Below are 51,727 nucleotides of genomic sequence, written 5' to 3'. Positions count from 1 at the left end.
GCGGTACTGCTCGTATCCTGAGCCTTGATCGGCGGCCATCGCCAAGGTTTGTTGTTTCATTGACATGTAACGTTTCACCCTCGGGTGGCGTGGACCTTAATCAGCATTGCCTTAGGCCGATTTCCGCCAGTTCCAGCGCTTTGTAAAGAGTCCGGTTTGCGACCACCAGGACAGCGGGCTCTTCAGCCAGAAACGGCAGCAACGCTCCGCGAGCGGCCCCGCCGGCGCCCAGCATCAATACGCGTTTTCCTTTCAGAGGGCACTTTAAGTTGTGCACCACATCGCGAACCAGGCCCACACCATCAAAGTTCTCGGCAAATACCTTACCGTCTTCAAATCTCATCGCGTTGACCGCACCGGCCAACTTGGCCCGTTCAGAATGGTCAGTCGCGTAGGCGAAAGCATCCAGTTTGAAAGGAGCGGTGATGTTCAGTCCGCGTCCGCCTGCTGCGCGGAATGCATCTACTGTTTGCGCGAACTGCCCCAGAGGTCCTTCGATCTTGGTGTATTCAATGTCCTGCCCTGTGGCCTCGGCAAACATTCCGTGGATCAGGGGTGATTTGCTAAAGCCAATGGGGTTGCCAATGACGGCGTAGTTGTCGGTCATGTTTGTATACGTCAATGCATCCATCTATTTGGAAAAGAGCACGCCGTCGCTTTGCATGGCGGCGATATCAGAGGCTGAGAAGCCCAGGCTTGCCGCAATATCGGCGTTGTGCTGACCAAGATCGGGGGCAACCTGCTTGACAGTGATGTCGCAGTCCGAGAATTTGAAAGGTAGGTTGGGCAGCTTGATTTTTCCCAACACCGGATGGTCTTGCTCCAGCACCATGCCGCGTGCCTGAATCTGCGGATCAGCCAACACTTCATCAATGCGCTGGACTTTGGCGCTGGGCACATCAATGCTGTCCAGTGCGGCCAGCACTTGGGCAACGCTTTGATTCGCAACCCATTGCTTGACCACGGGCAGGATTTCCAGGCGGTTGGCGTTGCGTCCTGCGTTCGTGTGATAGCGCGTGTCCGCGCCAAAACCTGCAGGGCCACCGGTTTGTTCTACCAGTGCGGCAAAGCGCTTCCAGGCATCGTTCACCTGGGCGGCAATCACCAGATCACCATCGGCAGCGCGGAACACACCGTAGAGCGTGGAATTGGGCATGTCGTGTCCGGTTTGCACAGGCACTTCTTTGCCACCGGACAGGGTGTAGCACTGCACGGCGTATTCATGCATGGACACCAACGTGTCGTACAAGGCCATATCAATATGCTGGCCCTTGCCGGATTTCACACGCCCCAGGAGCGCGGCATTGATGGCGGCAACGGCGTGGATGCCGGTGTACATATCGCCCAGCGAGATGCGCAACAACGGCGGCGCCTCTCCGGGATTACCCACCATTTGCATTATGCCGCTCTTGGCTTCGGCAATCAGGCCGAAACCGGCGCGGTGCGAGTCTGGCCCCGTGTGGCCGTAAGCGGAAATGGAACAGTACACCAGACCAGGGTTGCGTGCAGCGAGGTCCTTGTAGCCAAGGCCCAGTTTGTCCAGCGCACCGGGGCGGTAGTTCTCGATGAACACATCGGCACTGTCCACCAGCTTTTGCATCAGTTCGCGACCGCGTGCGTCCTTGGTGTTGACGCACAAGCCTTTTTTGCCCATGTTTTGCTGCAGGAAGTAGCCGCTGTAGGCGTTATCGTCACCCACAAACCAGGCGTGCTGACGGCCCGCGTCACCGCTGCCGGGACGCTCCACCTTGATGACCTCGGCTCCCATTGCGGCGAGACAACGACCTACGTAGGGTCCGGCCAGGAAGTGGCTGTAGTCAATGACTCTGAAGCCTTTGAGGGGACGATCCTGACTCATGCTGGCCTCCGGGGAATCATCAGGCGGTGTTCGCCTTTTTGCACAACTTCACCGGCCTGATTGATCAGCTCGGAAGGGAGAATCACAATGCCCCAGCCTGGGCGGCTCCTGGAGGCACGCAGTCCGCTGACTGTGAACCTCACGTGCAGTGCGTCATTGACCTTGATGGGCAGCAGGAAGTCCCAGGTCCAGCCCAGGGACATGCCTGGCAGGAAACGGTAGTCGCTTTGTGTCTTCAGGCCATCGGCAATCGACAAGCCAAACAGGCCATGTGCCACGATGCATCCAAAGTGACTGGCATTCGCATAGGCCTCGTCCACATGCACGGGGGTATGGTCACCAGTGAGATCGGCATAAGCCAGGATGCGCTCTTTGGTGACGGTGTAGCTGGGGCTGATGCAGACGTCGCCGTCTTTTGCATCATCCCAGTATTTTTCGGGGATCAGGGTCATTGTGTCTCCCAGGGACAGAGAAGGGATCGCCGCTTTAGGCGCGGGGGTTGATGGACAGGGCCTGGGCCACCGTGCCCGCGCTGGCCTGAATGAATTCAACGGCCAAGCCATCTGGCAAACGTAGCCAGTTACGTCCTTGGGACATCTCGGTCACACCAAAGATTTGTGCGGCTTGTAGGGCGTATTCCAGGTCTTCGCACATCACACCGATGTGACCCAATCGACCTTCTGGCCCAGAGAAATCAGACTTGGCAATGAACTGCATGCCACCTAAGGTCCAGTATTGGGTGGGGTCTTCCACGGTACCGTGCACTTCACGCAGGGTCATTCCACACACGTCGTGGAAAAATTTGATATGCCACTGGATGTCTTTGACCCAGATGGCGACGTGCTCTACATAGGCACGGGGCCTGGCAACATTTGTCATGCTGATTCCTTGAGTGTTTGGGGCTCTTTGAGGCCACGTTCAATGCCCTTGATGCAAGCAACCAGGGCCGTGTTCACGGGTGTGGGAACGCCCAAAGCGGCGCCACGCTCAACGACCGAGCCATTGATGTAGTCCACCTCGGTAGGGGAACCTTTTTCCAGGCTTTGCAGCATGGATGCCTTGAATTCGTAAGGTAGTCCGGATGAAGCCTTGACCCAGGCTTCACGCGGGTCCTTCATGGAGAGTTGAATGCCGCTGGCCTTGGCTACAGCCATTGCCTCGGCAACGGCAGCCAGTGCACATGCTTCGACTTCAGGGACCTGGTAAAGCGCGCCGTAGGGCAAGCCGGTGATGCCGCTGAGCGCACCGGTTGCTACATTGATGAGCAGCTTGTCCCACATGGTTGCGACGATATCTTCGCACACGATGGTGGTCAAACCAGCGTCGTTAAACACCTTGGCAATGGCCTCGGCACGCTCTGAACCATGGGTATTCAATTCACCAATCAAGGTTTCCTTGCCCTGGGTACCTGCAACGACCACACCTGGCGCCACCAACAGTCCGCCCACATAGGTCTTGCCGGCAAGCACGCGTTCTGCGCCCACCAACTCGGCCAAAACATCTTCATGGCCGAGGCCGTTTTGCAGGGACAGCACCACGGTGTTGTCGCCCACCAGGGACAGTGCACCCTGCATTGCACTGCGGGTATCAAATGACTTGACCAGTACGATGATCAAGTCCATTTGTCCAAGGCCCGCAGCTGTCGCTACAGCATGAACCTTGACACTCGTATCACCGGAGCTGTCACGCAGAATCAATCCATTGCAGCGAATGGCGTCCACTTGCTCTTGACGGCGATTGATCAAGATAACGTCGGCGCCTGCTTTGGCCAGCGTGCCTCCAATGGCACAGCCCAGCGATCCTGCGCCCAGTACACAAACTTTCATGGGTTCTCCGTGAATTTGGCACTGATTGGTGCCATGGGTATGGACGATAGCGATAGACTCTCACCACGTCCATCCAATGGGTGCAATACGTTATATTGTTTGAGGCAATAATGGATATCAATCCGGCTGATGCCCGTCTTATCGATGTCAAACATCTGCGTTTGTTCGACCTGCTGTACTCCACACACAGCGTCACGCGCTCGTCGGAGCTGCTGGGTCAATGCCAACCCACGGTCAGCATCTGGCTATCAAAGTTGCGTAAGGAATTAGGCGACCCCCTGTTCATTCGCACTGCGGAAGGAATGCAGGCAACGCCAAGGGCTGATGAATTGATTGTTTCGGTGCGTGCCGCACTGGACGCCATGCGGCAACTGACGGCGCCAGAGGCCCTATTCAATCCAGGCCTCAGCACGCGGCACTTTCGCATCTGCATGACCGACGCCAGCCACGTCACGTTGTTGCCTCAGCTATTGGCCCACGTGCATGCTCTTGCCCCCAGCATTACTCTGGAAGCGGCACGCATTGATGAAAAGACTGCGCAAGCACTTCAGTCGGGTGAAGCAGACCTGGCCATTGGTCTGGCGCCATGGCTGGAGTCGGGCTTCTACCAGCAGACGCTTTTCCCGCAGGACTGGGTGTGCCTGGTGAATTCGCGCCACCCACGCATTTCCGACACGCTGGATCGTCGCAACTACAAGGAAGAAAGCCACATCGGTATCGTTTCAGGTACGGGATCGCAGCTTCTGTCAGAGGCTTTGGAGCGCAAGGGCATACGCCGCAAGATAGTGCTTGAGTTACCAGGTTTTCTGGGCCTGGCAGCTGTTGTATCAAGAACTGATCTGCTGGCAACTTTGCCCCGGCACATTGGTGAGGTTCTGGCGCAGATGAATGACCTGCGTGTGCTTCCCTGTCCTGTGCCGATTCCAACTTTCACGGTGAAGCAACACTGGCATGCGCGTTATCACAATGAGGCCGGAAATCTCTGGCTCAGAGGGGTCTGCGCCAGTCTTTTCATGGACAGAAAGGTACGCGGGGCAAGCTCGAAAGTGAATGGCAAAGCAATTAAACAATAAGGCATGCTGGCAAGCTTAACGCGGTCAATTACGCGTCAATTTGTGGACTTCGCGGGACCATCAGCTGGTGTTCACCCTCTCGCACGACTTCGTCCCGTTGGTTCCTGAGCTCAATCGCGATCGCCAGGATGCCCATCGTGGGGCGACGGGTGGATAGACGAGCATGCGCGATACGGAACTTAACCGAAAGGCCCAGACCTGTCCATCAAGACATCAACCGGGACTTGCCGTTTCCGCCGCACCGCAGTCCGTCGCAGAGCATTCCTGGACGTTTGTTTACGACTTCAATTGTGCGCACTGGCTGACAAATTCAGACGATCAAAGCAGGTGCGCCCACTGGCCGCCGTCATCCTGGCCAGTCGTTCGGTGTCCTCGCCGCTGACCCAGTCCCACTTGAAACGCCAGGTCCAGCAGCCCAGCATGGAGGGTGTGTTCATGCGGTGCCGCCCATCGAGCCCCAGCACGTCCTGAAACTGGCAAATGGCCTGTCTGGCGACGGATTGCGAACAGGCACGAATCATGGCCCAGTGGATATCGTGCCCATCCGTGTTCAGGTATTCGCCGGCATACGCGCGCTCGCGGTCCGTGCAGCCCGCCCACCAGCCGCGCGCCGTATCGTTGTCGTGGGTGCCGCTGTAGGCCACCGTGTCACGCTCATAGACGTGCGGCAAAAAATTGTTATCCGCCTCGTCCGCAAAGGCAAACTGCAAAATGCGCATGCCCGGAAAACCAGCACGATGGCGCAGCGCGAACACCTCGGGGGTGATGACCCCCAAATCTTCGGCAATGATGGGTAGCTTGCCCAACGCCAGCTCGATCGCGGCAAACAAGTCATAGTCCGGCCCCGGCATCCAGCGCCCGTTGACGGCCGTGGGCTCCGACGCCGGTATTTCCCAATAGCCCACAAAGCCGCGAAAGTGGTCGACACGGACCACGTCAGCCAGCGTCAACTGCCGCTTGACACGTTCAATCCACCATTGGTAGCCGTCGGCCTTCATTGCGGCCCAGTTGTACAGCGGGTTGCCCCAGCGCTGGCCGGTTTCTGAAAAAAAATCGGGCGGTACACCGGCGATGACCCGGGGATGACCTGCGTCATCCAGTTCGTAGAGGTCAGGACGGGCCCAACAATCGGACGAATGGTGCGCGATAAAAATCGGGAGGTCGCCCACCATGTGCACATTTTTTTGGTTGGCATAGGACTTGAGACGTTGCCACTGCACATCAAACTGCCACTGCACAAAGCCCCAGAAAGCAATGGTCTGCGCGTGCGCTTCACGAGCCGCTGTCAGTGCATGTGGCTCACGCCGGGCCAGAGCGGCAGGCCAGTTGGGCCAGAGGGCCGGGGCATGCGCCTGGTCCAGCGCCATGAACAAGGTGTAGTCGCCAATCCAGCGGTGCTCGCCATTCAGCCAAGCCTGCAGCGCCCGTTGGTCGACCTCGCTGGCGGCATCTTGAAAGCCCTCGAAAGCCTCGCGCAGCTTCTGCATGCGCCAGGGCACCGTTTCGCCAAAATCAACTTTTTCATCGTTGAAATGGCGACCCAGGGCTTCCCGACTGATCCAGCCCTGCTCCAGCATCGGCTCGAAAGCCACCAGCAAGGGGTTGCCCGCAAAAGCTGAACTGCCCATGTAGGGCGAGTCACCAGGGCCAATGGGCCCCAAGGGCAGGGTTTGCCACAGCGATTGGCCCGCGGTGTGCATCCAGTCCACAAAATAGTAGGCGTTGGGGCCGAAATCGCCACTGCCGTGAGGACCCGGCAAAGATGTGGGATGGAGCAGCACACCCGCGGTGCGCTCATTCAATAGGTCAGGGCGCATGTGGGCGTTGATTCAAAAATGATCAAAAAACAAACAGGTCATACCTGGTCAAGAACAGTCTGGTAGAGCTCAACGTACTTTGCGGCGGAACTCTCCCAGCCCAGCGCCTGGCGCATGGCACGGGCTCTCACACGGCTCCACTCCGCACGCCGGTCAAACAGCGCAAAGGCGCGACGAACGGCGCGCTGAAAGTCGTCCTGATGAAACGCCTCGAATACAAAGCCACTGGCGCTGTTATCGGCCAGGTTCTCCAATGAACTGTCCAACACCGTATCGGCCAGCCCACCAACACGGTGCACCAAAGGCAGGCTGCCGTATTTCAGGCCGTACATCTGGGTCAGACCGCAAGGCTCAAACCGGGAAGGAACCAGCGTCACGTCGCTGGCGCCGAAAAGGCGGTGGGCATAGGTTTCGTCATAGCCGATACGCACCGACAAGGCCGCAGGGTGGGCCGCCGCGCACTCGCGCAAGGCGTCTTCCAGCCACGCCTCGCCGCTGCCGAGCAGCACCATTTGGCCTCCTTGCGCGATCAACGCGTCGAGCCCGCCCAACACCAGGTGCAAGCCTTTTTGTTCGGTCAGGCGACTGACCACACAAAACAGGGGCACATCGTTCCGGACGGTCAGGCCCAACTCTTCCTGCAGCGCCACTTTGCAGCGAGCCTTGCCTGCGGGTTTGCGAGCGTCAAAGGCAAAGGGAATCAAGGGGTCATGGGCAGGGTTCCAGACAGCGTCATCCACCCCGTTCAGGATGCCGGTCAAAACATTGGCGCGCGAGCGCAACAAACCATCCAAACCACAGCCCTGCTCGGGCGTTTGAATCTCCCGGGCGTAAGTCGGGCTGACGGTGCTGATGCCATCAGCATAAAACAAACCCGCTTTCATGAAAGAAATCTGACCGTGAAACTCCAGACCATCGAGCGCAAAGGCCGCATCAGGAAGGCCCAGGTCCGCCCAATGGCGGGCGTCAAACAAGCCCTGGTAGGCCAGGTTATGGACGGTGTAGACGCTGGCCACCCTCGGAACATGCGGGTCGCGGGTGAAATGCAGGTAGGCTGGAGCCAGCGCCGCGTGCCAGTCGTGGCTGTGCACCACCTGCGGTTGCCAATTGACATCCAGCCCATTGGCGAGCCTGGCCGCCACAAAACCCAGCAAACCAAAACGCCGGTGGTTGTCCAAAAATGGTTTGCGATGCACGTCCTCATAGGGGCCACCAGGGCGGACATACAAGGCAGGCGCGTCTATCACATAGGCATCGACATTCAGTGCGGCAAGCCGGCCGCGCCGCAACGCGACCTGTTCACCCCATGGGGCGGACAACTCGCAGACCAGTTCATGCTCCTTAAGGTCCGACAGAATCGCCGCAAAGCCGGGCAACAACACGCGCACTTCACAACCGGCAACCTTCAGGGCGGCCGGCAACGCGCCCGCGATGTCGGCCAGTCCGCCCGTTTTAAGCAAGGGGAAAATTTCGGCACTGACTTGCAGGACTTTCATGGGTTTTCTGATGGTTTGAGTTTGGCCAGCATCTCGCGGGTGATCAAGACAACGCCGTCGGCCGTGCGTTCAAAGCGCTGCGCATCCAGCACGGGGTCTTCTCCCACCACCAAGCCTTGAGGAATCTCGCAACCCCGGTCAACGACCACTTTGCTCAGGCGGCAATGGCGGTTGATGGTGACATCCGGCAGGACCACCGCTTGCTCAATATGGCAATAGGAATGGACACGCACCTCCGAGAACAACACCGAATGGGCAACATGCGAGCCCGAGACAATGCAGCCACCCGACACCAGGGTATTGACCGCGACGCCGTGGTTACCGGTGGCGTCAGGCACAAATTTGGCAGGAGGAAGCTGGCGCTGGTAGGTCCAAATCGGCCAATCCGTGTCGTAGATATCGAGTTCCGGCATGGTCGAAGCCAGGTCCAGGTTGGCCGACCAGAAGGCGTCAATCGTGCCGACATCGCGCCAATAGGGCGCAATACCTTCCACACGGGAGACACAGGACAGTCCAAAGGGATGCGCCAGTGCACGGCCTTCCGACACCGCGCGCGGAATCACGTCCTTGCCAAAATCGTGGTCGGACGCGGGGTTGGCCAAGTCGTCCTCCAGCAATTGGTACAGGTACTCCGCATCAAACACATAGATGCCCATGCTGGCCAATGACACACTGTCATTGCCCGGCATGGCGGGAGGATCAGCCGGTTTTTCGATGAAGGCCGTGATCTGGTTCTTGTCGTCCACCGCCATCACACCAAAGGCAGAGGCCTCATGGCGCGGCACCTCAATGCAACCCACCGTGCATCCCGCACCGCGCACGACATGGTCCTTCACCATCAGTGAGTAATCCATTTTGTAGATATGGTCGCCCGCCAGAATGACGATGTACTCGGGTTTGCTGGAGCGGATGATGTCCAGGTTTTGAAAGATGGCGTCGGCTGTTCCCCGGTACCAATGTTCCTCACCCACGCGCTGTTGCGCTGGAAGCAAATCGACCATTTCATTAAGCTCCGCGCGCAAGAAACTCCAGCCGCGTTGCAGATGCCGCATGAGCGAATGTGACTTGTACTGCGTGACCACCGCCATGCGTCGAATGCCCGAATTCAGGCAATTGGAAAGCGCAAAGTCAATGATGCGGAATTTGCCGCCAAAGTAGACCGCCGGCTTGGCCCGCTTGTCTGTCAGCTGCTTGAGCCGCGATCCCCGGCCACCCGCCAATATCAGCGCCACCGTGCGACGTACCAAATGATGCGCCTCGATGCTTTTCTCTGCGACCCTTACCATAGCTGTCTCCTTCTGTTGTGTCTCTTTTAAAGCACTTTTTCTTCAACCTGATTCGACCGCGCCACCCGGCTGACTCAAGTCGCCACGGTCGGCCCCGTCATGCCCGTACGCACGCGGATGCCAGCAACCGCATCGGCCAACGCGGCCAAATCACCCAGGGCGTCTTGCACTGGCGCATCCTGCAGCGCTGGATCAGCCTCATACCGCTCCAGGTACAACCGGAGCGTGGCCCCTTCCGTGCCGGTGCCCGACAAGCGAAAAACAATGCGCGCACCATCGTCAAAAATCAACCGGATACCCTGGTTGCTGGACACCGAGCCATCGACTGGGTCGCTGTAAGAAAAATCATCTGCCAGCACCACGGCACGGGGGCCAAAACTGCGATCCTTCAAGCCGGGCAAAGCGGTACGCAAGTCCGCCATCAAAACGTTCGCAGCCTCCACCGGAATGCCCTCGTAGTCATGGCGAGAATAGATATTGCGGCCATAGACCTGCCAGTGCTCGCGAACCAGGGACTCCACCGAACGACCTGTTGCACCCTGCAAATTGAGCCAAAAAAGGACGGCCCACAAGCCGTCTTTTTCACGCACGTGGTCTGAGCCGGTGCCATAGCTTTCTTCACCACACAGCGTCACCCGGCCAGCATCGAGCAGGTTGCCGAAAAATTTCCAGCCCGTAGGGGTTTCAAAACACGGAATGCCCAAGGCTTGCGCGACACGATCGACCGCTGCCGAAGTCGGCATGGAGCGCGCCACACCGACCAGACCTGCGCGGTAACCCGGAATCAGTTTGGCGTGCGCCGTCATCAAGGCCAGGCTGTCCGAAGGACTCACCACAAAATCGCGGCCGACGACCATGTTGCGGTCGGCATCACCATCGGTTGCCGCACCAAAATCCGGGGACAGCGAACCGCTCATGTGTTGAATCAGGTCTTCGGCATTCACCGGATTGGGGTCCGGGTGCAGGCCGCCAAAATCTTCAAGTGGTTGGCCATTCACGACCGTCCCCACCGGAGCGCCCAACTCACCCTCCAGGATAGCTTTGGCATAAGGCCCGCCCACGGCGTTCATCGCATCAAGCCGCATGGTGAAACCGCGCTTGAACATGCCACGGATCAGGTCAAAATCAAAAAGCCCCCGCATGACCTCTGCGTAATCCGAGACCGGATCAATCACCTCAACCTGCATCTGCTCGACTTGCTGGAGGCCGACGTGGTCAATAGCGATATCAGGCGCATCGCTGATGCGGATGTGCGCCAGGGTCAGGGTGCGGGCATACACCGCCTCCGTGAGCTTTTCGTTGGCAGGGCCTCCGTTTCCCGCGTTGTATTTGATGCCGAAGTCACCATCCGGCCCGCCCGGGTTATGACTGGCCGATAGGACAATGCCGCCAAAGGCCTTGTGCCGGCGAATCACCGCACTGACCGCAGGCGTGGACAAAATCGCGTCCTGTCCGAGCAACACGCGGGCCACCCCGTTGGCCGCGGCCAACCGCAGAATGGTCTGCACCGCTGCACGGTTGTGGTAACGACCGTCGCCACCCAACACCAGGGTTTGCCCCTTCAGTCCGTCATGCCCGGGCGACAAGTCATTCAACTCATCAAACAAGGCCTGGACAAAGTTTTCCAGGTACATGGGCTGCATGAATACAGCCACTTTTTTGCGTAGACCCGACGTACCAGGGCGCTGCCCCGTGATCGGTTGCGTGGAAAGCATTTTGATGGCCATACGCTCTTTTCTCAAGTTCGGTGTTGTCACGACGCAGCAAAAAGAGCCCATTGAATCGCCCTTCTCAATGCGTTTTCAGTGTACCCAAAAGGACAATAGATCCCCCCGGAATTTACCCTCATGGTAGCCGAGCCCTCAGGTATTTTGCGTGCCAGGTAGGGCACGCAACCCATTCGAAAGGTCAGAAAAAATGCGTTACACCACCAAGTGTCATTCATTAATTCAATTTAGTTTACATATATAGTCTACAAAAAGACACCAACCCAAGTCCGTGCATCGTTGGCATACCTTATGCATGCCCCCTTTAACTCATCAAAAGGAAGACCCCTTGACGCCCAGCCCCAACCTCACCGGTCAAGACTTTGTCTCGCACATGGGCAGCCACCTGCTGCACACCATCGGCGTGGCCTCATCCGAAGCAACGCCCACCGACATGATGCAGGCGGTCTCGCAAGTCGCTCGGCAGCAGCTGTCAAGACGCTGGGTTGAAACCCAGGCGCGCGAGCGTAGCGACAAAGCTCGTCGGGTGGTTTATCTGTCGATGGAGTTTTTAATGGGGCGCACGCTCTCCAATGCGCTCGCCGCGCTCAAGCTCACAGGCCGTGCTGCCGAGGGACTGGCACTTCACGCACGAAAGCTCGAAGACGTGGCCGATCACGAACCCGACGCAGCCTTGGGCAACGGAGGCCTGGGTCGCCTGGCCGCCTGCTTCCTGGACTCGATGGCGACCGTAGGACTGCCGTCGTATGGCTACGGCATCCGTTATGAATACGGCATGTTTGCCCAGGACATCGTCAACGGCTCGCAAATGGAATACCCCGACCCGTGGCTGCAGGACGGAACGCCCTGGGAGTTTCCGCGCGCCGACATTGCCTACCCCGTCCGCTTTGGTGGCTGGGTCGAGCACGTTGACGGCACCCCCGTCTGGCGCCACGCCGGTGAAGTGGTGGCCAAGGCCTACGACATGGTGGTGCCGGGCCACGGCACGGAAAAAATCAGCACCCTGCGCTTGTGGAAAGCCGTGGCGCCCGCGCACTTTGACCTCGGCGCCTTCAATACCGGCGACTACGCCCGCGCGGCCAGCACCAAGAATGAATTTGAAAATATCTCCTGGGTGCTGTACCCCAACGACAGCACACCCGCCGGACGCGAACTCCGGCTCAAGCAGGAATACTTTTTTGTCGCGGCATCCCTGCAAGACCTGGTGCACCGGCATTTAAGTGAGCACCCCTCGCTGGCCAACCTGGCCCAGCACGTGGCCATCCACCTCAACGACACCCACCCCGCGATTGCCGTGGCGGAGCTGATGCGCATGCTGTGCGACGAGCACCACATGACGTGGGACACAGCGTGGCAACTCTGCTGTAAAACCTTCTCCTACACCAACCACACGCTGATGCCCGAGGCACTGGAGACCTGGCCGGTGAGTCTGATGCAACATGTGTTGCCGCGGCATCTGGAAATCATCTTCCGCATCAACAAGGAATTTCTGGACATCGCCGCCAAATACCGTCCAGGCGACCATGGCTATCTGGCACGCATCTCCTTGATTGACGAGCACGGTGAGCGCCGTGTGCGCATGGCCCATTTATCGATTGTGGGCAGCCACAAGGTCAACGGGGTGTCGGCCCTGCACTCGGACTTGCTGGTGCAAACCATCTTTGCCGACTTCGCCAGCCTGTGGCCCGACCGTTTTACCAACATGACCAATGGCGTGACCCCGCGTCGCTGGCTGGCCCAGGCGAACCCTGGCCTGTCCGCCCTGCTGGATGACACCTTGGGCAGCGGCTGGCGTCTGGACCTTGACCAGCTGTCAAGGCTGAAGGAAAAGAAAGACGACCCCACCTTCCAGCACGCCTTCATGGCCGTCAAGCGCGCCAACAAGGTGCGCCTGGCCAACGCCATTGAACGCAGTACCGGCATCCTAGTCAGCCCGGACAGCCTGTTTGATGTGCAGGTCAAACGCATCCACGAATACAAGCGCCAACTGCTCAACGTGCTGCATGTGGTGACCCGCTACCAGGCGATTCTGGCCAATCCCGATGCCCCCTGGGTGCCGCGCACGGTGATTTTTGCGGGCAAGGCCGCGTCGTCCTACGTCACGGCCAAGTCCATCATCCAGCTCATCCATGACGTCGGCAACCTGGTCAACCACGATCCCCGCATTGGCGACAAACTCAAACTGGTGTTCATGCCGAACTACGGCGTGTCGGTGGCCGAAATCATCATGCCCGGTGCCGACCTGTCAGAGCAAATATCGACCGCCGGCACCGAAGCATCGGGCACGGGAAACATGAAGCTGGCCCTCAACGGCGCGCTGACCATCGGCACGGACGACGGCGCCAACATCGAAATCCGCCAGAACGTGGGGGATGAAAACATCTTCATCTTTGGTCTCAAAACACCCGAGGTGCAGGCCTTGAAGCACAGCGGCTACCAACCCATGCGTTACTACGAAAGCCAACCCGGCCTCAAGGCGGTGCTCGATGCGATCGCCGGGGGCCACTTCTCGCCCGAGGAACCAGGCCGTTACCGCGCCCTGGTCGACTCCCTGCTGTGGGGCGGCGACCACTACCTGCTGCTGGCGGATTACGAGTCCTACGTCGCCACCCAAACCAGGGTCGATGCGCTCTACCGCACCCCGGCCGAGTGGTGCGCGCGCGCCATCAGCAACGTGGCGGGCATGGGCGTGTTTTCATCCGACCGCACGATCCGCGAATATGCGCGACAAATCTGGAACATTGAGCCGGACAAACACTGATCCCCGGGACTTTGTTAACCTGCAACCTTCACTTCAAAATAAATCGTTATGTTGCACACCCACGATATTGAACTGATTTGCAACGCAAGCCACGGTGATCCGTTTGCCGTGTTGGGGCCGCACACCGTGTCGGCAGACAACACCTCGGTGCGCTGCTTCCTGCCGGGCGCCCGAAACGTTGACGTGCTGGGCGCAGACGGACAGCCCTTGGGCAGCCTGGTGCAGCAACACCCGGCCGGTTTTTTTGAAGGCGTGGTACCCGCCCCTCGCACCGCGCACTACCAACTGCGCGTGCACTGGGGAGATGGTCACAAAGCCACCCTGGAAGACCCCTATCGCTTCCCGCTGGTGCTCAGTGACATGGACATCTGGCTGCTGGGCGAAGGCACCCACCTGCGGCCTTACGAAGTATTGGGCGCCCTGCCCTGCACGATGGACGGGGTAACCGGCACCCGGTTTGCCGTCTGGGCTCCCAATGCCACGCGCGTCAGCGTGATGGGCGACTTCAACTATTGGGACGGCCGGCGCCACCCCATGCGCCTGCGCCGTGAATGCGGCGTCTGGGAGCTTTTCCTGCCTGGCGTACATGCCCGGGCCCAATACAAGTACGAGATCCGCGCCCAAAACGGCCAGGTGCTGCCCGCCCGTTCTGACCCTTACGCCCTGCAAGCCGAACTGCGCCCGGCCACCGCCAGTGTGGTCAGCCAACTGCCGCCCTTGGTCGCGCCGTCGATGACGCGCCAGCAAGCCAATGCACTGGACGCGCCCGTCAGCATTTATGAGGTCCATCTGGGCTCCTGGCGGCGCATCACCGAAGACGGCGACCGCTGGCTGAACTGGGACGAACTCGCCGACACGCTGGTGCCCTACGCCCGTGACATGGGCTTCACCCATCTGGAGTTGCTGCCCATCAGTGAGCATCCCTTTGACGGATCATGGGGCTACCAGCCTGTGGGCATTTATGCGCCCACCTCCCGCTTTGGCGATGCCGCCGGGTTTGGCCGACTGGTGGCACGCTGCCATGCCGAAGGCCTGGGCCTGATCCTGGACTGGGTACCCGCCCATTTCCCGACCGATGCCCACGGCCTGGCCAATTTTGATGGCACCCACTTGTACGAGTATGCCGATCCGCGCGAGGGGTTTCACAACGACTGGAACACCCTGATCTACAACCTCGGGCGCACCGAGGTCAGCAACTTCTTGGTGGGCAACAGCCTGTATTGGCTGGAACGCTTTGGCGTCGACGGCCTGCGTGTGGACGCGGTGGCCTCCATGCTGTACCGCGACTACAGCCGCAAGGCCGGCGAGTGGATTCCCAACGTTCACGGTGGCCGGGAAAACCTGGAAACCATCGCCTTTCTCAAACGCATGAACGAGGTGATTGGTGTGGAGCGGCCGGAGGCCATCACCCTGGCCGAAGAGTCCACCGCTTTTCCCGCCGTCTCGCGCCCCACCTACGCGGGCGGCCTGGGCTTTCACTACAAATGGAACATGGGCTGGATGCACGACACCCTGTCCTACATGGCGCGCGACCCGATTCACCGCAAGCACCACCAGAACGAAATCACCTTCAGCCTGGTCTACGCCTTCAACGAGAACTTCGTGCTCCCCATCTCCCATGACGAAGTGGTGCACGGCAAAGGCTCCTTGCTGAACAAGATGCCGGGCGACCGCTGGCAACAGTTTGCCAACCTGCGCGCCTTTCTGGGCTACATGTTCGCGCACCCGGGCAAAAAACTGCTGTTCATGGGCTGCGAATTTGCACAGGACCGGGAATGGAACCATGACCAGAGTCTGGACTGGCATTTGCTCCAGGAGGCGCCCCATGCAGGCGTTCAGCGCCTGGTGCGCGACCTGAATACCTTCTACCGCAACACGCCGGCCCTGTACCAGCGCGACTTTGTGCCCGAAGGATTTGACTGGCTGGAGCACAACGACGCCCAGAACTCCGTCATCAGCTTTGTCCGCAAAGGACACGACAGCAACACCTTCATCGTCGCGGTTTGTAATTTCACACCGACGGTGTGGAAAGGCTACCGCCTGGGCGTGCCCAAACAAGGTACCTACCACGAACGCCTGAATACCGACTCCAGCCACTACGGCGGCGGCAACAAAGGCACGCCCATGGGAGCCGCCACCGCCGAAGACACGCCATGGAACGACCAGCCCCACTCCATCGTTTTGACCCTGCCGCCCTTGGCCACGGTCTTGCTCGAATGGAAAGCCTGACGCCGCCCGCTGCCCCCGTCCTGCCACCGCTGCAAGCGGGCCAGCCCTGGCCGCTGGGTGCCACGTTTGATGGCGCCGGCGTCAACTTCGCGGTGTTTTCCGCCCATGCGCAAGCCATGGAACTGTGCCTGTTTGATGCCACCGGAACCCGGGAGCTGGCCCGGCTGCGCCTGCCCGCCCACACCAGCGACGTGTGGCACGGCTACCTGCCGGATGCCCAGCCAGGACTCCTGTACGGTCTGCGCGCGCATGGCCCGTGGCGGCCCGACCGGGGGCACCGGTTTGACGCATCGAAACTGCTGCTCGACCCCTACGCGCGCGACATCGTGGGCACCTTCACCTGGCATGACGAACACTTCGCGGGCGACCGCCAGCACCCACGCCACATGGACACCCGTGACAACGCCAGCCTGACGCTCAAGGCCCGCGTCACCCACGACGCATTCGACTGGGCCGATGACCGGGCGCCGCGCATCGCATTGGCTGACTCGGTGCTTTATGAATGTCACGTCAAGGGGTTTTCAAAACTCAACGAACAGCTGCCGCAGGCCCTGCGCGGCACCTACGCCGGTCTGGGCCACGCGGCCTCCATTGCCCACCTGCAGGGCTTGGGCATCACGGCCGTCAGCCTGCTGCCGGTGCACTACGCCCTGAGCGAAGAGCGCCTGAGCGCCATGGGCCTGAGCAACTATTGGGGTTACAACACCCTGGGCTTTTTCTGTGTTGACCCGCGCCTGGCCAGCGGCACACCCGGCCAGTCACCGCGCGATGAATTCCGCACCATGGTCAAGGCGCTGCACGCGGCAGGGCTGGAGGTGCTGCTGGACGTGGTCTTCAACCACACCGCCGAATCAGGCGAAGACGGCCCCAACATCAGCTTTCGGGGCCTGGACAACGCCAGCTATTACCGCCTGCTGACCGACGCCCGCGACCTGTACGAAAACCACAGCGGCTGCGGCAACACCCTGGATATTCGCCACCCGCGCGTGCTGCAGATGGTGATGGACAGCTTGCGTTACTGGGTGCTCGACATGCATGTGGACGGCTTCCGGTTTGACCTGGCCTCGGTGCTGGGCCGGGGTGACCATGGCTTTGACCGCCAGGGCGCGTTTTTCACCGCCGTCGCCCAGGATCCCGTGCTCTCCCGAATCAAAATGATTGCCGAACCCTGGGACATCGGCCCGGGCGGCTACCAGGTGGGCGGCTTCCCACGCGGCTGGCTGGAGTGGAACGACCATTTCCGTGACAGCATGCGAAATTTTTGGGTACAAAGCTCGGCCTCACCCCACGCCCCGGTGGCGGGCAGCACGCGGGGTGACTTTGCACGGCGCCTGTGCGCCTCGTCCGACCTCTACCAGTCCCGGCAACGGGCACCCGCCGAGTCGGTGAACTATGTCATCTCGCACGATGGCTTCACGCTGCGCGACCTGTTGAGCTACAACCAGCGCTACAACCAGGCCAATGGCGAAAACAACCGGGACGGCCACGGGCACAACCTCAATTTCAATTGCGGCGTCGAAGGCCCGACAGACGACCCGGCCGTCAACCAGTTGCGCGCGCGGCTGCAGCGGGTTTTGATAGCCACCACCTTGATCGCCCAAGGCACGCCCATGCTGTGCGCGGGCGATGAACTGGGCCACACCCAGGGCGGGAACAACAACCCCTACTGCCAGGACAACGCCGCGACCTGGCTGCACTGGGCCGAAGCCGATACCGACCTGATGGCGTTCACGGCACATGCCGTCGCGGTGCGCCGCCAAACCCTGCCTTTTGCCAACCACTGGTATGACGGCCTGGTGGACTCGACCGGGCTGCACGATCTGGCTTGGCTGCAAGCCGACGGAACGCCCCTGCAGGGGGGCGACGCCTGGCGCGACCCGATGCAACGGGTGCTGGGCTGTCTGATTGGCAAGCCCGGACGGGCCAAGACGCCATTGTTGCTGCTGATCAACGGGGACAGTGCCACCCAGTCTTTTGTGTTGCCACCAGGCCGCTGGCAGGCACTGCTGGACAGCAGCCAGCCACGCGGCGTGTCACACCGGGCAGGGCAAAGCCAGGTCGCGTTCGCCGTGCCTGCCCACAGCCTTTTGCTGCTGGGCTGCCAAGGCGCCGATCCCGCCCCGTAAAGGCAACGGCAGGCTGAACAGCACCTTCAAGCGGGCGCGTTCAAACCACCAGCGGGTCTTCCTGCATGGCTTCCATCTGCTCTTCAAGCATCTGCACCTGGCCCTTCCAGTAATCGCTGGAGCCAAACCACGGAAAGTTGATGGGAAAGGTCGGATCGTCCCAGCGCCGGGCCAGCCAGGCGCTGTAATGAATCAGGCGCAAGGTACGCAGCGGCTCGATCAGCGCCAGCTCGCGCCGGTCAAACTCGCGGAACTGCTCGTAACCGTCCACCAGCGCGCCCAGTTGGCGCGTGCGCTGCTGGCGGTCGCCGCTGAGCAGCATCCACAGGTCCTGCACGGCCGGTCCGCTGCGGGCGTCATCCAGGTCCACAAAATGCGGACCGGGGCCTCGGCTGGCGGGCGAGTCCAGCGGGGTCCAGAGAATATTGCCCGGATGGCAGTCACCATGCAGGCGCAAACGCTTGATCGGATCAATTTCCAAGCCTTTTTGGCCTGTAGCCCCCGTCAATGGTGCGCAAGCAGCTATTAAATCAATAGCATCTTGTGAGGCCTTGGCCCAAGCGGACTGCACGTCCAGCGGCACCTTGTCGTTCTTGAGCAGCCAGTCGCGTGAATCGATACCAAAAGTTTGCAGATCCAGTGCGGGCCGAACGGCAAAGGGCTTGGCCGCGCCCACGGTGTGGATGCGGGCCAGAAAACGGCCAATCCACTCCAGCACGTCCGGGTCGTCCAGCTCAGGCGGGCGGCCGCCCCGGCTGGGGCTGACGCTGAAGGCAAAACCGCCAAAGTGGTTCAGCGTGGTGCTGTTCAAGGTCAGCGGCCCGATCACGGGAATCTCGGCCGCCATCAGTTCGGCCGCAAATGCATGCTCCTCCAGAATCTGCGCCTCGCTCCAGCGCTCGGGGCGGTAAAACTTGGCCACCACCGCGGTGCCGTCTTCCAGGTGCAACTGGTAGACGCGGTTCTCATAGGAACTCAGCGCGAGTTGACGGCCATCGCCATACAGGCCGACGCTGGCCAGCGCGTCCATGACGACGTCGGGCGTGAGGGTCTCAAAAGGGTGAAGACCGGGGGAAGTTGGGGAGAGTGGGAGCATGCACGCATTGTCGTGCCTCGGCGTCCACCGGTTAAAACGGCGCGTCCAGATCCCGGTTCCAGACGGGTTTCATTTTGGCGGCCTGCGCCACCAGCGCCTCAAACGGCAAGGCCTGCTTGACCAGGATCACCGTGCAGGGCGCGTCCATCGCCACCTTGATGGGCACAGTGGCCACAAAACGCTGTGTCATCAAGCCGTGGGTCGCGGCGCCCATGACAATCACGCTGACATGGTTGCCCACCGCATAGTTCACCAATGCCTGCGCCACATCGCCTGACTCCAGCACGTGAAAGGACGTTTGGTGCCCTGCCAGATCCAGCGGCTGTGCCCACTGGCGCAAATTGGCCAGGTAACGGCGATGCACACTGGTTTCACTGGACTCATGGCTGGAGGCACTGGTCTGTCCCGACGAGATCACCGTCACACAAGCCAGCCGGGCGCCGGGGCGCGTGCCCAGCGTGCGCTCCACGGCCTGACGCAGCGAGTACAGCGTGGCATCCTGCACATCCTTGTGGGGGATGGCGACCATCACGATGGGCACTTCTTCAATCTGTTGTGCCGGCAGGGGGCTCGGCTGGTAGTGCATGCCCGCGGCCTTGATCCAGCGCTTGAAGTGCGTTCTGAACCCGGTACTCCGGGTGTTGCGGCCGCGCTCAGACACGGTGACATGCTCGGGATGGCGCAAGTCAAATGCCAGATGCGCGGCCGACGGGTAGCGCTGCGCAGCCTCCGGTGCCAGACAACGCAAGATGACTTCTTGCAACCACTCGGGCAACTGCGGCTGCAGCTTGCGCGGCGGCACGGGGTCCATCCACAGCCGCTGGCGCAAACCGCCCAGCGTTTGGGGTGCGCCGAAGGGGAGCTCACCGGTGGCCAGCTCATACAACATCACGCCAATGGCAAAAATATCGCTGCGCGGATCGCCCCGGACCCCCACCACTTGCTCGGGCGCTATCCACGCAGGTGAGCCCACCGCCTTGCGCAGTTGTTCGGCCAGCAAGTCAGGGTAGAGCGCGTTGCAGGACAAGCCAAAGTCCAGCAACACAGCGTTGCCATCCGGCCGGATGAGCACATTGGCCGGTTTCAAATCGAGGTGCACCGTGTTTTGTTGATGCAGACTGTGCACGGCGAGCGCCACTGCCGCGCCCAGGCGAGCCAGGGTCTCGGCGTCCGGACGCTCCGGCGCGTCAAGCCAATGCTGCAGGGTTTGGCCGTGCACGTACTCCATGACAAGGTAGGGCACCTTTTCCAGATCACCGGCGGCCACAAAGCGCGGCACGTGGGCACCAGAAATCACTTGCATGATCTGGTGCTCCACCTCAAAGCTGACAATGTTCTCGGCCCCGTCGCCCGCCGTCATGCGCGGCACCTTCATGGCCATGGGGAAGCCCGGGTCACTCGCCCCGTCGGTGTAATGCACGCGGTAAATATGGGCCATGCCGCCGGAGTGGATACATTCTTCAATGGTGAATCCATCCAGCTGGGCACCGGGCTCCAGCCGCTTCATCGACCCGTCTCCAGGCGGTCCGCAAAATACCCGGGCAAGCCAGCCTCCCGGATCGCCGCCGCCGCCGCGTGGTGGTCATAGGACACCCGGTGAAACGTCAGTTGTGACTTATCGGTATCAAACAAGGCGTACATGGCCTGGGGATTACCGTCCCGCGGCTGGCCGACGGAACCCACCGTGGCCAGCCAGTGGCGATGTTTGGGGACAGGCACCGCCACGCCCGGCGTGGGCGAGAACTTCATAAGACCCGGCCCCGCGCCGCGGTAATAGAGCGTTTGCATGTGCACATGGCCGCCAAAAACGTAGCGCACCTCCGGTATGACGCTGGCCGCGCCCAGACTGGCCGCGGCGCCACGCTGGTCGTACACATAGCGCCAAAGCTCGGGCCCGTCCAGGCTGGCGTGCACCAGCATGATGGCGTGGTGCTGAAGCGTCATCGGCAAGTCTTCCAGGAACGCCCGCTGGCTTTCATCAAGTTGTTCATGGGTCCATTCCGCGGTGCTGTCCCCCATGGTGATGACGGTTGCCGGGGGCGAGATCGCCATCTCGTCGTGGTTGCCCTTGACCAGCAGGGCCCCTTGCGCAGCGAGGGCCTGTGCCTGCCGGACCACGGCGACCGGGTCGGCACCATAACCCACCAAATCGCCCAACAAGGCAAACTGGTCTGCATGGCGTTCGCGGGCATGCGACAGACAGGCGTCAAAGGCCTGTATGTTCGAGTGAATGTCCGACAACAATGCCAGCTTCATGGGTCTCCTTTTTTTATCGCCCCCCGGGCGTGTTGGCGCATCATGCCCGAAGCGCCTGACAGCAAGTTTGCGTGCAGTCTGCCGGGGTCCATTTGACGCAAATCAAGCATTGGCAGGGCCAATGCCCTGTAAAGTCAAGCCATGCAGAAATGGCAACAACGCAAACGACTCATTACCCGGCGCGGGCTGATGTACTCGCTCGTGCTCTGCCTGTTTATTCTGGGTTTGGGCGGCGTCGGGTTCTGGATCCTGGAGCCCGGCGCCGTGACCTTGGCAGACGGGCTCTGGCTGGCGTTCACCACCGCCGCCACCGTGGGCTATGGCGACATTGTCCCCAGCACCCATGCCTCGCGCGCGTTCTCGGTGGTGGTGGTCTTGCTGGGGCTGGCCGTGCTCTCGCTGGTCACGGCCTCGGTGGCGGCGATGTTTGTCGAAACAGAAGAACGTCAGGTTGAACACGACCTGATGTCCGAGATCGGCGCCCTGCGCGCCGAGGTGCGCAGCCTGCACGCCGAGTTGCGCGAACTCAAAACCACCACGCGCGATACGCGCTGAAATCGGCCGCTGGCGGGGCACACTGCAACGACTTGCTATGTGCCCCATCCCACAGACAAATCGCTCTACCTTGTGGATACTGGGTCTTTGATTGTCTGTACCGGGGGCGACCTGTTCCCGCTCTCAGCAGTCCCAACCCAGAAGGGCCTTGTATGCTTTCAATCGCTGTTGTGCTGATCGTTTTGTGGCTTCTCGGATTGATCACCGCCTATACCATGGGCGGCCTGCTGCACATTTTGCTGGTGGTGGCGGTGGTCATGATTGTGATCAACCTGCTGGGGCGGCGCGGCTCGAATTAACACCCCTGCGACGCTGATACACAGCTCAGCGTCAGGATGCGCCCTCCACGCGGATCGCCACGGCCACCCAGCACTTGCTGGTACGCCGCCGCGACAGCCTGAGGGCCTTGATGCTGCTCGGCCACCAGCCACGGATGCGCCGGGTTGTTGACTTGGGCAATGAAGGCCTGCCAGCTTTTGACAAGCCGTTGACCCAGTTCTGGTGCACCCCATTCGGAGCTGCGCTTTTTGATCTGTGCTGGCGCGAAAAACAGGGTGGCCCTGGGACCGGGCAAGTCTTTTGCGCCACCGAGTTGCTCAACGTGCGTGCCTCCGATCGAACTGCTGTATTTGAGATGGGTGAACCGGGTATGAATGGCACGGCGCAAAGAGGCATTTCCGGCAAAATCGATGTAAATGCACGGCACCTCGGCATTCAATTGGTCAAGCTGATCGTAGGTCAACGTACGGTGGTAACAGCCCAGGCCTTCACAAAAGGCCACATGGCCCGGCGACGTCAAACCCACCACGTCAATGCCAGACCGCTGCGCGAGCTGGAACGCTGTGCCATAAGCTGTTTTGCTGGATGCGCTGGACAACAACATCATGCCGGGCTGGTCGGCCGAATCACGGGCGCCAAAGAAATCGTTGTCGGCCAGGAAGTCGTCAATCAGCCATGACGTGATGAACAAGGGACGCAACAAGGCCTGGATGTCTTCGCTGTCGGCGGTGTAAAACGGATCAGCGCTGCTGCGCAAATACTGGTTGTACACCGGGTGCAGGCTGGCGCGGTGCTCCGCTCCATCTGAAAACCCCGCCGGTGAAAGACGCGCAGGCTGTAGCACTACGCTGCTGGACATCGGGAAGTACCCATAGAGCCGCTCACCTACAGCCACGCCTGCGTGCAGGGACTGCACCACGGTGCCAAAACCCCACACCGGAATACGCCCCCAACCGGCATCGTCCAGACCCCCCACAGGAAAGAAGGCCCAGTAGTTCATGGCCTCGCCAAATGCAGCGTAGGTGATGTTGTTGGAGGTCAGGGCAAAGCGGTCAATGCGCACGCGCACCTCGCCCTCATTCAAAGGCTGCTCGGGCATGCTGCGCAGTTCAGCCGTGGCGAGTTGGTCCTTGCGAACCAGGAAGTCAAGTGTGTTCATGGAGAGACCATAAACGAAGCGGCCCGCCCCGACAATCGGTGCAGGCCGCCTTGGTGACAGAGCCCGGGCGCGTGCGCGCCGCAGATCAGGCGAGTGTCAAGGTCACTTCAATGTTGCCGCGTGTGGCGTTGGAGTAAGGGCACACCTCATGCGCTTTGTCGACCAACGCCTGGGCGACTGCACGGTCCATACCCGGCAGGCTGATGAGCATTTGCACTTCGATACCAAAACCGGCAGGAATCTGGCCGATGCCCACCGTGGCATTGATGGTGGTGTCCGCAGGTACGGCCACTTTTTGCAGGCCGGCCACATATTTCATGGCGCCCAGAAAACACGCGCTGTAGCCCGCTGCAAACAATTGTTCGGGGTTGACGCCACCCCCGGCGCCGCCCATTTCTTTCGGGACGCTCAGCTTGACATCCAACAATCCGTCCGATGACTTGGTGGCGCCATCACGTCCGCCTGTGGAGGTGGCGTGGGCTTGATAAACAACTTTTTCGACTTTGGTGACCATGGTATTTCCTTGGAAAAATGCTTCAGCGAAGCGGGTTAAAAACGGGAAGAAACTCAAAAAATCAAATCAGCAAGGCGCTGCGCAAGGCCTGCACCTTGTGGGTTAGCGCCATCAATTCAGGCACCGGACATTGCACCGCGCTCACCACACACCCGGGGACTTTGGCGGCACTGAGTTTGAGTTTTTGTCCACCAGCGGTGAGCGTGATGTGGACCCGGCGTTCGTCGTCGGGCGAGCGGGTTCGAACCAGCAAATCAGCCGCCTCCATGCGCTTGAGCAAGGGGGTCAGGGTGCCAGAGTCCAAAAACAGGCGCTCGCCCAGGTCAGACACCGACAAACCGTCCTGCTCCCACAGCACCAGCATGACCAGGTATTGCGGGTAAGTGAGCCCGAGTGCGGCGAGCAAGGGCTTGTACAGCTTGGTCATCGCCAGGGATGTGGAGTACAGGGCGAAGCACAACTGGTTGTCCAGCAACAGCGCGGGATCGGAGGAGGACTGTGCGTTTGGAGAAATCATGCGTTTATTATTGCACACAATTAAATTGTGTGCAATTAAATATGCAACTCAACTCGCCAGCGAGACGTTCATCGGGCCCTACGCGTCGCTCGCGAGACCGGGCTGGAGACACCCCTCTAAACGCTGCCAACGCTTTGCGGTAAGGTCATCCGACGGCACACCCAAAAAATGATTCACAAGGTGCCTGGAGAAAAACATGTTCGACTACATCATCATTGGCGGCGGCTCGGCCGGTTGTGTTCTGGCGGCCCGACTCAGCGAGAACCCCGACATCAACGTCGCCCTGCTTGAAGCGGGTCCGGCGGACAACAGCGTCTTGATTCATTGTCCGGCCGGCTTGGCCGTGATGGCCAAGACGGGCATGGCAGGCTGGGGGTTTGAGACTGTGCCCCAACCCGGACTGAACGGCCGCAAAGGCTACCAGCCGCGCGGCAAGGTACTAGGCGGCTCCAGCAGCATCAACGCCATGATTTACACCCGCGGCCACCGCGACGACTACGACCACTGGGCCGCAGAAGGCAATACCGGCTGGGGATATGACGACGTGCTGCCCTACTTCAAAAAAGCCGAAAACAACGAACGCGGAGCCGATGCCTTTCATGGCACCGGTGGACCGCTCCATGTGATGGACCTGCGCAGCCCCAACCCGTATGGGCCCTTGTTTGTGCAGGCTGGTCAACAGGCCGGATTTCCCTACACGCCAGACTTCAACGGCAGGAACCAGGAAGGTGTCGGCATGTACCAGGTCACGCACAAAAATGGCGAGCGCTTCAGCGCGGCCAAGGGCTACCTGACCCCCAACCTCGCGCGGCCCAACCTGCACGTCTTCACGGAAGCCCACACCACCCGCATCCTGGTGGAGCGCAAACGCGCCGTCGGGGTGGAATTTCAGCACGAGGGCCAGCTCAAACAGCTCAAGGCCTCGCGTGAAGTACTGCTGTGTGCCGGCGCCCTGCAATCGCCGCAAATTTTGATGCTCTCAGGCATTGGGCCGCATGCCCATCTGGTGGAGAACGGCATTGCCACCGTGCATGACCTGCCAGGCGTAGGCCAAAACCTGCATGACCACATTGACGTGGTGCAGGTCGTGGATGCACCCCACGCCAAAGACCTGTTTGGCCTGTCGCTCAATGGCATGGTGCGCGCGATCAAAGGGATATTTGAGTGGCGCAAGTCACGCTCCGGCATGCTCACCTCCAATTTTGCGGAAGCGGGTGCCTTCATCAAAAGCCAGGACAGCGAGACCATGCCGGATCTGCAACTGCACTTTGTGGTGGGCAAACTGGTGAACCACGGACGCACCACCACCTTGGGTCATGGTTACTCTTGCCACGTGTGCCTGCTGCGCCCCCTGAGCCGCGGCACCCTCAAACTGGCCAGCAAAGACCCCTGGGCTGCACCGCTGATTGACCCCAACTTTCTGGGTAATCGCGACGACATGGACCGCCTGATTCGGGGCTTCAAGGTGATGCGGAAGATTTTGTCCCAACCGGCCCTCGCGAGCATGGGCGGCAAAGAACTGGCGTCGTCAGCCAACGCCAAAACGGACTCACAGATTGAACAATTTATCCGGGACCATGCCGACACCATTTACCACCCGGTGAGCACGTGCCGCATGGGCTCTGGCGCCATGGACGTGGTGGACGCCCAGTTGCGCGTGCATGGGCTGGAAGGCCTGCGCGTGGTGGACGCATCCATCATGCCGCGCGTGGTGGGGGGCAATACCAACGCGCCCGTCATCATGATTGCCGAGAAGGCCGCGGACATGATCAAGGCGGCCCAGCGGATCTGACAGAAAAGACGGACAAAAAAAAGGTGCCCTTGCGGGCACCTATCAAGCTTTTTTCTGGAGAGAAAGAGTTAACCGGTTGCTTAGAAAGCGTAGTTGAAGCGGACGCGGAAACCAGTGTCATTGGACTCGACGCCAGTCGCACCGATTTTGCCAGTGGAAGCCGACAGCGCGGGCGTGATGGTCGCGCCCTTGATGCCAAACAAAGGCATGGCGTAGGAAGCGTACACGGTTTGCACGGTGTCCTCACCCACAGCAGCTTCGGTCTTGGCAGAGATCACACCCACCACCAAAGAGCCCACTGCAGCAGTCAAGCCCAAAGAGCTTTGGCTGTCGCGGCTAGCTGCATCAGTCTTGCCGCTGGCAATGTTGCCGGTCAATGTGAAGCCACCAAAGTTGTAGCCCACAGTGGCGCCAACACCAGCGACGTCGTTGTTGGAGCCAAAGTATTTTCCGGACTCAAAACCCAGGCGTGCGGTCAACGGACCTGCGGCGTAGGACAGTACGGGACGCACACCTTTAGCCATGTTGGCAATGCGGTGTTCGACCACACCGATCTCCAAGCTCAAACCGCTGCCGAGGTTGACGGTGCCGGCCGCGTGAAATTGGTTGCTGTCCTTGCGACCGCGCAGGCTGTTGGTGCCGTACACATTGCCAGCGTGGTAAACCAATGTGTCTTGTGCCAATGGGAACAAGTCAGCAGCTTCAAAACGGCCGAGCTTCACGTCGCCTTTGGACGATCCGACCTGGACCCACATGTCGTCAGTGGCAACGCCACCGGTCTTTTGTGCCAGGAAGGAGGCGCGAGCGGCCACAAACATGTCGGCACCGGCTTTGCTGGCAGCGTTCAATTCAACGCGGCCGCCCTGGGTCAGACCCTTGTCGGTAGTGGCGATGTTGTCAACGTAAGAACCGCTGTGGTAAGTGTTGTCGAGCTCGAGGTTGGCATCAAATGCAACAGCCGCAAAAGCAGCGCCACCCAAAGACAAAACAGCTGCAGCAACAGCGGTACGAGCAGACAACTTGACGATTTGATTCATGGAAATTTCCGGTTAGATGATCTTGAAAAACAGCAGCACTGAGCTTTGCCGAATTGGCCTTTGGCTTTCAAAGGACGTTCCAATTGTTTCTTTGAACCGAATTTTTTTTTCAAATCATCGGGAAAACACCAAGAAGGGTTACAAACAAGTTACAGAACCGTTTTTGTAAAGCTATCACTCTTGATACACATCAAACATGCTTAATTAATGAAATATGAACTGGTGTAAACCACTAGTCTTTTTGGGGCTTTTCAGTTGGAGTTACACAACAAAACAGAAAATTTGCAAGGTCTTCACAACACAAAAATGTAAAAAAACCACTTGATTGACAAAAAACAATGCTTTATCCCGTTGTCGGCCGACACGATCTCCTGCAAAAGCACGCCGGGCACCGATGTTGCAAAACCTTGACACTGGTACATTCGCCCAAGCGCTTGCGTTTTTTCCTACGCCCAACTCCGCATGAACTTTTCTGATCGCCCCAGGCTCAACGCCGTTGCCGGTCCCATCCTGGGCGAATTTCTGCTGGGCTACAGCGTGGCCCTGGCGGGTCTGTGGCTGGCGTCACACGCGTCAGACGGCGCGGCAGGCAGCTTCGGGCTGGCCAACCAGGTGCTGGAAACCCTGTTTGTGGTGTTTCGGGTGCTGGCCATCGGCATGGGCGTGGTCATCACGCAAATGCTGGGCGGGCAACAGGACGACGCGGCGCGGCGGACTGCCCTGTCAGGCCTGGGCGCCTGCACCTGGGCCGGTCTGGCGGTGATGACGTTCTTGCTGCTGGGCAATGAGCTCATTCTGGATGTGCTGAACGCCCCCGAGCCCATCTGGCCCCTGGCCGCACCCTACCTGCAGTTACTGGCACCCGCCGCCCTGCTGGAGGGCTACAACCTGACCATGGCCTCCATCCTGCGGGCGCACCTGCACGTGAAAGACTCCCTGCGGGTGATGATCGCCATGCAAGGTAGCCACCTGCTGCTGGCTGTGCCGTTGATGCTGGGCGTGGGCCCCTGGGAGGGCATGGGCCTCTATGGCTTTGCCGTGGCCTTGCTGGCCAGCCGCGCCCTGGGCTTGTGGCTGCATCTGGTGCTGTGGAAAAAGCGGATGAATCTGGTGCCCAACGTGCGCCACTGGTGGGCTTTGCAGCCCCGTGTGTTGAAGCCGGTGCTGCGCATTGGTGTGCCAGGCGCCACGGCCGAGCTGGGTTACCGTGCCGCCTTCATGGTGTCACTGGCCACGGCCGCCCGCTTGGGTGTGGTGGCCCTGGCCACCCACTCCTATACCCTGCAACTCCTCAAATACGTGCTGCTCATCAGCCTGGCCATTGGCTGGGCCTGCGAGATCATGGTGGGGCGCCTGGTAGGCAGCGGGCAGTTTCAGCAAGCGCACACGCTGGTCATGAAAGCGGTACGCAACGGACTGGTGGCCTCGGGCGGCATGGCGCTGGGCGCCGCGTTGGCAGCGCCCTGGCTGCTGCGAATCTTCACCAAAGACCCCCAGGTCATGGAAGCCGCGCAAACCCTGTTGTGGATTGCCATTGCCCTGGAGACCGGGCGCGTGTTCAACCTCATCGTCACCGGGGCCTTGCGCGCCACGGGTGACGCCATCTACCCGGTGGTGGCCAGCGTCGGATCGTTCGTGCTGGTGCTGGGGCTGGGCTCCTACTACCTGGGCCGCGCATGGGGGCTGCCGGGCATCTTTGTCGCGTACGCCGCCGACGAATGGGTGCGCGGCTTGCTGATGATGGCGCGCTGGCATTGGCACGGCTGGCTGCCCCATGCCCGCAAGGTCCAGCGCAGAGTGCGAAGATTATGATGAAAATAGCCTGTAGCCCACGTCCACCGTGCACAAGAAGCTATTAATTAGATAGCAAAATAACGTCCAGAAAGCCATGACAAGAAAAACTACAAATGCTTTCTGGAGCAAGTCACTCCAGCGCACACTGACCTCTCTGACACGCACGGCCCTGCGCACCGGAACCAAAGCAGTCAAGCAGTCGCTGCGCGCAGCCCCGAAAGCGCGCAAGGCCACGGCCCCCAAACGCACACGGACCGCAACACCACGTTCATCTGCAGCCCATTGGCACAAGGGCGTGGCCCTTGGCGCCACCGGCGCGCGGGGTTACCACCTGTACAAACCGCCGGGTGTGCGCCGTACCGAGCGGCTGCCGCTCCTGGTCATGCTGCATGGCTGTGCGCAGGACGGGGCCGCCCTGGCGGCCAGCAGCCAAATGAACCGCATCGCCGCGCGCGAGCGTTTTTTGGTGCTGTACCCCGAGCAGGACCGCCTGGCCAATGCACAAGGGTGCTGGAACTGGTACGACACCCGCTCAGGCCGCGCCCAGCGCGAGGCTGACTCGATCGACGCGGCCATTGACCAGGTCTGCCTGCTGCAGCCGGTCGACCCGAACCGCATCGCCCTGGCGGGCATCTCGGCCGGGGCCAGCACCGCCGCATTGATGGCGGTGCGCCACCCGCAGCGCTACCGGGCCATCGCCATGCATTCAGGCATTGCGCCGGGCGCGGCGCAGTCGTCAGCCACGGCGCTGAGTGCCATGCGCGGTCGCCGTTCAGCACCCCCGCTTGCGCCCTTGTCTGCTGGCGAACACCTGCCCGCGTTGCTGATCATTCAGGGTAGCGCCGACCCGCTCGTGGCACCGAGTAACGGCGTTGCCGCTGCGCAGCTGTGGGCGACCCGGGAAGAAGCAAGGCCGGGCATTCCCCGCACCGTGCAACGCGGTGCGCGCTACGCCGCCACGATCACCGACTACAAAAACAAAGGGCGCCTCGTCGCGACCCTGTGCGTGGTCAGCGGCTTGGCCCATGCCTGGAGCGGCGGCGCGGCGGGCAAAGCCTTCAGTGACCCCAAGGGCCCGGATGCGTCCAAAATGATCTGGGCTTTTGCGGCGAAGCAATTTGCCAACCGAGCCACCGACAAAACCTGAGCGCCGGACTCCCGATCAGACCAGCGGCCGTTGTGGCGGACGCCCGTCGCCGTACAGGTCGGCCAGGCGCACCAGCGCCTTCACATCGCGCATGTACAGACGTCCGTCAAGTACCTGGTGCAAACCACGCTGCTCCAGTTTGCGCAGCGTCTTATTGGTATGCACCAGAGACAAACCCAATCCATCCGCGATGTGTTGCTGCGTCAGAGGAAACGGCACGCCACTGGCCCCCGCATCGGCTTCCATGGCTGCGGCACGCTTGAAGAGAAGAATCAGCAGCATGGCAATGCGCTCTTCGGCGCTTCTTCGCCCCACCGAGAGCAAGGTGTCATCGACCAGGGACTCTTCGTGCGCGGTCAGCCAGGTGATATTGAATCCCATGGTGGGGGACTGGCGGTGCAGCTGCCAGAGGGAATCGCGCTGAAAAACGCAGAACAAGGCGTCCGTCAGGGTCATCACCCCGTGCGCTGCGGCATCCCCCATCTTTTGCTGAACGCCGATGAAATCTCCCGGCAGCAGAAAACTCAGGATCTGGCGGCGTCCATCACTCAGGGTCTTGAAGCGAAAAGCCCAGCCCTGGCGCAGCGTGAACAGCGGCGCGTCGGTCTGGCCCTCGTGAATCAAGGTCTCGCCGGCACCCAAACTCATCTCGCGCCGCTTGAGGGACTGCACCAACTCAAGCTCCTCGGCGGTATGGTCCAGGAACAAATTCAATTGCCGCAATCGGCAGTCGTTACAGAGGATTTCGGCCAAGTGTGTCTTTCATGTTGAAGAAGCGGGCATCCCCGGCGGGCCGTGTCTTTTGACATAGCAAGCAGAAAAGCGGGCGCATACATTGCATCTCTATGTTCATCCCTGATACACCACCGGTCATCTTAGCTGCGCCAGAGTCGTCAATGGAAGACCTGTGGCCGACATGCATCGATTTTTCCTCATCGATTTCACCAAGGACTTCGTCATGATCCGACCTGCCCCCAGACGCTCCACCCGTATTACACCCGGCGTATTGCACGCCAGGTACAGCCACAAGAACGAGCCCATCAACTTTGACCTCAGTCCAACAGGGTCACTGAGACTGCCTCCGCCGCTCGCTGCAGACGATTGGAACGACTTGTTCAATGCCGTCAAGGATCGGCTCAGGTTTCTCGTCGGCGAGCGGCCGGAGAGCACGGGCCACCCAGTCCGCAGCGGTATCCTGGATTGCGTTGAGGCGCTGGACCAGCTTCATGCAGCGCAAAGAGATGCCCAACGGCACAGCGAGCATCTGGACCTTCAGGTGTTCGATGCGCAGACCCAATTGGCCCAATTGCGCAACGACCTCGCAGCGACCATCGTACGGGAGCAGCATTCACGTTATTTGTCGCAACACGACGGATTGACGCAATTGGCCAACAACCGCTACTTTCGCGACCGGCTTCAACAACGACTGATGCAACTGACCGACAGTGACTCCGGGTTGGCGGTGATGTACATCGACCTGGATGGCTTCAAGCAAATCAACGACACCCATGGACACGCAGCAGGTGATGAGCTGCTCAAGATCATCTCCGCACGCCTGATGCAAAGCGTGCGCAATGGCGACATGGTGGGCCGTCTCGGTGGCGACGAGTTCGCCTGCCTGCTGGCCGGGCAACCCAGCCGCCTGCAACTGGGCTTGCTCGCCAGCAAATTGTTTGACCATGTGTCCGCGCCTATCCAGATCGGCCATCTCACGCTCACGGTTCCCCCCAGCATCGGCGTGGCAATAGGCGCCCCCGGTGACGAAGGTGCCGAGTCCTTGTTAAAAAACGCCGATGCGGCCATGTTCAAGGCCAAGCGCAGCCAATCCGGCTATGCCTTCTTCGATGAACTCCCGGACGCGTGATCAAACCACGTGCCACTTTTCAAAACCCATAAATTGAGTTTCGAATGAAAAAACTTTACGACCCCATTCAAAACCATCTGCTTTGCGCACTACCGTCGCCAGATTTTGAATGCCTGGCGGATCATCTGGAACTGGTTCCGATGGCGCTTGGCAACATGCTGTATGAACCGGGTGAGCAACTGCGCCATGCCTATTTCCCGACCACCAGCATCGTGTCGTTGCACTACGTCACGGAATCAGGCGCGACGGCAGAAACAGCGGGTGTTGGCCACGAGGGTATGGTCGGCATCTCGCTCTTCATGGGCGGGAACACGACGCCCAGTTCCGCCGTGGTACAGACGGGCGGATACGCCTATCGGCTGGAGCGCAGGATTTTGCAGCGGGAATTCAACCGGGCCGGTCCGCTACAGCGCTTGCTGCTGCGCTATACCCAGGCGCTGATGACCCAGATGGCCCAAACTGCCGCCTGCAATCGCCACCATTCGGTGGAACAACAGCTGTGTCGCTGGTTGTTGCTGACGCTGGACCGGCTACCCGCACAGGAGTTGGTCATGACCCAGGAGCTGGTCGCCAGCATGCTGGGGGTCCGGCGAGGCAGCGTGACCGAGGCGGCAGGAAATTTACAAGCCGCTGGCTACATCCGTTACCGCCGCGGTCATATCGGCATCATGGACCGCCGAGGACTGGAGTCACGGGTTTGTGAGTGTTACGCCGTGGTCAAGACTGAAATCAATCGCCTTTTGAGCGATGTGCGGCACCGCGAGGCGGTGGCCGCGTCGTAGTCCGGCTTCGTCACCCCCGAAACCGCTTGCGCGTGAGCGCCAGCGCCAACCAGAAACCCACCACGGCATACGCCACCAACACCCCCACGTGGCGCCAGGGGTTGGCTGGCCATTGGTCCATGAACAGGGGGCGCACCAGGTCCACCGCATTGGTGAGCGGTAACCATTGCGAGATCACACGCACCACCGGGGGCAGTTGGTCCAGCGGAAAAAAGATGCCGCTCAGGAACATCATGGGCGTGAGGAACAGCGTGAAGTAGTAGGTGAAAAAGTCGTAACCCTTGGCCAGCGCGTTGAAGACCAGCGCCAGGCAGCTGAAGGTAATGCCCACACCCAGCAACACCGGCCAGGCCACCAGCAGCTTGGGGCTGTAGCTGATGCCCAGGGCCAGCATCACGCCCAGAATGGCCGTCACCGTGAACAGCGCCTTGAACGCCGCCCACAACATTTCGGCCAGCACGATATCGTCCAGATTGACCGGCGCGTTCATGATGCCGTCCCAGGTCTTTTGCACCTGCATGCGTGAAAACGCCGAGTACAGCGCCTCGAACGACGCGGCCTGCATGGCGCTCATGCAAATCGAACCACTGGCCAGAAACAGGATGTAGGGCACGGGCGTGCCGTCCACCGTCACCTTGCCCACGAGCGCGCCCATGCCGTAGCCAAAGGCCACCAGCCACATCAGCGGCTCCGCAATGTTGCCCACCAGGCTGGGGATGGCCAGCTTGCGCCAGACCAGCAGGTTGCGCAAGAACACTGGCCAGAAGCGCATCGAAAGTTCGGGGGCGCGCCACACGCTTTGCGTTTTGGTGATGTGGGCTGGGGTAGCCATGTTATGCATCCTCCCGCATTTGCCGGCCGGTGAGCTTGAGGAACAAGTCCTCCAGATTGGCGGGCCGGTGCAGGGTGCGCAGGTGCGGATAAGGCTTCAAGGCCGCCAGCAACTGGTGCGCGTCCTGCGTGTAGAAAAAGACAGTTTCACCACTTACCTCAATGCGGGCTGCCAGCGTCTTGAGGGGCGCGTTGACCAGCTCTTGCGCGCCATTGCCATAGACCTCGACCACATCGGGCTCCAGGTACTGGGCAATCAGGTCACGCGGCGCACCTTCGGCAATCTTCTTGCCGTGGTCCAGCACCAGCAGGCGCGAGCACAGGCGTTCGGCCTCGTCCATGAAGTGGGTGGTGAGCAAGATGGACTTGCCCTCGGCCAGCAGCAGTTGCAGCCGCTCCCACATCAGGTGGCGGGCCTGCGGGTCCAGCCCGGTGGTGGGTTCGTCCAGCAGCAGGAGCCGGGGGTTGTTGACCAGCGCGCGGGCCAGGCTCAGGCGGCGCTTCATGCCGCCGGAGAGTTCACCCGGCTTGGCGTTGGCCTTGTGGGTCAGCGAGGCAAACTCCAGCAGGGCCGGGATGCGCTCGCGAATCTGCTGACTCTGCATGCCGAAATAACGGCCATAGACCAGCAGGTTTTCAGCGCAACTGAAGTCCGGGTCCAGCGTGTCCAACTGGGTTACCACACCGAGTTGCGCCTTGATGGCGAGCGCGTCATGCGGCATTTGCAAACCAAACGCGGTGATGCTGCCGCCATCCGGGTGGCTCAGGCCCAGGCACATGCGAATGGTGGTGGTTTTGCCTGCACCGTTGGGGCCGATGACGCCCAGGCACTCACCCGGGGCGATCGCAAACGACAGGTCATCCACCACCGTGGCACCGCCGTAAGACTTGCGCAAATTTTGCACAGATAAAATTGGTTTCTCCATGGTTTGATTGTGACCCAGGCCGCCCTCAGGCGCGGGTAGGTCGCTCTTTGACCTTCCCCTGTTCACCCCCTTCTCGGAGGCGCGCAAGCGCTATTGGCATGACCACACTCGGCACCCCCCTCTCCCCCCACGCCACCAAAGTCATGCTGCTGGGCTCCGGCGAACTGGGCAAGGAGGTGTTAATAGCATTGCAACGCCTGGGGGTGGAAACCATCGCCGTGGACCGCTACGACCACGCCCCCGGCCAGCAGGTGGCGCACCATGCCCGCACCATCACCATGAGCGACGCCGCGCAGCTCAAGGCCTTGATCGAGGCCGAGCGCCCGCACCTGGTGGTGCCGGAGATTGAGGCGATTGCCACGCCCATGCTGGAAGAACTGGAAGCCGCCGGTGTGGTGCGCGTCATTCCCACCGCGCGCGCTGCCCGTTTGACCATGGACCGCGAAGGCATCCGCCGCCTGGCCGCCGAGACCCTGGACCTGCCGACCAGCCCTTATGAATTTTGCGACTCGCTGGCCGAGCTGCAGGCGGCCATTGACGGCGTGGACGGCCCGGGCATCGGCTACCCCTGCGTTGTCAAGCCGGTGATGAGCAGCTCCGGCAAAGGCCAAAGCAAAATCGACGGTCCGGCCGATGTACAAAAAGCCTGGGACTACGCCATGGTGGGTGGCCGCGTGGGCGCGGGCCGCATCATTGTGGAAGGCTTCATCGACTTTGACTACGAGATCACCCAGCTCACCGTGCGCGCGCTTGGCGCCGATGGCCAAGTAGAAACGCATTTTTGCGAGCCGATTGGCCACATCCAGGTCAGCGGCGACTACGTGGAAAGCTGGCAGCCGCACCCGATGCCGCTCCCCGCACTGGCGCGCTCGCGCCAGATCGCCAAGGCCGTGACCGACAACCTCGGTGGTCAGGGTTTGTACGGCGTGGAACTGTTCGTCAAGGGCGATGAGGTGTGGTTCAGCGAAGTGTCACCCCGCCCGCACGACACCGGCCTGGTGACACTGACCACCCAGATCCAGAGCGAGTTTGAGCTGCATGCGCGCGCCATCCTCGGTCTGCCGGTCAACACCACCCTGCGCAGCCCCGGCGCCAGTGCCGTGATTTACGGTGGGGTGGAGGGGCAAGGCATTGTGTTTGACGGTGTGGACGACGCCCTGCGCGTGCCCAACGCCGACCTGCGCCTGTTCGGCAAGCCCGAGAGTTTTGTGAAACGCCGCATGGGGGTGGCGCTGGCGTTTGATGCGGATGTGGACGTAGCCCGCACGAACGCCAAGCTGGCGGCGTCCAGGGTCAAGCCACGGCTTGCATGACGGCTGTGTTTAACAAGGCATCGGTCCTGGTGCAAGGTCTGCTCGTTCGCCTGCGGCAGGTGCCGGGCGCCAGGGCTGCGGACGCATTGGCGCTGGCCGAGCGAACGCGTCAAGTGCGCGTGGCCACCGCCATAGGGAGCACGGTCGGGCTGCTGTTCTCGGTGTTCAATATGCTCACGCCGGGCATGTTGCCCTTGGGTTTGGTGGAGCTTGCTGCGGTCGTGTTTCTGGTCGTGCCCGCCATGGTGATCAACAAAGCGCCGGGCTGGGTGGGGTTTTCTGAAACCTTGCTGATGCTGGCGGCCATCGTCATCTTCGGGGCGCTGATTGTGTTTGGTGGGGTCGAGGCCACCGGCGTTTTCTGGGTTTACACGACGCCGTTTCTGGCCTTCTTTGTGAAGGGCCAGCGACGGGGCTGGCTGTACAGCCTGGGCTTCATGGCCCTGGCCACGGTCTACCTGCTGTGGGTGGCGCCCCTGCTGACGTTTTCCCAGCGCTATTCACCGGTTGTTGTCCTCCATTTTTTGCTCTCCCTGGGTTTTTACACCCTGCTGGCGGCCGCCTTTGACTACGTCAGAACCCGCCGTGACCATCAACTCCGACAAGCCAAAGAACAAGCGGAAAAGGCCAACCTGGAGCTGCGTCAAGCCCAGGAAAAAATGGCAACGGCCTATCTGGCCAAATCGCGCTTCCTGGCGGCAGCCAGCCATGACTTGCGCCAGCCAGCGCACGCCTTGGGCATGTTTGTATCGCGCTTGACCCAATTGCCCCATAGCCCGGCCACCACAGAAGTCGTTGCGGGGGTGGACGCCTCCGTGCGGGCATTGCAAGAGATGCTGGATGTTTTTTTCGACTATTCCCGGCTGGAAGCCCAGTCCACAGACGTCAGGCTGCGGCCGCTCGCCATGAACGGCGTCTTTGATCAATTGCGCATGTTTTTTGCCGGCGTCGCCGCCGAGAAAGGCTTGCGCCTGCGCATTCGCACCTCGCCTGCGTGGGTACACAGTGACCCCATTCTGTTGCAACGGATTTTGCTCAACCTCGTCAGCAATGCCTTGCAGTACACCCGTCAAGGCAGTATTTTCGTGACCTGTCGTCCTGCGCGCGGGCTCACGCATGCCCGCATTGAGGTGTGGGACAGTGGCATTGGGATCGCCACCCAGCACCACGAGAAAATTTTTGAAGAATTTTTCCAGGTTGAAAATCAGGAGCGTGATCGCAACAAGGGCCTGGGCCTGGGTTTGAGCATGGTGGAGCGCTCATGCCGGTTGTTGAATCACCCGTTGGTACTGCGCTCCAGCCTGGGTTGCGGCTCACGCTTTTCGCTGCTGGTGCCGCTGGCGCAAAGGCAGACACAGGCGGCACCCCTGACATGGGCCGACCTGCCGACACGGGGCGAGCTGGAGAGGCTGTACATCCTGCTGATCGAAGACGACCCCCTGGGCAATATGGCCTTGAAGGGCTTGCTGGAGTCCTGGGGGTGCCGGGTAACCGTGGCGGGCGATGCACAAATAGCTTTGGAACAGGTGAAGCACGGGCCGCCCCCGGACTACATCGTGAGCGACTATCGATTACGCGGGGCCCACAACGGCATTGACGCCATACGCTTGTTGCGCCAGTTGTCAGGGCAAGGCATCGCGGCTTGCCTGATCAGCGGAGACACTGAAATGGACTTGCGGCAAAAAGCGCTGGCGGCCGGACTTGTGCTCCTGCAAAAGCCGGTGCAACCCGCCAAGCTACGCAGCATTTTGCGGCGATCTGTTCGAGCCCATGAGGCAACAACAGAGACGTCAGAAACGTCAGAAGCGGCCTGACTCGCCACGCATGGCGGTTGACTGATACGGTTTACTGAAACGCCACTTCCGCAAAGCTGCGCAGCTTGCGGCTGTGCAACTGGTCCACTCCCTGGGCCCGCAGCAGCTCCACCGCGCGGATGCCGATGCGTAAGTGCTGGTCGACACGCTCGCGGTAGAAATGGTTGGCCATGCCAGGCAGCTTGATCTCGCCGTGCAGCGGTTTGTCGCTCACGCACAAAAGCGTGCCGTAGGGCACCCGAAAACGAAAACCGTTGGCGGCGATGGTGGCGCTTTCCATGTCCAGCGCCACGGCGCGGCTCTGGCTGAAGCGGCGCTGCGGACCGTTGTCAGGCAACAGTTCCCAGTTGCGGTTGTCGGTGCTGGCCACGGTGCCGGTGCGCATGATGCGCTTGAGCTCCGGCCCTTTGAGCTGCGTCACATCGGACACCGCAGCTTCCAGCGCGACCTGAATTTCGGCCAGCGCCGGTATCGGCACCCACAGGGGTAACTCTTCGTCCAGCACATGGTCTTCGCGCACATAACCGTGGGCCAGCACGTAGTCGCCCAGCTGCTGGGTGTTGCGCAAACCCGCGCAGTGGCCCAGCATGATCCAGGCATGCGGGCGCAGCACGGCGATGTGGTCGGTGATGGTTTTGGCATTGGCCGGGCCAACGCCGATGTTGACCATGGTGATGCCGCTGTTGTCAGCACGCACCAGGTGGTAAGCCGGCATTTGCGGCAGGCGGGGCGGCACTTTGCCCAACTCGTCACCGGCCATCACCGTCGTACCCACGCGGCGGGTGATGACGTTGCCGGGCTCCACAAACGCGACATATTCACTGTCAGGGTTGGCCATGGCCTCATGCCCCAGGCGCACAAACTCGTCAATGTAGAACTGGTAGTTGGTGAACAGCACAAAGTGCTGAAAATGTTCAGGCCCGGTGCCGGTGTAATGGCGCAGCCGGTGCAGTGAATAGTCCACCCGCGGTGCGGTGAACAAGGACAGCGGCAGCGGGTCGCCGGGGCGTGGCTGGTAGGTGCCGTTGGAAATGCCGTCGTCCATGGCGGCCAGGTCGGGCAGGTCAAACACGTCGCGCATCAACTGGCGGCGCTCCAGGCTCAGGCTACCCTCGATATGGTCGTGCTCGGCAAACGAAAAATGCACCGGGATGGGCTGCGTGCTGGTACCCACCTCCAGCTCCACCTGGTGGTTTTCCAGCAGCAGGGTGAACTGCTCCAGGTAGTACGAGGCGTACAAATCGGGGCGACTCAAGGTGGTCTCAAACCGGCCGGGCCCGGCGACAAACCCGTAGCTCAGACGCGCACTGTCCGACGAGTTCAGGCGCGCCACGGTGTCGGTCTGCACCCGCACAAAGGGGTAACAGGCGCGCACATGGCCTGGCAAATCGTCACCTGCCACAAAGCGCTGCATGGCTTCACGCAGGTGGGCAATGCTGGTGTCATAGATTTCACGGGCTTTGGCCAGTGCCGCGGCGGCGTCGGTGAAGCGGGAGGGGGCAATGAAGGGGGGCAGATAGGGCATAAGGCTATTGTGCATGGTCAGGGATTGCAGTTGGCAGACTTGTCACCCATTGAACAGCAAGCACAAGTGATGCCAGGTACCCGCCCGCCGGGCACCCCGACCGCCGGGCAGCGAACTTCAAAAACTGCCATACTGCCACCCGTTTTATAGAGGAAGCAAGAGTCCATGTTGAAGTTCACGTGCTGTGATGCCGTCCGCCAGTTCTCTACCAGCGGGCAGGCGCAAGTCTTGAAGGGCATTGCCCGCGGGTATGAGCGGGAATGCCTGCGTGTGGACGCAGCGGGCAAACTCGCCGCCACGCCCCACCCGGCCGCGCTGGGCTCCAAGCTGACGCACCCCTGGATGACGACGGACTACTCCGAGGCGCTGCTCGAATTCATCACCCCACCCTCGCAGGACCCGGCGTTTCCGCTGCACTTCCTGCGCGACATCCACCGCTTCAGTGCGCAGCACCTGCAGGGCGAGTACCTGTGGGCGGGCTCCATGCCCTGCAAGCTGGGGGAGGACAAGGACATCCCGATTGCCGACTACGGCAGCTCCAACACCGCCCGCTTCAAGACCGTGTACCGCGAGGGCCTGTCGCTGCGTTATGGGCGCACCATGCAAACCATTGCCGGGGCGCACTACAACTGGTCGCTGCCCGAGGCCTTCTGGCTGACGCTCAAAGACTGCTGCGCCGCCACCGGCCCGACCGAAGACTTTGTGAGTGCGCGCTACTTTGGCCTGATCCGCAACTTTCTGCGTTTTGGCTGGCTCATTCCCTACCTGTTCGGGGCCTCACCGGCCATCTGCGAGTCGTTTCTGCAGGGGCGCAAGTCAGACTTACTGGAACTGGCGCCCGGCACGCTCTATGGGCCTTACGCCACCAGCCTGCGCATGAGCGATCTGGGTTACCAGAACCGGGCCCAGGCCCAATTGCACGTGAGTTTCAATTCGCTGACCGAGTACACCCAGGCGCTGGAAGCGGCCATTCGCACCCCCGATCCGTTTTACGAGCAGGTGGGCGTGCGCGACGGCGACCACTGGAAACAACTCAATGCCAACCTGCTGCAGATCGAAAACGAGTTTTATGCCGGCATTCGCCCCAAGCGCATCGGCAAACAGGGCGAGCGCCCGGCCAAGGCCTTGCAGAAATACGGCGTCGAATACGTCGAGGTGCGCCTGTTTGACCTGAACCCGTTCATCGACATCGGCATTGCGCCCGAGCAAAGCACCTTTGCCGACGTGCTGCTGCTGATGTGCCTGTTTCGTGACAGCCCGCCCATCAGCACCCGCGAGCAAAGCGAAAACGACGAGAACAAAAACCGCGTGGTCAACCGCGGACGCCAGCCCGACCTGCACTTGCTGGCGCACAACCGCGAGCAGCCGTTTCGGCCCCTGGCGCATGAACTGTTTGACGACATGCAGCCCTTTGCCGAGATGCTGGACGCCGCCTATGGCGGTGACCGCTACAGCACGACGATGCAGCGGCTGCGCACCCGCATCGACCACCCCGACACCACGCCGTCGGCGCAGGTGCTGGCGGGCATCAAGGAACAGGGCGGCTATTTCAGGCACGCCATGCACCTGGCGCAGCAACACACGCACAGCCTGCAGGCGCAGCCCCTGAGCGCCGCCGAGACGGCCCGGTTCACCGCCAGCGTGGAAGCGTCGGTGTGCCAGCAGCGTGACCTCGAAGCCGCCGACCAGGGCAGCTTTGAGGACTTCGTGGCACGGTATTACGCTTGATCCACCTGAAATTTATGGATTTTAGGCCTCTAGCCCAGGCAGGACGTGAGGTAGTAGCTATAAATTTAATAGCGACTATAACCTGAACCATCAGGCAAAAGTCAGCGCAATTGGTCCACCACCGCCAGAATGGGCAGCAAAACGCTGGCGCCCAGGTGGCTTGAGCGTGCACCGTTCCAGCCCACCAGGGGATCGGGCAGGTTCGCGTTGTCCTTGAAAGGCATCTCGATGGTGAAGGCCAGGCAATCAAAGTGCTGGCCAATCCAGTTGGTGGCCAGCGTCAGGTTGGCCGCCCCCGGGCTGACCCAGCCGTAACCCTGCGTGGTTTGAAAGTCGGGGCACGTCGCCACCCACGCGGCTTTGAACGCATTTTCCAGCGCCTCCAGGCGCGGCGTGTAACCGGGGTTGCCCTCGGTGCCGACACAAAAGTTGTAGGGCAAGGCCTCGTCGCCGTGGGCGTCGAGGCTGAGGTCAACCCCCAGCTCCATCATCTTCTCGCGCACCAGAAAGACCTCGGGCGAGGTTTCCATGCTGGGGCTTTGCCACTCGCGGTTCAGGTTGGCGCCGGCGGCATTGGTGCGCAGGTTGCCGCGCACTGCGCCATCGGGGTTCATGTTGGGTACCACGTAAAACACGCACCGGTCCAGCAACACCCGGCTGACCGAGTCGTCACCGTCCAGCAGGCGCTCCAGAAAGCCTTCCACAAACCATTCGGCCATGGTTTCGCCGGGGTGCTGGCGGGCAATCAGCCAGACCTTCTTTTTCTGCTCAAACGGCGTGGCGCCGTGAGCGTCGGTGGCGCGCAGCAAGGTCATGTCCCGCCCATCCAGCGTTTGGCCCAGATGCTGGATGTCCACCTTGTCTGACCCGGTGGCCGAACCCAGCAGGTCCAAATGCCGCTCGTAGGAATAGGGCTCGAAGTAGGCCAGGTAAATGGTCTGCGCCTCGGGCGTCATGCGGGCCGATAGCACCTGCCCATCAAAACGGGTGTCGATGCGAAACCAGTTTTGCCGGTCCACACTGGCCACCACGCGGTAGTCGACCCAGCCCTTGGGGTAGGCGCATTGCCCGGCGTTGAGAAAATTCAGTGTGACGGCCAGCCCCGCCGCGCCTTGTAGCGAAAAATGGAACCACTGCGCAAACTCACTGGCGTTGTCCCGGCGGATGTTGAGCTGGATGTTGCCGGGGTCGGCCAGGCTCACCACCTCAATGGCCCCGGAGTCAAATTGGGTGGAGATGTGGAGTGAGTTCATGCGTCAGGCTCGGCTAAAACCGTATTAGACTCGGAAAAACTCCACCACCAGGCCCGTCCATGCCCTTGCAGACGCCACCCACCGCTGTTGTTTTAACGGCTCCCCGCGGACCGCGCCTATGACCTCGTGGTTTCATCGCCAGTCCATACGGGCACAGATCCTGTTGCTGGCGGTGGTCATCACGCTGCCAGTCACGGCCATGCTGGCGTGGTTTCTCTCCACCCATTTGCAGCATGCGCGCCAGGATGCCCACGGGAGGGTCAGGTTTATCGCCCGCAACACGGCGCTCACCGTGGAGCGCTACCTGCACCAGAACGACGATATCCTGAGGCGCCTGGCGACCCGACCGCTGGTCAGGGCACTCAACCCGAACGCCTGCGACCCGCTGCTGGCCGAGTATGTCCGCCTGCACCCTGAGTTCATCACGCTGGGGCTGCGTGACCGGCAAGCGCGGGTGATCTGTTCGTTCCTGCCCAACCCACCAGCGGCGACCCAGATTGTTCAGTCACCCTGGTTCGCGGAGGGCTTGCACAGCGACAAGTTCACGGCGGGGAACGCCACCATCGGTCCGGCCACCGGGCGCTGGGTCTCGATCCAGACACAGCCTGTGCGTGACGACAAAGGCGAAGTGGTCGGTCTGTTTGCCATGCCGGTGGATTTGTTGACACTGGGGGAAGACTTGCTGGGGGGCGTTCCAAAGAACGCTGTGGTCAGGGTGGTTGACCGCAACTTCAACGTGTTGCTGCACTCGGCCGATGCCAGGTCGGCACTGGGCAAGCCGGTACCCGCAGCCGCCCGGCAAAGTATGCAAGGGCACACAAGTGGGCTTTTTACGGCCAGTGGTCTGGACGGAGTAGTCCGCCTCAACGCCTTTGTCAGTCTTGCGGGGACCGATTGGCGGGTGATCGCCGGCATGCCTGAGCAAGACGTTTTTGCAGACTACAACGCGTTGTTGCGGCGCAGCCTGGGCCTGGGTACGATAGTGTTGCTTCTGGCGTTGGCATTGGCCTGGCGCATCGCCGCAGCCATTGTCCAGCCGATGGCACATCTTGCAGCGACGACGGTGCGCATCGCTGCGGGCGACCGCACGGCCCGCGTACAGTTGACCGGATCGTCCGAGATGGCGGCAGTCGGTCAGCAGTTCAATCTCATGCTCGACAAACGCGATCGCCATGAAGCCGCCTTGCGGCTCAGCGAGGCCAACCTGGCCACCGCCCAGGCGATGGCCCATTTTGGGAGCTGGGAGTTGGGCCTGCACACGCTGACGGGAACCTGGTCGGCCGAAAACTACCGCCTGCATGACCGGGACCCCGCGCTGGGTCCGCCCACCTACCTTGAGTTTCTCGACCTGGTTCACCCGGATGACCGCGAGGCCACGGCCCTCATCCAGACCCGCGCAGCGACAGAAACGGGGTTGATCACGCACCAATACCGCACCAACCCGCAGCGGGGTGCCATGCGCATTTTGAGCGTGTCCATTCAGGCATTTCGTGACGCCACCGGACAGCCGGTGCGCATGGCGGGCACCTCGCTTGATATCACCGCGCGTGAACTCGCTGAAGAACAACTGCGCCAGAGCGAAGAAAGCCTCTCCATCACGCTGCAGTCGATTGGCGATGCCGTGATGGCGACCGACACGCAGGGCCGCGTCACCCGCATGAACCCCAGCGCCGAGCGCCTGACCGGCTGGACCTTGCCAGAGGCGCGGGGACGCTTGCTAACCGATGTGTTTCACATCATCAATGCGCACACCCGTGTGCGTTCGGTCAACCCGGTACAGCTTGTCATGCAGCACGGCCAGGTGGTGGGCCTGGCCAACCACACCGCCCTGCTCGCACGGGATGGGCAGGAGTACCAGATATCGGACAGCGCCGCCCCCATCCGCAATGCGGCGGGACACATTGTGGGCGTGGTGCTGGTGTTCAGCGATGTGACCGAGGCGTACCGGGTACGAGAAGCGCTGGACACGACCGCCGAACTACTGGAACGCACCGGCGAAGTGGCCAAAGTAGGCGGCTGGGAACTCAACCTGCGCACCATGCAACCTTTTTGGTCGCAAGAGACCTGCCGCATTCACGAGCTGGAGACGGGCATCACACCCACGCTGGACCAGGCGCTCAACTTTTATGCCCCCGAGGCCCGCCCGATCATCCAGGCCGCGGTGAAAGCCGCCCTGGAACACGGCGAGTCCTTCGACCTGGAATTGCCCATGATCACCGCCCGGGGCCGCCACATCTGGGTACGCACCCAAAGCTCAGCGGTGATGGAGGGCGGCGCCGTCGTGAAGCTGGTGGGGGCCCTTCATGACATCACCAATCGCAAGCAGACCGAACAATCACTGCAGCTCAGCGAGTTGCGCTACCGCCTTGCGGCCTCCAGTGGCCAGGTGTGGGAATGGGACATCACCCACAACCGGACCGATTTTCCGACAGAGTTCTGGAGGCATTTGGGCCTGGATACCCCCCCTTTGCCCGAGCATGTCACGCGTTTCGAACAATGTTTGCATCCCGAGGACTTGCCACGCTGGCAGCAGGCCATACGCGCTCACCTGCGGCACAAGATACCCTACGACATGGAATACCGCGCCCGCCACGCCAACGGGCATTGGCTCTGGTTTCATACCCAGGGGCAGGCCGTCTGGAACGAGGCCGGCAAAGCCACCTACATGGCGGGCACCACGTTTGACATCACCGCCCGCAAGCAAGCCGAAGAGGGCCTGCACATCGCTGCCACAGCCTTTGAGTCTCAACAGGGCATGTTCATCACCGATGCGGCCTGGACCATCCTGCAGGTCAATACCGCTTTCACAGAAATCACGGGCTACAGCAAGCAGGAGGCGCTGGGACAAACGCCTGCTTCATTGCTTCGATCCGGGCGTCACGACACCGCTTTTTTTGACACCATGAACGCCAGCCTGGAACAAACCGACACCTGGCAAGGTGAAGTCTGGGACCAGCGCAAGAACGGCGAGGTCTACCCGCAATGGCTGACCGTGACCGCGGTGAAAAACGATGCAGGCACCGTGACCCACTATGTCGACGCCTTCACCGACATCACGTCCCGCAAAGCCGCTGAAGACCAGATTCAGAAACTCGCCTTTTTTGATCCCCTCACCGGCCTCCCCAACCGCAGGCTGTTGCTGGAACGGTTGAAACAGGCCGTCGCGGCGGGCGCCCGCCGACAGAACAAGGGAGCCCTGCTGTTCGTGGACCTGGACAATTTCAAGACCCTCAATGACACGCTGGGCCACGACACCGGCGACATGCTGCTGCATCAAGTCGCGCAACGACTGGCCTCATGCATCCGCGAGGGCGACACGGTGGCCCGCCTGGGGGGCGATGAATTTGTGGTCATGCTCGAGGACCTGAGCGAGAACGAGATGGAAGCTACCGCACAGGCTGAGCATGTGGGGGAGAAGATCCGTACCACGTTGAACCAGATCTACCAACTGGGCAGCTACGCACATCACAGCACACCCAGCATCGGTGTGACCTTGTTTGGCGAGGACCAGGAGGGGGTCGAGGAGCCCTTGAAGCGGGCCGACCTGGCCATGTACCAGGCCAAGGCGGCCGGGCGCAACACCCTGCGCTTCTTTGACCCGCAGATGCAGGCGCTGGTGACGGCCCGCGCCGCACTCGAAGCTGGCTTGCGGGAAGGATTGGCCCGTGACGAGTTCGTGCTGTTCTACCAGGCCCAGGTCACGCGCCAGGCGCAAGACGCCAATGTCGTCAGCGGCGTGGAAGCCCTGGTGCGCTGGAAGCCCCCGCAAAGCGAACTGGTGTCGCCAGCCGAATTCATCCCCCTGTCAGAGGATACGGGGCTGATCTTGCTGCTGGGCGCCTGGGTACTGGAAGAGGCGTGCAACCAGCTTGCCAAGTGGGCCCATGCCCCGGCACTGGCCCACCTCACGATCGCAGTGAATGTGAGCCCCCACCAGTTTCACCAGCTGAATTTTGTTGAACAGGTACTGACCATTCTGGCACGTACCGGGGCCAATTCGCGCCAGCTCAAGCTCGAGTTGACTGAAGGGATGTTGGTGGCCAATGTGGAAGATGTCATTGCAAAAATGACGGCCTTGAAGGAACACGGCGTTGGTTTTTCACTCGACGACTTTGGCACCGGCTACTCGTCGCTCGCGCACCTGAAGCGGCTGCCGCTGGACCAACTCAAGATCGACCAGGGCTTTGTCAGGGACATCCTGACGGACCCCAATGACGCGGCCATCGCGCGCATGGTGATTGCGCTGGGCGACAGCATGGGGCTGGTGGTGATGGCAGAGGGCGTCGAGACCGAGGCACAACGTGAGTTTCTCGCCACCCAAGGCTGCCATGCCTACCAGGGCTACTTGTTCAGCCGACCGTTGCCCGCGATGGAATTCGAGGCCTTCATCACGCGCGGCTGATCACGCCACCGGCCTCACTCCACCACCTTCACCAGCTGCCCGGCCTTGGGCTCGCCACCACCGTAAAAACCATTGATCAGGCGCAACTGCTGTTCGGGGCTGGCCAGCGGAGAACTGCGTGCCATTTCGGGAAAACCGCCACGCGGATAAGGCACAGTCCGGATGTTCCAGGGCCGGGCGGCCGAGCGGTCCCCGGCGGTCATGGGGCGAAATGAGGCCTGTGCTTCCTGCAACCCACGGCGCGCACGCTGCAGCGCCAACGCATCCTTGCCGACGTAGGTCAGCAAATACAGGGTATTGGCCGGGCCACTCACCACGGTCGCTTCCATGGGCTGCGACTGCCCCTGCGCGTTGTTGCGAGCGCCCACAAAATGGGTGGCTTGCAGGCCATTGATAGTCAAGCGATCCGCCGTACCCTGAACCGGCTTGAGCAGGTTGCGAATGACTTCGTCATGGGTTTTGCCGGCCTGTGCGGGGACGGTTCGCATGACCAGCGCGGCATCACGTTCCGCATTGACCAGCGTGAGCTGCTCGGCCTCGTTTTGAATCTTCCAGCCTTGGGGCGCCGTGAGGGCAATGCCCAGTGCCGGGTGGTAAAAGTGGCGCCCCCGCGTCAGGCCCTGGTCCGCACTCTCGCCAAAAGCCAGGCCATGGATGGCCTGCAGGTAGCGGGTACGGCCTTCGTCGGTGTACTTGCCTTTGTACTGCGTTGCGAGCTGGCTGATCATCTGCAGCCGCTGGTCGTTGCTGGGGTGGGAAGACAGCCAGCTGCTTTGCGCCGGAGCAGAACGGCCTTCCATACGAGCCTGGTCGGCCGCAAAACGCTCTTGGTCCTTCAACACGGCAATGACATTGATCATGTTCCTGGGGTCGAAATTGCTGCGCGACAGGTACTCGGCACCCAGACCGTCGGCCTGCAACTCCTGGTCACGTCCGTAAGAGGCCACATAGCCGGAAGCAGCGGTTTGAGACACCTGGCTGGCCGCCTGCCCTGCGCCGGCCATGCCCTGGCTCTCCAGCACGGCCCCCAGAATGGACGCGGCGAGCACGCCCAAGCCCGCGTCCTGCGCACGCGTGGCGCGCTGGGCGCCATGGCGCGCCGTGACGTGACCGATCTCATGGCCCATGACGCCCGCCAGATCAGCCTCATCCTCCATGTAGGCCAGGATGCCACGCGTGACGTACACATAGCCACCGGGCAACGCAAAGGCGTTGATCTCAGGGCTGTCAAGCAATGTGAAGTGCCATTGCAGCTGACTGCGATGCGACTGCTTGGCCAGCCGCTGCCCCAGGTCATTCACATAGGCCTGAAGCCGGGCGTTTTTAACAACACCGTACTCTTGCAATACCTGCTGATGCGCCTTCTGGCCCTCGGCAATTTCGCTCTCTTCACTCATGACCGAGCGCTCGCTTTGGCCCGTCACCGGATTGATCACGGCACTGCCGCAGCCGGTCAACAAAACCGGGGCCAGAATCATCGAAAACAAGACGTGGCGCATAAGGTCTCCTTCAAGGCGCGGACCGTCCGCGCCAGCCCGCATTTTGCCCAAGAACGCCTCGCCCGCCCCCGAAGGAATGTGCGTTTGTGCCGGAAAAGGATAATCACCCCATGAGTACTATTGAAAACAAGACGGCCATGGCCGCCACCACATCTTCCGGCACCAGTTTTTCCAGCCTGCCGCTGAACCCCGCCACGCTGGAGAACTTGAACCAACTGGGCTACCTGGAGATGACCCCGATTCAGGCTGCGAGCCTGCCCATCGCCCTGTCCGGCAAAGATCTGATTGCACAGGCCAAGACCGGCAGCGGCAAAACCGCCGCTTTCGCGCTGGCCCTGCTGGACCGCCTGAACCCCCGCCGCTTCGCCGTGCAGGCGCTGGTGTTGTGCCCGACCCGTGAGCTGGCCGACCAGGTGACCATCGAGATTCGTCGTCTGGCCCGCGCCGAAGAAAACATCAAGGTTGTCACCCTGTGTGGTGGCGTGGCCTTGCGCGGCCAGCGCGCCTCGCTGGAACACGGCGCCCACATTGTGGTCGGCACCCCCGGGCGCGTGATGGACCACCTGGAACGGGAATACCTCAACCTGGAAGCCCTCAACACCCTGGTGCTGGACGAAGCCGACCGCATGCTCGACATGGGCTTCGTCGACGACATTACAACGGTCACCAAACAGTGCCCCAAAGAGCGCCAAACCCTGCTGTTTTCGGCGACCTACCCGGAAGGCATCGAGAAGCTGGCCAAACAATTCATGCGCGACCCGGTCCAGGTCAAGGTGGAATCACTGCATACCGAGAGTTTGATCGAGCAGCGTTTTTATGAGGTGACCCGCCACACCCGACTGGCCACCGTGGCACAACTGCTTAACCACTTCCGCCCAGTCAGCACGCTGGCGTTCTGCAACACCAAGCAGCAGTGCAAAGACCTGGTGACCTTTCTGCAGGAGCAGGGCTTCAGTGCCCTGGCGCTGTACGGCGAACTGGAGCAGCGCGAGCGCGACCAGGTGCTGGCGCAGTTTGCCAACCGCAGCTGTTCGGTGCTGGTGGCCACCGATGTGGCCTCGCGCGGCTTGGACATCACGCAGCTGGAGGCCGTGATCAATGTGGACATCACCCCCGACGCCGAGGTGCATGTGCACCGCATTGGCCGTACAGGCCGGGCCGGCGAGTCAGGCCTGGCGCTGAGCCTGGCCAGCATGAATGAGATGGGATTTGTGGGCAAGATCGAGCAATACCTGAAGCGTGAATCCGTCTGGCATAAGGTGGAGGAACTCATCCCCACCGGCAAGGGGCCCTTGCTGCCCCCGATGGTGACCCTGCAGATTCTGGGTGGCCGCAAGGAAAAGATTCGCCCTGGCGACGTGCTCGGTGCGCTGACGGCCGATGCGGGCTACACCCGCGAACAGATTGGCAAAATCAACGTGACCGAGTTCACGACCTTTGTGGCGGTGCAGCGTGATATTGCCCAGGAAGCCATGCAAAAACTCAACGCCGGCAAGGTCAAGGGCAAGAGCGTGCGCGTCCGGGTTTTGTAGCCTGTCAGGCTTGTAAGGTAAACCCTTACAGGCCGCGCATCCGTTTGCTGACTTCAGTTCATCGGGCTGGCAGATAAAGTTCCTCCAAGCGCCAAAGTATCCCCTTGGTGCTTTGAACCCACCGGAGAACCTTGATGACAACCACCGCCCTTGAACTCAATCCTTTCAGCCTGATGATGGAACCCGAGTTGGTGTTGCAAACCATGGAACGCTCGCAGCAACTGCGCGGCCTGCGCCGCCACAAACTGCGTCCGCTGGACAAGCCCCTGATTCCCTACACCCAGGAAGCCCTGGCCAGCCGCGCAGCCTTTGACGCCGCCATTGATGCGCAGGACCTCAAGGACCAGGCAGCAGCCTACTTGCTGAACTGAATCAGGCTGGATAATCCGGGCAGATGAAGTTTCTTCCCGGGATTTACTAAATGAGTTTTTGGCCCTCCAGCGGTTTTGACCAGCTGACACGCAATGCCCGTGGCTGGCTGGTGCCCACCGACGCGTACCTGCGGCTGTTTCTCGCACGCCCCGAGCTGGCCCTGGTACCGGAGTCTTGCGCCGCCGAGACCGCCTTGCACGCATCCCTGGCCGCATCGCCCGCACGTGCAGTCGCACCCGGCGAACTGGAGGCTGTTGAAGACCCGGATGCGCAAAGTAACTACCGCATGTTTCTGGGTTTTCGCGATGCCTTGCTGGCGGCGGGCACCCTGGAAGGCTATTACCTGCATTTGTTCCAGCGAGGGGGGATCGACATCCCGCCGCTGTTTGTCGACCTGATCGCGCAGGCGATCGTGCGCAACGTGCTGGACAAATCACAGGACGCTTTTGAGGTACGGGCGGCGGAAATGCTGTTTCGCCCCCAACGCATTTCCGTTCAAGAAGGGCAAATTCTCTCGGGCGACCGCGATGTGCTCGACCTGTACAACGAAACTGCCGGGCTGGGCGACCTGGGCCGCCTGCTCATGGAAGCCAAAGCGCCCCTGAGCACCGTGACACTGGAAGTGTTGCGCCCTGACAACGCCCCGCGCTACTGGCAACGCGATGAACGCCACACGTTCCTGCTGGATCTCACGCACGAGGTCACCAAAGACCTGAGCCACGGCCTGAGCTTCACCCTGACGCGCGCACGCTCGGGTTTGACCGCGCTGTCTCGGGTGCTGGAGAAATGGATCACCCATTTTTTGGGCGTGGTCGTCAGCATTCACCCTGAGCAAAAAATAAGCGACCAGGCTTGGCGGTGGCACGTCGGGCTGGACACGGAGTCCACAGCCCTGCTGAACGACCTGTACGAGGACCGGCCCGTGGAGCCTGAAAGCATGCAACGGTTGATCAGCCTTTTTCGCCTGGAATTTGCCAACCCGCTTGAAATGCGTGCCGATGTGGCGGGCAAACCCGTTTACCTCGGTCTGGCCATGAACAACGCCCGCCTGGTGCGGCTGAAACCCCAGAATTTGTTGCTCAATTTGCCACTTGCGGCCTTGATGTAGGACGCCTCAGGCCGCCCACGGCGGCGGCACAAGCCAAGTCCGGAGATAATCAGAGGTTTCTCAAATTAACTGGAGTTATTTCATGGCCAAGAACATTCGTACCGAAGCAGACCGTCTCGCAACCCCCCGCCCTGCGGCACCCAAGGGCGTGTGCTACACAGCCCCTCACGGTCAACTGCGCAGTCTGGAACGTGGCGCGTCCACCAATAACAAGAAAAACCCCGGCAAGCGTTGCAAAAAGGGCGGTTAATAAAAAAGGGCGGTATGACCGCCCTTTTGCATGGTGCGCCTGACAGGCGCATTTTTTTGCTATCCACTACATATTGCGCCGGTACTGCCCACCCACCTCAAACAAGGCATTGGTGATCTGGCCCAGCGAGCACACGCGCACAGCGGCCATCAGCACCTCAAACACATTCCCGTTCTCGATCAC

At 61.1% G+C, this 51,727-nt stretch carries 40 protein-coding genes and 1 pseudogene; 19 read left to right on the top strand and 22 right to left on the bottom strand.

From position 1 onward, the window contains the following. Positions 1–121: 121 nt before the first annotated feature. The 5 genes and pseudogenes from aroE to AC097N_RS19720 all read right to left on the bottom strand — a co-directional run. Positions 122–607 (bottom strand): annotated as a pseudogene (gene aroE / locus AC097N_RS19740) (shikimate dehydrogenase); the annotation flags it as partial. Positions 608–631: 24 nt separating this feature from the next. Next, the gene (locus AC097N_RS19735) at positions 632–1,858 is read right to left on the bottom strand and encodes a CaiB/BaiF CoA transferase family protein (protein ID WP_479583780.1); all 1,227 of its coding nucleotides are present in this window, start codon (positions 1,856–1,858) and stop codon (positions 632–634) included. After that, positions 1,855–2,310, bottom strand: a complete 456-nt coding sequence (locus tag AC097N_RS19730; RefSeq protein ID WP_479583779.1) for a MaoC family dehydratase — start codon at positions 2,308–2,310, stop codon at positions 1,855–1,857. Before AC097N_RS19730 ends, AC097N_RS19735 begins: the two co-directional genes overlap by 4 nt. A 34-nt stretch (positions 2,311–2,344) precedes the next feature. Then, the gene (locus AC097N_RS19725; RefSeq protein ID WP_479583778.1) at positions 2,345–2,737 is read right to left on the bottom strand and encodes a VOC family protein; all 393 of its coding nucleotides are present in this window, start codon (positions 2,735–2,737) and stop codon (positions 2,345–2,347) included. After that, positions 2,734–3,684: a ketopantoate reductase family protein gene (locus AC097N_RS19720; RefSeq protein WP_479583777.1), complete on the bottom strand. Its 951-nt coding sequence runs from the start codon at positions 3,682–3,684 to the stop codon at positions 2,734–2,736. The genes AC097N_RS19725 and AC097N_RS19720 overlap by 4 nt, the downstream gene beginning before the upstream one ends. A 110-nt stretch (positions 3,685–3,794) precedes the next feature. Between AC097N_RS19720 and AC097N_RS19715 the strand changes: the two genes are divergently transcribed. Beyond that, positions 3,795–4,757, top strand: coding sequence for a LysR family transcriptional regulator (locus tag AC097N_RS19715; RefSeq protein WP_479583776.1), 963 nt, complete (start codon positions 3,795–3,797; stop codon positions 4,755–4,757). A gap of 284 nt (positions 4,758–5,041) precedes the next feature. Here the strand turns inward: AC097N_RS19715 and malQ are convergent, their stop codons facing one another. From malQ to AC097N_RS19695, 4 genes are all read right to left on the bottom strand, one after another. After that, positions 5,042–6,574, bottom strand: a complete 1,533-nt coding sequence (malQ, locus tag AC097N_RS19710) for a 4-alpha-glucanotransferase (protein ID WP_479583775.1) — start codon at positions 6,572–6,574, stop codon at positions 5,042–5,044. A 38-nt stretch (positions 6,575–6,612) separates the two neighbouring features. Further along, complete coding sequence (gene glgA, locus AC097N_RS19705; RefSeq protein ID WP_479583774.1) at positions 6,613–8,070, bottom strand: glycogen synthase GlgA; 1,458 nt, start codon at positions 8,068–8,070, stop codon at positions 6,613–6,615. After that, a complete protein-coding gene (gene glgC, locus AC097N_RS19700) occupies positions 8,067–9,356 on the bottom strand; it encodes a glucose-1-phosphate adenylyltransferase (protein WP_479583773.1) in 1,290 nt (429 codons plus the stop codon). Before glgC ends, glgA begins: the two co-directional genes overlap by 4 nt. 74 nt (positions 9,357–9,430) lie before the next feature. Next, positions 9,431–11,083, bottom strand: coding sequence for an alpha-D-glucose phosphate-specific phosphoglucomutase (locus tag AC097N_RS19695; protein WP_479583772.1), 1,653 nt, complete (start codon positions 11,081–11,083; stop codon positions 9,431–9,433). A 328-nt stretch (positions 11,084–11,411) separates the two neighbouring features. Between AC097N_RS19695 and AC097N_RS19690 the strand changes: the two genes are divergently transcribed. Genes AC097N_RS19690 through glgX form a run of 3 tightly spaced genes read left to right on the top strand, consistent with a single transcriptional unit; the run spans position 11,412 to position 18,199 of the window. Continuing rightward, positions 11,412–13,844 (top strand): glycogen/starch/alpha-glucan phosphorylase, encoded by a 2,433-nt coding sequence (locus tag AC097N_RS19690; RefSeq protein ID WP_479583771.1) that lies wholly within the window; start codon positions 11,412–11,414, stop codon positions 13,842–13,844. A gap of 48 nt (positions 13,845–13,892) precedes the next feature. Continuing rightward, positions 13,893–16,073, top strand: a complete 2,181-nt coding sequence (gene glgB / locus AC097N_RS19685) for a 1,4-alpha-glucan branching protein GlgB (RefSeq protein ID WP_479583770.1) — start codon at positions 13,893–13,895, stop codon at positions 16,071–16,073. Next, positions 15,998–18,199, top strand: a complete 2,202-nt coding sequence (gene glgX / locus AC097N_RS19680; RefSeq protein ID WP_479583769.1) for a glycogen debranching protein GlgX — start codon at positions 15,998–16,000, stop codon at positions 18,197–18,199. Before glgB ends, glgX begins: the two co-directional genes overlap by 76 nt. 40 nt (positions 18,200–18,239) lie before the next feature. Here the strand turns inward: glgX and AC097N_RS19675 are convergent, their stop codons facing one another. The 3 genes from AC097N_RS19675 to AC097N_RS19665 are packed head-to-tail and all read right to left on the bottom strand — an operon-like array spanning position 18,240 to position 21,551. Then, positions 18,240–19,295: a serine/threonine protein kinase gene (locus tag AC097N_RS19675; protein ID WP_479583768.1), complete on the bottom strand. Its 1,056-nt coding sequence runs from the start codon at positions 19,293–19,295 to the stop codon at positions 18,240–18,242. 31 nt (positions 19,296–19,326) lie between these two features. After that, the gene (locus AC097N_RS19670; RefSeq protein WP_479583767.1) at positions 19,327–20,802 is read right to left on the bottom strand and encodes a serine/threonine protein kinase; all 1,476 of its coding nucleotides are present in this window, start codon (positions 20,800–20,802) and stop codon (positions 19,327–19,329) included. Next, a complete protein-coding gene (locus AC097N_RS19665) occupies positions 20,799–21,551 on the bottom strand; it encodes a metallophosphoesterase family protein (RefSeq protein WP_479583766.1) in 753 nt (250 codons plus the stop codon). The genes AC097N_RS19670 and AC097N_RS19665 overlap by 4 nt, the downstream gene beginning before the upstream one ends. 141 nt (positions 21,552–21,692) lie before the next feature. Between AC097N_RS19665 and AC097N_RS19660 the strand changes: the two genes are divergently transcribed. Together AC097N_RS19660 and AC097N_RS19655 are read left to right on the top strand one after the other, a co-directional pair. Next, positions 21,693–22,106 (top strand): potassium channel family protein, encoded by a 414-nt coding sequence (locus AC097N_RS19660; protein WP_479583765.1) that lies wholly within the window; start codon positions 21,693–21,695, stop codon positions 22,104–22,106. Between the two features lie 152 nt (positions 22,107–22,258). Further along, positions 22,259–22,405, top strand: a complete 147-nt coding sequence (locus AC097N_RS19655; RefSeq protein ID WP_479583764.1) for a lmo0937 family membrane protein — start codon at positions 22,259–22,261, stop codon at positions 22,403–22,405. On the opposite strand, the gene AC097N_RS19650 is transcribed toward AC097N_RS19655, so the two are convergent. The 3 genes from AC097N_RS19650 to AC097N_RS19640 all read right to left on the bottom strand — a co-directional run bounded on the left by AC097N_RS19650 (position 22,402) and on the right by AC097N_RS19640 (position 24,575). Next, entirely contained in the window at positions 22,402–23,544 is a 1,143-nt protein-coding gene (locus tag AC097N_RS19650; RefSeq protein WP_479583763.1) for a DUF2855 family protein, read from the bottom strand. The genes AC097N_RS19655 and AC097N_RS19650 overlap by 4 nt on opposite strands. An 85-nt stretch (positions 23,545–23,629) precedes the next feature. After that, on the bottom strand, positions 23,630–24,058 hold the full coding sequence (locus AC097N_RS19645) for an organic hydroperoxide resistance protein (RefSeq protein ID WP_479583762.1): 429 nt from the start codon (positions 24,056–24,058) through the stop codon (positions 23,630–23,632). A gap of 61 nt (positions 24,059–24,119) precedes the next feature. Further along, positions 24,120–24,575 carry a MarR family winged helix-turn-helix transcriptional regulator gene (locus AC097N_RS19640; protein WP_479583761.1) on the bottom strand — a complete coding sequence of 152 codons (456 nt, stop codon included), beginning with the start codon at positions 24,573–24,575 and terminating at the stop codon, positions 24,120–24,122. A gap of 196 nt (positions 24,576–24,771) precedes the next feature. Between AC097N_RS19640 and AC097N_RS19635 the strand changes: the two genes are divergently transcribed. Next, a complete protein-coding gene (locus tag AC097N_RS19635; protein WP_479583760.1) occupies positions 24,772–26,367 on the top strand; it encodes a GMC family oxidoreductase in 1,596 nt (531 codons plus the stop codon). An 80-nt stretch (positions 26,368–26,447) separates the two neighbouring features. Here the strand turns inward: AC097N_RS19635 and AC097N_RS19630 are convergent, their stop codons facing one another. Beyond that, positions 26,448–27,404, bottom strand: a complete 957-nt coding sequence (locus tag AC097N_RS19630) for a carbohydrate porin (protein ID WP_479583759.1) — start codon at positions 27,402–27,404, stop codon at positions 26,448–26,450. A 462-nt stretch (positions 27,405–27,866) separates the two neighbouring features. On the opposite strand from AC097N_RS19630, the gene AC097N_RS19625 reads away from it, so the two are divergent. Both AC097N_RS19625 and AC097N_RS19620 read left to right on the top strand, forming a co-directional pair. After that, positions 27,867–29,216, top strand: a complete 1,350-nt coding sequence (locus AC097N_RS19625) for an MATE family efflux transporter (RefSeq protein ID WP_479583758.1) — start codon at positions 27,867–27,869, stop codon at positions 29,214–29,216. 76 nt (positions 29,217–29,292) lie between these two features. Further along, positions 29,293–30,345 carry an extracellular catalytic domain type 1 short-chain-length polyhydroxyalkanoate depolymerase gene (locus tag AC097N_RS19620; RefSeq protein ID WP_479583757.1) on the top strand — a complete coding sequence of 351 codons (1,053 nt, stop codon included), beginning with the start codon at positions 29,293–29,295 and terminating at the stop codon, positions 30,343–30,345. A 15-nt stretch (positions 30,346–30,360) separates the two neighbouring features. Here the strand turns inward: AC097N_RS19620 and AC097N_RS19615 are convergent, their stop codons facing one another. Next, the gene (locus AC097N_RS19615) at positions 30,361–31,098 is read right to left on the bottom strand and encodes a Crp/Fnr family transcriptional regulator (RefSeq protein ID WP_479583756.1); all 738 of its coding nucleotides are present in this window, start codon (positions 31,096–31,098) and stop codon (positions 30,361–30,363) included. A 205-nt stretch (positions 31,099–31,303) separates the two neighbouring features. On the opposite strand from AC097N_RS19615, the gene AC097N_RS19610 reads away from it, so the two are divergent. Both AC097N_RS19610 and AC097N_RS19605 read left to right on the top strand, forming a co-directional pair. Next, positions 31,304–32,209 carry a diguanylate cyclase domain-containing protein gene (locus tag AC097N_RS19610; RefSeq protein WP_479583755.1) on the top strand — a complete coding sequence of 302 codons (906 nt, stop codon included), beginning with the start codon at positions 31,304–31,306 and terminating at the stop codon, positions 32,207–32,209. 44 nt (positions 32,210–32,253) lie between these two features. Continuing rightward, positions 32,254–32,991, top strand: a complete 738-nt coding sequence (locus tag AC097N_RS19605) for a Crp/Fnr family transcriptional regulator (protein WP_479583754.1) — start codon at positions 32,254–32,256, stop codon at positions 32,989–32,991. A gap of 10 nt (positions 32,992–33,001) precedes the next feature. Here the strand turns inward: AC097N_RS19605 and AC097N_RS19600 are convergent, their stop codons facing one another. Both AC097N_RS19600 and AC097N_RS19595 read right to left on the bottom strand, forming a co-directional pair. Further along, positions 33,002–33,832, bottom strand: a complete 831-nt coding sequence (locus AC097N_RS19600; protein WP_479583753.1) for an ABC transporter permease — start codon at positions 33,830–33,832, stop codon at positions 33,002–33,004. Beyond that, positions 33,825–34,748, bottom strand: a complete 924-nt coding sequence (locus tag AC097N_RS19595; protein WP_479583752.1) for an ATP-binding cassette domain-containing protein — start codon at positions 34,746–34,748, stop codon at positions 33,825–33,827. Before AC097N_RS19595 ends, AC097N_RS19600 begins: the two co-directional genes overlap by 8 nt. Before the next feature lie 98 nt (positions 34,749–34,846). Between AC097N_RS19595 and purT the strand changes: the two genes are divergently transcribed. Further along, positions 34,847–36,061, top strand: a complete 1,215-nt coding sequence (gene purT / locus AC097N_RS19590; protein WP_479583751.1) for a formate-dependent phosphoribosylglycinamide formyltransferase — start codon at positions 34,847–34,849, stop codon at positions 36,059–36,061. Next, positions 36,058–37,875 (top strand): ATP-binding response regulator, encoded by a 1,818-nt coding sequence (locus AC097N_RS19585; protein WP_479583750.1) that lies wholly within the window; start codon positions 36,058–36,060, stop codon positions 37,873–37,875. Before purT ends, AC097N_RS19585 begins: the two co-directional genes overlap by 4 nt. A gap of 31 nt (positions 37,876–37,906) precedes the next feature. Here the strand turns inward: AC097N_RS19585 and AC097N_RS19580 are convergent, their stop codons facing one another. Next, positions 37,907–39,400 carry an AMP nucleosidase gene (locus AC097N_RS19580; RefSeq protein ID WP_479583782.1) on the bottom strand — a complete coding sequence of 498 codons (1,494 nt, stop codon included), beginning with the start codon at positions 39,398–39,400 and terminating at the stop codon, positions 37,907–37,909. 165 nt (positions 39,401–39,565) lie between these two features. Between AC097N_RS19580 and gshA the strand changes: the two genes are divergently transcribed. Next, positions 39,566–41,128 (top strand): glutamate--cysteine ligase, encoded by a 1,563-nt coding sequence (gene gshA, locus AC097N_RS19575; RefSeq protein ID WP_479583749.1) that lies wholly within the window; start codon positions 39,566–39,568, stop codon positions 41,126–41,128. A gap of 101 nt (positions 41,129–41,229) precedes the next feature. On the opposite strand, the gene AC097N_RS19570 is transcribed toward gshA, so the two are convergent. Next, positions 41,230–42,381 (bottom strand): M14 family metallopeptidase, encoded by a 1,152-nt coding sequence (locus AC097N_RS19570; protein WP_479583748.1) that lies wholly within the window; start codon positions 42,379–42,381, stop codon positions 41,230–41,232. A 118-nt stretch (positions 42,382–42,499) separates the two neighbouring features. Between AC097N_RS19570 and AC097N_RS19565 the strand changes: the two genes are divergently transcribed. Then, entirely contained in the window at positions 42,500–46,783 is a 4,284-nt protein-coding gene (locus AC097N_RS19565; protein WP_479583747.1) for an EAL domain-containing protein, read from the top strand. Positions 46,784–46,797: 14 nt separating this feature from the next. Here the strand turns inward: AC097N_RS19565 and AC097N_RS19560 are convergent, their stop codons facing one another. Beyond that, positions 46,798–48,282: a M48 family metalloprotease gene (locus tag AC097N_RS19560; protein ID WP_479583746.1), complete on the bottom strand. Its 1,485-nt coding sequence runs from the start codon at positions 48,280–48,282 to the stop codon at positions 46,798–46,800. Between the two features lie 137 nt (positions 48,283–48,419). Here AC097N_RS19560 and dbpA point away from each other — a divergent pair, with 137 nt between their 5' ends. The 4 genes from dbpA to AC097N_RS19540 all read left to right on the top strand — a co-directional run bounded on the left by dbpA (position 48,420) and on the right by AC097N_RS19540 (position 51,544). Further along, positions 48,420–49,814, top strand: coding sequence for an ATP-dependent RNA helicase DbpA (gene dbpA / locus AC097N_RS19555; RefSeq protein ID WP_479583781.1), 1,395 nt, complete (start codon positions 48,420–48,422; stop codon positions 49,812–49,814). Positions 49,815–49,948: 134 nt separating this feature from the next. Further along, a complete protein-coding gene (locus AC097N_RS19550; protein WP_479583745.1) occupies positions 49,949–50,185 on the top strand; it encodes a hypothetical protein in 237 nt (78 codons plus the stop codon). A gap of 50 nt (positions 50,186–50,235) precedes the next feature. Beyond that, the gene (locus AC097N_RS19545; protein WP_479583744.1) at positions 50,236–51,294 is read left to right on the top strand and encodes a DUF6352 family protein; all 1,059 of its coding nucleotides are present in this window, start codon (positions 50,236–50,238) and stop codon (positions 51,292–51,294) included. Positions 51,295–51,376: 82 nt separating this feature from the next. Beyond that, positions 51,377–51,544: a hypothetical protein gene (locus tag AC097N_RS19540; protein ID WP_479583743.1), complete on the top strand. Its 168-nt coding sequence runs from the start codon at positions 51,377–51,379 to the stop codon at positions 51,542–51,544. Positions 51,545–51,727 lie beyond the last annotated feature (183 nt).

The organism is Rhodoferax sp. LS1R11 (assembly GCF_056521395.1).
The sequence above is the reverse complement of the archived record's forward strand: the minus strand, read 5'-3'. Positions and strand labels throughout refer to the sequence as shown.

What these genes read in the sequence shown, in the direction of transcription:
- glgA (WP_479583774.1), bottom strand. Translation starts at nt 8,070, where the DNA reads ATGAAAGTCCTGCAAGTCAGTGCCGAAATTTTCCCCTTGCTTAAAACG.
- dbpA (WP_479583781.1), top strand. Translation starts at nt 48,420, where the DNA reads ATGGCCGCCACCACATCTTCCGGCACCAGTTTTTCCAGCCTGCCGCTG.
- AC097N_RS19675 (WP_479583768.1), bottom strand. Translation starts at nt 19,295, where the DNA reads ATGCTCCCACTCTCCCCAACTTCCCCCGGTCTTCACCCTTTTGAGACC.
- malQ (WP_479583775.1), bottom strand. Translation starts at nt 6,574, where the DNA reads ATGCGCCCTGACCTATTGAATGAGCGCACCGCGGGTGTGCTGCTCCAT.
- AC097N_RS19580 (WP_479583782.1), bottom strand. Translation starts at nt 39,400, where the DNA reads ATGCCCTATCTGCCCCCCTTCATTGCCCCCTCCCGCTTCACCGACGCC.
- AC097N_RS19715 (WP_479583776.1), top strand. Translation starts at nt 3,795, where the DNA reads ATGGATATCAATCCGGCTGATGCCCGTCTTATCGATGTCAAACATCTG.
- AC097N_RS19625 (WP_479583758.1), top strand. Translation starts at nt 27,867, where the DNA reads ATGAACTTTTCTGATCGCCCCAGGCTCAACGCCGTTGCCGGTCCCATC.
- AC097N_RS19655 (WP_479583764.1), top strand. Translation starts at nt 22,259, where the DNA reads ATGCTTTCAATCGCTGTTGTGCTGATCGTTTTGTGGCTTCTCGGATTG.
- glgX (WP_479583769.1), top strand. Translation starts at nt 15,998, where the DNA reads ATGGAACGACCAGCCCCACTCCATCGTTTTGACCCTGCCGCCCTTGGC.
- AC097N_RS19565 (WP_479583747.1), top strand. Translation starts at nt 42,500, where the DNA reads ATGACCTCGTGGTTTCATCGCCAGTCCATACGGGCACAGATCCTGTTG.
- AC097N_RS19650 (WP_479583763.1), bottom strand. Translation starts at nt 23,544, where the DNA reads ATGAACACACTTGACTTCCTGGTTCGCAAGGACCAACTCGCCACGGCT.
- AC097N_RS19720 (WP_479583777.1), bottom strand. Translation starts at nt 3,684, where the DNA reads ATGAAAGTTTGTGTACTGGGCGCAGGATCGCTGGGCTGTGCCATTGGA.
- AC097N_RS19660 (WP_479583765.1), top strand. Translation starts at nt 21,693, where the DNA reads ATGCAGAAATGGCAACAACGCAAACGACTCATTACCCGGCGCGGGCTG.
- AC097N_RS19645 (WP_479583762.1), bottom strand. Translation starts at nt 24,058, where the DNA reads ATGGTCACCAAAGTCGAAAAAGTTGTTTATCAAGCCCACGCCACCTCC.
- purT (WP_479583751.1), top strand. Translation starts at nt 34,847, where the DNA reads ATGACCACACTCGGCACCCCCCTCTCCCCCCACGCCACCAAAGTCATG.
- AC097N_RS19540 (WP_479583743.1), top strand. Translation starts at nt 51,377, where the DNA reads ATGGCCAAGAACATTCGTACCGAAGCAGACCGTCTCGCAACCCCCCGC.
- AC097N_RS19665 (WP_479583766.1), bottom strand. Translation starts at nt 21,551, where the DNA reads ATGAAGCTGGCATTGTTGTCGGACATTCACTCGAACATACAGGCCTTT.
- AC097N_RS19630 (WP_479583759.1), bottom strand. Translation starts at nt 27,404, where the DNA reads ATGAATCAAATCGTCAAGTTGTCTGCTCGTACCGCTGTTGCTGCAGCT.
- AC097N_RS19620 (WP_479583757.1), top strand. Translation starts at nt 29,293, where the DNA reads ATGACAAGAAAAACTACAAATGCTTTCTGGAGCAAGTCACTCCAGCGC.
- AC097N_RS19670 (WP_479583767.1), bottom strand. Translation starts at nt 20,802, where the DNA reads ATGAAGCGGCTGGAGCCCGGTGCCCAGCTGGATGGATTCACCATTGAA.
- glgB (WP_479583770.1), top strand. Translation starts at nt 13,893, where the DNA reads ATGTTGCACACCCACGATATTGAACTGATTTGCAACGCAAGCCACGGT.
- AC097N_RS19735 (WP_479583780.1), bottom strand. Translation starts at nt 1,858, where the DNA reads ATGAGTCAGGATCGTCCCCTCAAAGGCTTCAGAGTCATTGACTACAGC.
- AC097N_RS19585 (WP_479583750.1), top strand. Translation starts at nt 36,058, where the DNA reads ATGACGGCTGTGTTTAACAAGGCATCGGTCCTGGTGCAAGGTCTGCTC.
- AC097N_RS19560 (WP_479583746.1), bottom strand. Translation starts at nt 48,282, where the DNA reads ATGCGCCACGTCTTGTTTTCGATGATTCTGGCCCCGGTTTTGTTGACC.
- AC097N_RS19635 (WP_479583760.1), top strand. Translation starts at nt 24,772, where the DNA reads ATGTTCGACTACATCATCATTGGCGGCGGCTCGGCCGGTTGTGTTCTG.
- AC097N_RS19730 (WP_479583779.1), bottom strand. Translation starts at nt 2,310, where the DNA reads ATGACCCTGATCCCCGAAAAATACTGGGATGATGCAAAAGACGGCGAC.
- AC097N_RS19610 (WP_479583755.1), top strand. Translation starts at nt 31,304, where the DNA reads ATGATCCGACCTGCCCCCAGACGCTCCACCCGTATTACACCCGGCGTA.
- AC097N_RS19725 (WP_479583778.1), bottom strand. Translation starts at nt 2,737, where the DNA reads ATGACAAATGTTGCCAGGCCCCGTGCCTATGTAGAGCACGTCGCCATC.
- AC097N_RS19550 (WP_479583745.1), top strand. Translation starts at nt 49,949, where the DNA reads ATGACAACCACCGCCCTTGAACTCAATCCTTTCAGCCTGATGATGGAA.
- AC097N_RS19600 (WP_479583753.1), bottom strand. Translation starts at nt 33,832, where the DNA reads ATGCATAACATGGCTACCCCAGCCCACATCACCAAAACGCAAAGCGTG.
- AC097N_RS19545 (WP_479583744.1), top strand. Translation starts at nt 50,236, where the DNA reads ATGAGTTTTTGGCCCTCCAGCGGTTTTGACCAGCTGACACGCAATGCC.
- glgC (WP_479583773.1), bottom strand. Translation starts at nt 9,356, where the DNA reads ATGGTAAGGGTCGCAGAGAAAAGCATCGAGGCGCATCATTTGGTACGT.
- gshA (WP_479583749.1), top strand. Translation starts at nt 39,566, where the DNA reads ATGTTGAAGTTCACGTGCTGTGATGCCGTCCGCCAGTTCTCTACCAGC.
- AC097N_RS19640 (WP_479583761.1), bottom strand. Translation starts at nt 24,575, where the DNA reads ATGATTTCTCCAAACGCACAGTCCTCCTCCGATCCCGCGCTGTTGCTG.
- AC097N_RS19695 (WP_479583772.1), bottom strand. Translation starts at nt 11,083, where the DNA reads ATGGCCATCAAAATGCTTTCCACGCAACCGATCACGGGGCAGCGCCCT.
- AC097N_RS19605 (WP_479583754.1), top strand. Translation starts at nt 32,254, where the DNA reads ATGAAAAAACTTTACGACCCCATTCAAAACCATCTGCTTTGCGCACTA.
- AC097N_RS19570 (WP_479583748.1), bottom strand. Translation starts at nt 42,381, where the DNA reads ATGAACTCACTCCACATCTCCACCCAATTTGACTCCGGGGCCATTGAG.
- AC097N_RS19595 (WP_479583752.1), bottom strand. Translation starts at nt 34,748, where the DNA reads ATGGAGAAACCAATTTTATCTGTGCAAAATTTGCGCAAGTCTTACGGC.